General features: G+C 64.0%; 42 protein-coding genes (2 of these 42 cut by a window edge). 25 read left to right on the top strand and 17 right to left on the bottom strand.

Features of this window, described 5'->3' with window-relative positions; genetic code table 11:
• From HPY44_13540 to HPY44_13515, 6 genes are all read left to right on the top strand, one after another.
• Positions 1-717: the 3' portion of an AAA family ATPase gene (locus tag HPY44_13540; protein ID NSW57029.1), read on the top strand. It extends 207 nt beyond the left edge of the window; 717 of the gene's 924 nt are visible here — the last part of the coding sequence; its start codon lies beyond the left edge, outside the window; it ends in the stop codon at positions 715-717.
• Positions 718-754: 37 nt separating this feature from the next.
• Entirely contained in the window at positions 755-1657 is a 903-nt protein-coding gene (locus HPY44_13535; GenBank protein ID NSW57028.1) for a DUF58 domain-containing protein, read from the top strand.
• Positions 1654-3501 carry a VWA domain-containing protein gene (locus HPY44_13530; GenBank protein NSW57027.1) on the top strand — a complete coding sequence of 616 codons (1848 nt, stop codon included), beginning with the start codon at positions 1654-1656 and terminating at the stop codon, positions 3499-3501. Before HPY44_13535 ends, HPY44_13530 begins: the two co-directional genes overlap by 4 nt.
• A 17-nt stretch (positions 3502-3518) precedes the next feature.
• Entirely contained in the window at positions 3519-6410 is a 2892-nt protein-coding gene (locus HPY44_13525; GenBank protein ID NSW57026.1) for a VWA domain-containing protein, read from the top strand.
• A 231-nt stretch (positions 6411-6641) separates the two neighbouring features.
• Positions 6642-7730: a hypothetical protein gene (locus tag HPY44_13520; protein NSW57025.1), complete on the top strand. Its 1089-nt coding sequence runs from the start codon at positions 6642-6644 to the stop codon at positions 7728-7730.
• A gap of 183 nt (positions 7731-7913) precedes the next feature.
• Entirely contained in the window at positions 7914-8237 is a 324-nt protein-coding gene (locus HPY44_13515; protein ID NSW57024.1) for a hypothetical protein, read from the top strand.
• Here the strand turns inward: HPY44_13515 and HPY44_13510 are convergent, their stop codons facing one another.
• From HPY44_13510 to HPY44_13495, 4 genes are read right to left on the bottom strand one after another with little or no spacing between them, the layout of a single operon-like run.
• Positions 8238-10166 (bottom strand): hypothetical protein, encoded by a 1929-nt coding sequence (locus HPY44_13510; GenBank protein NSW57023.1) that lies wholly within the window; start codon positions 10164-10166, stop codon positions 8238-8240.
• A gap of 29 nt (positions 10167-10195) precedes the next feature.
• Positions 10196-12112 carry a hypothetical protein gene (locus tag HPY44_13505; protein NSW57022.1) on the bottom strand — a complete coding sequence of 639 codons (1917 nt, stop codon included), beginning with the start codon at positions 12110-12112 and terminating at the stop codon, positions 10196-10198.
• A 53-nt stretch (positions 12113-12165) separates the two neighbouring features.
• Positions 12166-12444, bottom strand: coding sequence for a hypothetical protein (locus HPY44_13500; GenBank protein NSW57021.1), 279 nt, complete (start codon positions 12442-12444; stop codon positions 12166-12168).
• Positions 12445-12464: 20 nt separating this feature from the next.
• The gene (locus HPY44_13495; protein NSW57020.1) at positions 12465-13064 is read right to left on the bottom strand and encodes an N-acetylmuramoyl-L-alanine amidase; all 600 of its coding nucleotides are present in this window, start codon (positions 13062-13064) and stop codon (positions 12465-12467) included.
• 609 nt (positions 13065-13673) lie between these two features.
• Between HPY44_13495 and HPY44_13490 the strand changes: the two genes are divergently transcribed.
• The 9 genes from HPY44_13490 to HPY44_13450 all read left to right on the top strand — a co-directional run bounded on the left by HPY44_13490 (position 13674) and on the right by HPY44_13450 (position 28164).
• Entirely contained in the window at positions 13674-15863 is a 2190-nt protein-coding gene (locus HPY44_13490; GenBank protein ID NSW57019.1) for an HDIG domain-containing protein, read from the top strand.
• 23 nt (positions 15864-15886) lie between these two features.
• Entirely contained in the window at positions 15887-16315 is a 429-nt protein-coding gene (ybeY, locus tag HPY44_13485; GenBank protein ID NSW57018.1) for an rRNA maturation RNase YbeY, read from the top strand.
• Positions 16312-17079: a diacylglycerol kinase gene (locus HPY44_13480; GenBank protein ID NSW57017.1), complete on the top strand. Its 768-nt coding sequence runs from the start codon at positions 16312-16314 to the stop codon at positions 17077-17079. Before ybeY ends, HPY44_13480 begins: the two co-directional genes overlap by 4 nt.
• Positions 17080-17116: 37 nt before the next feature.
• Positions 17117-17902: an ATP-dependent sacrificial sulfur transferase LarE gene (gene larE / locus HPY44_13475; protein NSW57016.1), complete on the top strand. Its 786-nt coding sequence runs from the start codon at positions 17117-17119 to the stop codon at positions 17900-17902.
• Entirely contained in the window at positions 17889-19511 is a 1623-nt protein-coding gene (nadB, locus tag HPY44_13470) for an L-aspartate oxidase (protein ID NSW57015.1), read from the top strand. The genes larE and nadB overlap by 14 nt, the downstream gene beginning before the upstream one ends.
• A gap of 81 nt (positions 19512-19592) precedes the next feature.
• Entirely contained in the window at positions 19593-22376 is a 2784-nt protein-coding gene (locus HPY44_13465) for a DUF3604 domain-containing protein (protein NSW57014.1), read from the top strand.
• Between the two features lie 78 nt (positions 22377-22454).
• Positions 22455-23867, top strand: coding sequence for a sulfatase (locus HPY44_13460; protein ID NSW57013.1), 1413 nt, complete (start codon positions 22455-22457; stop codon positions 23865-23867).
• Between the two features lie 49 nt (positions 23868-23916).
• Positions 23917-24975, top strand: coding sequence for a Gfo/Idh/MocA family oxidoreductase (locus tag HPY44_13455; GenBank protein NSW57012.1), 1059 nt, complete (start codon positions 23917-23919; stop codon positions 24973-24975).
• A gap of 72 nt (positions 24976-25047) precedes the next feature.
• A complete protein-coding gene (locus HPY44_13450) occupies positions 25048-28164 on the top strand; it encodes a PAS domain S-box protein (GenBank protein NSW57011.1) in 3117 nt (1038 codons plus the stop codon).
• A gap of 66 nt (positions 28165-28230) precedes the next feature.
• Here HPY44_13450 and HPY44_13445 read toward each other — a convergent pair whose 3' ends face one another.
• Positions 28231-28590, bottom strand: a complete 360-nt coding sequence (locus HPY44_13445; protein ID NSW57010.1) for a hypothetical protein — start codon at positions 28588-28590, stop codon at positions 28231-28233.
• A 277-nt stretch (positions 28591-28867) separates the two neighbouring features.
• Here HPY44_13445 and HPY44_13440 point away from each other — a divergent pair, with 277 nt between their 5' ends.
• The 4 genes from HPY44_13440 to HPY44_13425 all read left to right on the top strand — a co-directional run bounded on the left by HPY44_13440 (position 28868) and on the right by HPY44_13425 (position 35362).
• Positions 28868-29176, top strand: coding sequence for a hypothetical protein (locus HPY44_13440; GenBank protein ID NSW57009.1), 309 nt, complete (start codon positions 28868-28870; stop codon positions 29174-29176).
• 70 nt (positions 29177-29246) lie between these two features.
• The gene (locus HPY44_13435; GenBank protein ID NSW57008.1) at positions 29247-31742 is read left to right on the top strand and encodes a DEAD/DEAH box helicase; all 2496 of its coding nucleotides are present in this window, start codon (positions 29247-29249) and stop codon (positions 31740-31742) included.
• 21 nt (positions 31743-31763) lie between these two features.
• The gene (gene mutM, locus HPY44_13430; GenBank protein ID NSW57007.1) at positions 31764-32621 is read left to right on the top strand and encodes a bifunctional DNA-formamidopyrimidine glycosylase/DNA-(apurinic or apyrimidinic site) lyase; all 858 of its coding nucleotides are present in this window, start codon (positions 31764-31766) and stop codon (positions 32619-32621) included.
• Positions 32622-32737: 116 nt separating this feature from the next.
• The gene (locus tag HPY44_13425) at positions 32738-35362 is read left to right on the top strand and encodes a hypothetical protein (protein NSW57006.1); all 2625 of its coding nucleotides are present in this window, start codon (positions 32738-32740) and stop codon (positions 35360-35362) included.
• Between the two features lie 105 nt (positions 35363-35467).
• On the opposite strand, the gene HPY44_13420 is transcribed toward HPY44_13425, so the two are convergent.
• Positions 35468-36415, bottom strand: a complete 948-nt coding sequence (locus HPY44_13420) for a fibronectin type III domain-containing protein (GenBank protein ID NSW57005.1) — start codon at positions 36413-36415, stop codon at positions 35468-35470.
• Between HPY44_13420 and HPY44_13415 the strand changes: the two genes are divergently transcribed.
• The 4 genes from HPY44_13415 to HPY44_13400 are packed head-to-tail and all read left to right on the top strand — an operon-like array spanning position 36414 to position 41248.
• Entirely contained in the window at positions 36414-37283 is an 870-nt protein-coding gene (locus HPY44_13415) for an LOG family protein (GenBank protein ID NSW57004.1), read from the top strand. The genes HPY44_13420 and HPY44_13415 overlap by 2 nt on opposite strands.
• Positions 37284-37310: 27 nt before the next feature.
• On the top strand, positions 37311-38810 hold the full coding sequence (locus HPY44_13410; GenBank protein NSW57003.1) for an MBL fold metallo-hydrolase: 1500 nt from the start codon (positions 37311-37313) through the stop codon (positions 38808-38810).
• Positions 38811-38866: 56 nt separating this feature from the next.
• Positions 38867-39946, top strand: coding sequence for a polyprenyl synthetase family protein (locus HPY44_13405; GenBank protein ID NSW57002.1), 1080 nt, complete (start codon positions 38867-38869; stop codon positions 39944-39946).
• A 3-nt stretch (positions 39947-39949) separates the two neighbouring features.
• Positions 39950-41248 (top strand): amidohydrolase, encoded by a 1299-nt coding sequence (locus tag HPY44_13400; protein NSW57001.1) that lies wholly within the window; start codon positions 39950-39952, stop codon positions 41246-41248.
• Positions 41249-41329: 81 nt separating this feature from the next.
• Here the strand turns inward: HPY44_13400 and HPY44_13395 are convergent, their stop codons facing one another.
• The 7 genes from HPY44_13395 to HPY44_13365 all read right to left on the bottom strand — a co-directional run bounded on the left by HPY44_13395 (position 41330) and on the right by HPY44_13365 (position 50680).
• Positions 41330-42280 (bottom strand): hypothetical protein, encoded by a 951-nt coding sequence (locus HPY44_13395; protein ID NSW57000.1) that lies wholly within the window; start codon positions 42278-42280, stop codon positions 41330-41332.
• A 26-nt stretch (positions 42281-42306) separates the two neighbouring features.
• Positions 42307-42912, bottom strand: a complete 606-nt coding sequence (locus HPY44_13390; protein NSW56999.1) for an S-layer homology domain-containing protein — start codon at positions 42910-42912, stop codon at positions 42307-42309.
• Positions 42913-43092: 180 nt separating this feature from the next.
• Entirely contained in the window at positions 43093-44148 is a 1056-nt protein-coding gene (locus HPY44_13385; GenBank protein NSW56998.1) for a hypothetical protein, read from the bottom strand.
• A 62-nt stretch (positions 44149-44210) separates the two neighbouring features.
• Positions 44211-46895, bottom strand: a complete 2685-nt coding sequence (locus HPY44_13380; GenBank protein NSW56997.1) for a right-handed parallel beta-helix repeat-containing protein — start codon at positions 46893-46895, stop codon at positions 44211-44213.
• Between the two features lie 28 nt (positions 46896-46923).
• The gene (locus HPY44_13375; GenBank protein NSW56996.1) at positions 46924-48030 is read right to left on the bottom strand and encodes a hypothetical protein; all 1107 of its coding nucleotides are present in this window, start codon (positions 48028-48030) and stop codon (positions 46924-46926) included.
• A 4-nt stretch (positions 48031-48034) separates the two neighbouring features.
• Positions 48035-48844: an aldo/keto reductase gene (locus HPY44_13370; protein NSW56995.1), complete on the bottom strand. Its 810-nt coding sequence runs from the start codon at positions 48842-48844 to the stop codon at positions 48035-48037.
• Positions 48845-49084: 240 nt separating this feature from the next.
• Positions 49085-50680, bottom strand: a complete 1596-nt coding sequence (locus HPY44_13365; GenBank protein ID NSW56994.1) for an amidohydrolase family protein — start codon at positions 50678-50680, stop codon at positions 49085-49087.
• Between the two features lie 163 nt (positions 50681-50843).
• Between HPY44_13365 and cysK (HPY44_13360) the strand changes: the two genes are divergently transcribed.
• Positions 50844-51746, top strand: coding sequence for a cysteine synthase A (gene cysK, locus HPY44_13360; protein ID NSW56993.1), 903 nt, complete (start codon positions 50844-50846; stop codon positions 51744-51746).
• Here cysK (HPY44_13360) and HPY44_13355 read toward each other — a convergent pair.
• Positions 51743-52210, bottom strand: a complete 468-nt coding sequence (locus tag HPY44_13355; GenBank protein NSW56992.1) for an Rrf2 family transcriptional regulator — start codon at positions 52208-52210, stop codon at positions 51743-51745. The genes cysK (HPY44_13360) and HPY44_13355 overlap by 4 nt on opposite strands.
• 15 nt (positions 52211-52225) lie before the next feature.
• Positions 52226-53182, bottom strand: a complete 957-nt coding sequence (gene cysK / locus HPY44_13350; protein ID NSW56991.1) for a cysteine synthase A — start codon at positions 53180-53182, stop codon at positions 52226-52228.
• Positions 53183-53552: 370 nt separating this feature from the next.
• Between cysK (HPY44_13350) and HPY44_13345 the strand changes: the two genes are divergently transcribed.
• On the top strand, positions 53553-54362 hold the full coding sequence (locus tag HPY44_13345) for a hypothetical protein (GenBank protein ID NSW56990.1): 810 nt from the start codon (positions 53553-53555) through the stop codon (positions 54360-54362).
• A 420-nt stretch (positions 54363-54782) separates the two neighbouring features.
• Here the strand turns inward: HPY44_13345 and HPY44_13340 are convergent, their stop codons facing one another.
• Together HPY44_13340 and HPY44_13335 are read right to left on the bottom strand one after the other, a co-directional pair.
• Complete coding sequence (locus HPY44_13340) at positions 54783-57134, bottom strand: hypothetical protein (protein ID NSW56989.1); 2352 nt, start codon at positions 57132-57134, stop codon at positions 54783-54785.
• Positions 57131-57671, bottom strand: partial view of a PEP-CTERM sorting domain-containing protein gene (locus HPY44_13335; GenBank protein ID NSW56988.1) — the 3' portion only. The gene runs 209 nt beyond the window's last position; the window shows 541 of its 750 coding nt (coding positions 210-750); its start codon lies off the right edge, out of view; its stop codon occupies positions 57131-57133. The genes HPY44_13340 and HPY44_13335 overlap by 4 nt, the downstream gene beginning before the upstream one ends.

Below are 57671 nucleotides of genomic sequence, written 5' to 3'. Positions count from 1 at the left end.
GGCCGGGAGTTCCAGTTCCAGCCCGGCCCGGTGTTCGCGAACGTGGTGCTCGCCGATGAGATCAACCGTGCCACGCCGAAAACCCAGTCGGCGCTGCTGGAGGCAATGCAGGAGCACTCGGTGACAGTTGCGGGCGAGCAGAGGCGTCTCGAGGAACCCTTCCTGGTTCTCGCAACTCAAAATCCCATCGAGATGGAGGGCACGTACCCTCTGCCCGAAGCCCAGTTGGACCGATTCCTGTTCAAGCTGCTGGTGAAGTTTCCCAGTCTGGATGAGCTGCACGAAATCGTGGACCGCACCACCGGTGCGATGATGCCCACGGTGGAGCGCGTCGCCACCAGGCCCGAGGTGCTGGCGCTGTCGAAGACGGTGAGGGCGGTTCCGGTGGCCCACCATGTGCGGGATTTCGCTCTGCGGTTGGTCCTGTCCAGCCACCCCGAGAGCGACCTTGCGACCGACCGCGTGAAGCAGTTCGTGCGTTACGGCTCGAGCCCGCGCGGGGCCCAGGCATTGTTGCTCGCGGGGAAGGTGCGGGCGCTCATGGACCAGCGCTACAATGTGTCAGTGGAGGACATCGAAACCGCTGCCCTGCCCGCCCTGCGCCACCGCCTGGTGCTCAATTTCGAGGGACAGGCCGAAGGCGTTTCGCCGGATGATCTCATCCAGGACATGATCGAGGCTGTGAAAGCCGGCGCCGGCCGCGACCTGCCGATCTGAATGCCCGGGCGACTGCCCGAGCCCGGTGTGACCACGCATGCCTCAAGAATCCGCCCGAGTCGCCGCTGCCAATCTCCTCGAGCCCGAGTTTCTCCGCCGGCTGGAGCGCGCGGCCGTGGTCTCGCGTCGGGTGAAGGCCGGGAAGACCCGGGGTGAGCGCCGGTCTCCGCGCCGCGGGGCGTCCGTTGAGTTCGCCGATTTCCGCTCATACACCCAGGGTGATGACCTGCGCTATGTGGACTGGAACGCCTACGCGCGCCTGAGCCGGATGTTCGTGAAGCTGTTCGTCGAGGAAGAGGACTTGACCGTCAGCCTCCTCCTGGACGGGTCGCAGTCCATGAACTTCGGCAATCCGAACAAGTTCCGCTGGGGCCGCCGTATCTGCGCAGCCCTGGGATATCTGGCGCTCTCGTCCACCGACCGCATGCAAGCCTTCTGCCGAGCGGGCGAGGAAACCCGGCGCACTCGCCTCCTGCGCGGGAGCCCTGCGGCTACGGAGGCTTTCGCGTGGCTGGCCTCGCTGGAGCCCTCCGGGGAGACGAACCTGCCGGCTCTGGTGAACGGGCTTCTGGCGACCACGCCTTCCCCCGGTGTGGTGTTTCTGGTCTCAGACCTGCTCACCGATGGCTGGGAGCCGGCACTTGCGAAACTGGCGGCGGCGCGCTGCGAGACCTGCGTGCTGCAGGTGATGAGTCCTGATGAGTACTCGCCGGGATTCCAGGGGGACCTGCGGCTGGTGGATTCTGAGACCCACTCGGCCCGGGAACTGACCATGGGCGCCGGGGTGATGCGCCGGTATGTCCAGGAGCGCGATGCCTTCCTCGAGTCGGTGCGGCGCGCGTGCTTCCGTTACGGTTTTCCCTACCTTCTGCGGCTCACCACTGCCCCGGAGCAGGACGTGGTCCTGCGTGACCTGCGCCGCCTGCAGGTGATCCGGTGACCGGGTTCCATTTTCTGTCTCCGATGCTGCTCCTGGCTGCCATCCCCCTTGCCGGCCTGATTGTCCTCCTGTACCTGCTGAAGCTCAAGCGCCGCGACGTGGTTGTGCCCTCAGTGTTCCTGTGGCGCAAGGCGATTGAGGATGTGACCGCGAACGCACCTTTCCAGCGCCTGCGCAAGAACCTCCTGTTGATCCTGCAACTCCTGGCACTCCTCCTGGTGATCGTGTCGCTGGCGAACCCGGTGGTCACCGCAAAACGCGCCGGGGGAAAGAGCACGGTTATCGTGCTGGACGCCTCCGCCAGTATGCTCGCGGAGGATGAGCCCGGCTCTCGGTTCGCGAAGGCCCGGGGCATGGCTGCGCGGATCGTCGATGGCATGGAGCGCGGCGATTCCTGTGCCATCGTGGTTGCAGGCACCCGTGCCTGGGTCGCACTGCCCTTCTCCAGCGACCGCCGCGCCGCCAACCGGGTACTGCAGGCCCTTGGATGCACCCACGCCGAAGCGGCGATTCGAGACGCCCTTCTGCTGGCTCAGAGCCTGTGCGTCAATCGCCCCGAGCCGGAGGTCCACGTGATCAGCGACGGCGCTTTCCCGCCGCTGGATGATGTGCCCGGGACGGCCCGGGTACGGTTCTCACGGGTCGGGCAGCGCAACGAGAACGCGGCGATCGTCGCCTTTGAGGCCTCTCGTTCCGCGCGCGGGCAGGACGAGGCGTTCCTGCGCATTGCCAATCACGGCGCGGCGCGCGAGGGTATCGTCTCAATCACTCTCGAAGACCGGCTGGTGCTGGCCGAACGCGTCTCCCTCGCGCCCTCGTCGGATCGAGTCTTCACTTTCGGCATGAGGCTGCCGTCGCCCGGGCTGCTGCGGGCCGAACTGGATGTGACGGATGACCTGGCGGTGGACAATGTTGCTCATGCCTTCGGGGGGCCTTCCGCGGGGCTCAAAGTGCTGCTGGTGACGCCGGGGAACCTGTTCCTCGAGCAGGGGCTGCTGGTACTGCCCGAGGTCGAAGTCCACCGCGCCGCGACCTTGACAGCGGAAGAGCAGGCGGCCGCTGCGTCCGCGTTTGACCTCGTGGTCTTCGACCGCGTGGACCCTCCGGCGGCGCTTTCGCGAGGCGCGTACCTGATGATCTCAGCGGACGCCCCGGGCGCTCCGGCCACCCTCGCGAGCGCGTACAAGGCCGCGAAGATCACCTCGTGGGAACGCGAACATCCGGTGTGCCGGCACGTGAACCTGTCGCTGCCCACCATCAGCGTGGGTCGGGAACTGGTGCCCTGCGCCGAAGCGGACGTTCTGGCACGTTGCGGGATGCGGCCGGTGCTGGTTACTTTGGATGAAGCAGGCTTGCGAGCGCTTTCGGTCGGCTTCAGTCTGCTGGATTCAGACCTGCCCCTGCGTGTGAGTTTCCCGGTGTTCCTCGGCAACGCGGTCAACTGGCTCACCGCCCCTGGTGCACGCCAGAAGGCGCGGGTGGTTCGCCCCGGGACCCTGTTGCGCTTCGCGGTTGCGGGGGACACGGCCACCGCGATGCTCACTGCTCCCGGCAACAGGTCCCGGAAGCTGGAAGTGCGCGAGGGGCAGGTGACTGTTGCTGACACCGCTCTCGTGGGCGCCTATCGGCTGCAGGTGGGTGAAGATATCCGTCGTTGGGCGGTGGATCTTCGGTCACCCACGGAGTCCGATCTGGAGCCTGCGAGGGCGCTGGAGTTGTCGGGCCAACAGGTGCCCGCCAGCCTCATCTCGCCTGTGGGAGAGAGGCGAGTGTGGCCGTGGCTGGCGCTGGTGGGGTTGGTCGTGCTGCTGCTCGAGTGGCGAATCTATCACCGAGGGACTTGAGGCCTCAGGGTCTGAACATGTCGATTACCGCGACTCGTCCCGAGTACCTGCTCCTGTTGCCGGTCTGTGCGGCCCTCCTGTGGTGGGCTGCGCGCGGGTCATTCGCGGCGCTTTCCGGGCTGCGCGCCTGGACTGCGTGGGTGCTGCGGTGCCTGCTGGTGCTCGCGCTGATCCTGGCGCTGGCCGGCCTTCAGCTGGTACGCGTGAACCGGGACCTCGTGGTCGTCTTTGCGCTGGACAGTTCGCACAGCGTCGCCGCGGAGTCGCGCGATCGGGCCCTCGAGTTCATCCGCAAGGCCACGCTCTCATCGCGCCCGCAGGATCGCGCTGCATTGGTGATGTTCGGGCGCGATGCGCAGGTCGAGTCTGAGGCGCTGCGGCGCGGAGCCACACTGAGGCCTGCATCCAATCCTGACCCCGGGCACACCGATATCGCGAGAGTACTGAGGCTCGCGGTGGGGCTCATCCCGCCGGACCGTGCAGGGCGCATTGTCTTGCTGAGTGACGGCAATGAGAACGTTGGGGCAGCCGAACAGGAAGCGCTGCTTGCCAGATCGCGGCGGGTGCCTGTGGATGTGGTCCCTCTGAAGACCAGGGCGACCCGCGACGCTCTGGTGCGTGGGGTACGTACACCCTCGGATGCCAGGCAGGGCGAGCCCTTCGATGTGACCATTGATCTGGACAGCCGCTCACCTGTTTCGGGTCGCGTCACGGTGCTTGTGGACGGTAAGCCTGTTTCCCGCAACAAGGCGCCCCTCGCGGCCGGTCGCAGTGGGGTACGGGTCCCCCTCAAGCTGGATGAACCAGGCTTCCACCGGGTGGATGTCCTTCTGGAGAGCCCGGAGGACGGTCTGCAGGAGAACAATTCGGGCACCAGTTTCGTGCGCGTCTCCGGGCGCCCAAGGGTACTCCTGGCCGGTTCGGTGGACGAGGACCTGGAGTACCTCGCCCGCGCGCTGGAGGTCCAGGGCATCGACGTGCGCACCGGAAACGCCTCCGCTCTGCCCACCAGCCCAGCCGAGATCGAGAGCTATGATGCAGTGATCCTGGCCAACATCCCGGCGTACCAGATGGAATCCCGACAGATGATGCTTCTGCGCAATTCGGTTCGGGACATGGGTGCGGGGCTGTGTATGATCGGCGGAGACTACTCTTTCGGGCCCGGCGGCTACTTCCAGACCCCCATCGAGGAAGCATTGCCGGTGACCATGGACATCTCGCGCCGCCGGGTCTTCCCGGCATCGGCGGTTGTGATCGTCGTCGATACATCTGGCAGCATGGGGATGATCGAGGGCGGGGTCGAGAAGATCCAGCTTGCCGCCGAAGCCGCGGTAGCCGTGGTGCAGTTGCTGCAGCCCTATGACTCAATTGGGGTCATCGCAGTGGATACCGAACCCACGCAAGTCTGCCCCCTGCGGAGAATCGAGTCGGGCAGCGGGGTGAAGGCAGACATCCGCTCGCTGCGGGCGGGTGGCGGCGGAATCTACGTGCGCACCGGGCTGGAGGCCGCGTACGGTGTGCTGAAGGACTACCCGGCGGCGATCCGCCATGTCATCCTGCTGGCCGACGGAAACGACTCCGAGCAGCAGGAGGGCGCGATGGACGTGGTCAAGGCGCTTCGGGCGAAGCGCATCACAACCACCGCGGTCTCAATCGGTGAGGGAGTGGACGTCCCCTTCCTCAAAGGCGTCGCGGCGTCGGGGAAAGGGCAGTTCTATTTGGCCCGCTCGGCTCACGACCTGAAGCGCATCTTCACCCGCGAGACGCTGACCGTCGCGAAGTCGGCAATCGTCGAGGAGCCGTTCCAGGCCAGACTGGGGGATGCAAGCCCGGTCACGTCGGGCCTTCCGTGGAAGAGCGCTCCGCCACTGCTGGGTTATGTGATGACAAGCTCGCGGGACTTGGCCTCCGTTCCGCTGGTTACCCATAAGGATGACCCGCTTCTTGCGCATTGGCAGTACGGGCTTGGGCGCAGCGTGGCCTTCACATCAGACGCCTCGAACAGATGGAGCGCGGCGTGGCTGGACTGGCCCCAGTTCCCGCGCTTCTGGAGCCAGACGGTTCGCTGGTGCTTGCGGCGCGAACCCGACGCATCCCTGCGGCCGTCGGTGGAAATCGAGGGAAACCGCGCGCGGCTGGTGGTGGACGCGCTGGACCCGTCGGAGCGGGCGATCAACGGCCTGGAACTGCGGGCGGCGGTGAGCCGACCGGATGGGTCTGAAGCGGAGATGCTGCTGGAACAGACCGGGCCGGGGCGTTATGAGGTTGACGTGCCAACGCCAGCCACCGGCGCCTACGTTGCGGGAGTTTCGGCTCAGGGCCCGGGAGGGTTCGCGGCCCGCACCACAGTGGGTTTCGCGGTGGCGTATCCCCCAGACCTTGCGGACACGGAGCCGGACGAAGCACTCCTGCGACGTCTTGCGAGGGAGACCGGCGGGCGCGTACTGGAAAACCCGGATGGGGTGTTCGAGCCGCCCTCGCGCCTGCCCACGACGAGTCATGACATCTGGGCGGCGCTGCTGTGGGCGGTCGCGCTGTTGCTGCCGCTTGACGTTGCGGTGCGCCGGCTGATCATCACCCGTGAAGACCTGGCGCCCTTCCTGGCTCTCGTTGGTGCTATCGGTCGTTCCACCCACCGGGGTGCGAAGCGCCAGCATACCGCCACCATGGACCGGCTTCTTGCGCGCAAATCGCAAGCCGAGGAAGCGCCGAAGCCGGAGACCATCCCCGGCCTGGTCCCGCCTGAGACGCCGATGCCACCCACTTCGCCGCCATCTGCCTTACCCGAAGAGCCCCGGTCAGCCGCTCAGCCGGGCCCACGCCCATCCGGCGAGCCGAAACGCACCACCTCGCGCCTTCTTGAGCGCAAGAGAAGCCTACGACAAGGCGACAAACGGCCGGAAGATTGAGGATCACCAGGCGCGCGACCCGGCCTGGGTTTCCCCGTCGTGTCTGTGCGCCGGTGTTCTGCAGCGAAGTTGGTGCAGAATATCACGCCTTGGGCGCGCCTCACCGTAGGAAAGCGCGGATGACGTTGGCATCGGGCCGGTAGACCAACTTCTCGCAGCGGAGGTTTCTCCCACTGACAAAGGGAACATCAGTGTGGCTCAGACCACCCCCTGAGAGGTGACTCCCACCCCATGAACGACCGCGAACGGTTCCTCAACTGCATGCTGGGCAAGCCCGTGGACAGGCCGCCGTACTGGCTCTTCTGGTCACCCTGGGGACGCACCTGGGCTCGGTGGGAGCAGGAGGGCAAGCCCGCCTACGTCACTGATCACCGCTCCTTCATGCAGCCAGACCACCCGCCGGCCGCGATCCCGGTGAACTTCGGCCCAAGCCCGGCTTTCGAGCGCGAGGTGATCTCGGAGGACGAGGATTACATCGTCACCAGAGACAGTTGGGGCATCATCCGCCGGGACTACAAGCATGGCGAGTCCATGTCGGAGTTCATCAAGTTCCCGGTGTCTGGATGGGACGACTGGCGCAAGTTCAAATCTGAGCGCCTCGACCCCAATGACCCTGCGCGCGTCGCGGGGCCCTGGCTGGAGGATGCGCGCAAGTGGCAGGAGATGGGCATCCCGATCCAGCTTGGCCACTATCCGCACGTGACGGTTTTCGGCGGCGTGCGCTGGCTTCTGGGCGACGAGGAGTGCCTGGTTGCCTTCTACGACGCCCCCGACCTGGTGCATGACATCATGAATCACCTCACCGACATTTTCATAACCGTTGCGCGGCAGGTGGTCCGGCAGGTGCGGGTGGATGTGGTGCATATCTGGGAGGATATGTGCGGCCGGCAGGGCCCGCTCATCTCGCCGGCGCACTGGCGCGAGTTCATGGGTCCGTGCTACCGCCGGGTCGGCGAGTTCATGGCCGAGAACAATATCCCGCTGCTGTCCGTGGATACTGATGGCAAGCCCGACGATATCGTCCCGCCGATGATGGAGGCCGGGGTGAACTACCTGTACCCAATGGAAGTCGCGGCGGGGTGCGATGTGAACGATTATCGCGAGCGTTTCCCGGGACTGGCGCTGATGGGCGGGATCGACAAGCGCGTGCTTGCGGTGGACCCGGCGGCCATCGATGCGGAACTGGACAGGATCTGGCCCGCGGTGGAGAAGGGCCGGTACATCCCCGACCTGGACCATCTCGTGCCGGATGATGTGTCGTGGAGCAACTACGAGTACTACTGCCGGGCATTGAAGGAGCGGGTCATGGCGATGGCGTGAGGCAGCGCCTTCCCATGGGTGCCGGGTGGCCGCGCGGAGCGGGGGCGGACCCCGGCGCATGGGGTAACGAGGGCGGCAGACCAACGCAACCCTCGCGGGCGATGGGTGTCCATTATAGCGAAGCCAACCCACCGGGCACGGCCGCATTCATTGTGCCTGGGCTGCCCGAGGAGGATGTTTCTCGTGACTGCTCGATCCGTCCTGATCGCCGCTGGCGTGCTGGCCGTTTTCGTTCTGGGTGCGCTCTGGGGACAATATGGGTGGATGCCCTCCGCGCAGGCCCAGAACGACACCCCGCCTGCTCCGCCGACCCTCACGGAACTCGCCGGAGTGTCGAAGCCGACGAACAACCCGGCTGTGGCCGTCACTCCCCAGTCCTACATCACGGACAATGAAGAAGATCCTTTCAACCCCGACCGGATCCGCCGCACGCGCACCAAGGTGCAGACCGTTGTTGTCCTGTATGCCGACGGTACTGTGAAGACCGAGAGAGTGCCTGGGGGGTAGTTACGGCAGGAAGTTGTACATGGGGCGCTTCATAAGGATTCCCAGCACGCCCCAGGCGCCGCCTGCCAGGAATTCGCCCAGAATCATGCCCAGGAAGAAGCGGGATGCCGGCCGGAAGGCGCTCATCCCGCCATATCTGAGCACGATGGATTTGATGAGCCAGGCGGCGAGGATCGAGGGCGCGAACAGAGCCATGGACCACCCGCCTGCAACCGCGAAGCCTGCCGGGTGGAAGGGCCACCAGGCGAACTGGGAGCGCATCACAGCCAGGAACCAGGTAAAGGCACCGCCTCCCAGAAGCGCAACGACCACGTACCAGTTGGTGTCGCCGGGACTCGTGAGCCACCCCTGGAGGCGCCCGAAGGCCTCCTGCCCTTTCCAGGACCGCCCGCCGTAGCGGAAGTTGGCATCCAGCATGATCCCCCAGCCCAGGGCGATTCCCAGTGCACCGGCCAGCGTGAGCGCCCACGACAGCCCGCGCTGGCTGGTTTTCGTTTCATCCGCGAGTTTCATGGCCTCGATCTGGTGGGGCATCGGGTGGCTGCGGTGGGCCCGGTTGAAGGACCAGAAAAACGAGAACATGATGAGATTCTGGACGCCAAGGGGGCGCGGCCCCAGCACATCTGTCAGCACCGCTTCCGGGCCGATCTTGTGCAGATCATGCACCGGCGAGCCAAGTTCCGCCCGGATTCTTGCGATGGCGATAGACAGGCCGAAGTAGATGAGCATGAAGGCCCCCGCCGCCCAGAGGGTCATCCCCGCCCGCAGGCAGAAGATCATAAGCAGCGCGAAGCCCCCGATGGCTCCCCACAGCGCCCACGTGTAGGGCATCGGTTCATTGCGGTCGTCGAAGTGGTGGCGGCCGAAGACCCCGCGCACTGCCTCAAGCAGGTGCTTGCGGGTGGACCATACGGAGAACGCTGCCAGCACCAGATAGCCTGCATGGATCTGCTCGTCGATCCACGGCGCTTTCGGCAGGTTTCCCCATCCCAGTGCCGCGGAGCCCACTCGCATGAGCTTGAACAGGATGTAAAAGAACCACTGGCTGAAGGACAGGTCCAAGGGGATGAAAAACGACAGGCCGATGCCGAAGGGGAAGACTCGCATGGGCGTCCAGCCGATGGCTCGCCACGGCATGGTGCGGATCTGGGTCCCCAGGTCCCATGCCGAGCTGGACTCGCCCAGAATGTGGGGCACCTTCGGGTAAAGGAAGTGCAGCCCATTGAGTGCGTCGATGGCGAACGCGACGCCGAAGCCGATCCAGAACAGGCCGCTGGTCCACAATGCCGACCGGGGCCGGGTCATCTCCAGGGGGAGTTGCACGATGGGGAAACTCAGTTTCGCCTCGTCGGTCCACTGCTTGCGGAACAGGGTGTTCAGGCAGAGCATCACGAACAACAGCGTGAAACTGAAACCCGCCCAGACCAGGGCCACGGGCACCCACGGCCGCCAGTACGGGGTCGCGAAAAGAGGCAGGCGGCTGTCGAAGTAGGCCTCCAGGGCGCGCTCATCGGTGACGGTTACCCACGTGGGCATCTGCTCCAGGAACAGCTCTTCCCACTTGTTCTCCGGTGTTGCGCCCCAGATCGGGTGTGCCACCACCTCCATCATGGTCTGGACCTGGTCCAGCCCCGCGGTTGCCGAAGCGACGCTGAGCATCCCGTAAATGACCAGCAGTTCGCCTTGACTCAGTGCCCAGCGCGGGTTTGCCCGACGGATCAGGTGATTGGCGAGGGTGACCAACAGCAGGGAGATGACGACGTTGAAGATCAGGCTGACGGTTGTGGGGCGGCTTTGCCCCCAGAAGAGCCCGTGGATGATGAAGAGTACGTTCGGGGGGATGAGCAATGCGCCCAGCACAATCGCCCTTGCGGTGACGGGGCGAGGGGCGTCGGCTTCCCGTAAGTGTTTGGCGTTCGGCTCTTGCATTGGCGCCCCGGCAGGAGTTGGCCTGCCCGCTACGGCAGGAAATTGAACATCGCCCGGTGCGTGATGATCCCGTAAGTTCCCCAGAATGCACCCACCACGAACTCACCCAGTATGAGCCCCATGAAGAAGAACGAGGCCGGGCGGTACGAGGACATGCCCCCATACCGCAGGATCACCGACTTCACCAGCCAGCTCACCAGAATCGACGGCGCAAACAGCGCCATGGACCATGTTCCGGACACCGCGAAGCCCGCGGGATGGAAGGGGAACCATGCATAGTGGCTGCGCAGGACCTGCAGGCCGAGAGTTGCCAGGCCGCCGATGATCATTGCGGCCACGGCGTACCAGTTAGTGCCCGCCGGAGCTTCGAGCCATCCCTGCAGACGGCTCCATGCGCCTACTCCAGGGTACGAGGGCTGGCCGCCGTAGCGGAAGTAGGCGTCGAGCATTACGTACCAGCCGAGAACCAACCCGAGACCGGCGGCCAGCATGAGCGCGGCGGACACTCCCGGCTGACTGATCCTGGCCTCGGACGCCATTTTCATGGTCTCGATCTGGGTTGGCATGGGGTGGCTTCGGTGGGCCCGGGTGAAGGCGAAGAAAAAACTGTACATCACCAGGTTCTTCTTACCCCAGACATCGACGCCGGCAGACTCGATGAGCGCCACCTCCGGTCCCATGAAGTGCAGGTCATGAACCGGCGAGCCCAGTTCGGCCCGGATACGCGCGATCCCCACGGAAATAAGCAGATACGCCGCCAGCCAGGTACAGATTCCCCAGAAGCTCATCCCCGCGTACATGCAGAAGACGATGATGCCCACGACCCCGGCGATGGCGCCCCACAGCGCCCATCGATAGGGGAGGGGTTCACCCTGGTCATCGATGCGCACCCCACCCAGAGCGCTGCGCAGGGCCGCCACGAGATGCTTGCGGGTGGTCCAGACCGAGGCCAGCGCAAGGATCACATACCCGGCGAAATTCTGCTCATCTACCCAGGGCGCCCGGGGCAACTGCTGGATGCCCACGCCGGCCGTGAAGATGCGCACAAACTTCCAGAAGATATAGAAGAACCACATGCTGAAGGACAGGTCCAGCGGAATGAAGAACCCCAGGCCGATGGCGAAGGGGAATGCGCCCAGGGGCGTCCAGCCGATGGCCCGCCAGGGCATGGTGCGAAGTTGAACGCCGAGATCGTATTTCCCGGAGTATTCCCCGAGAATGCTAGGGATCGTGGGGTACAAGACGTGCAGGCCGTTGACCACGTCAATGAAGAACGCGACACCAAATCCGATCCAGAAGAGTCTGTTGCGGAAAAGGGTGCAACGCGGCGAGACGATCTCCAGCGGCAACTGGACAATGGGGAAGGAGAGCTTGGATTCCTCCGTCCACTGGCGCCTGAAGAGGGTGTTCAGGCACAGGAAGATCCAGGTCATGAGCAGCATAAAGCCAGACCAGGCGAGGGCGGGGATAACCCAGGGCCGCCAGTGGGGCGACGCGAAGAAAGGCTCGCGGCCGTCGAAATACGCGTACAGGGCCTGCGGATCCTTGACAGTCAGCCATTCGGGGATCTCGTTGACGAAAAGCTCTTCCCAGTCGTTCTCCGGCGTGGCGTGCCACACGGGGTGGGCCACAACCGGAACCATGTTGTGCAGTTGGTCGTGACCGTAGAGGGCGGTCACCAACGCCAGCATCCCGTATACGACCACGAGTTCCCCTCGCCCGAGTTCCAGGCGGGGTGCGAACCTGCGCAGTAACATGTTCACCAGTGCCAGCAGGAAGAGGGTAACCACGACGTTGAAGTACAGTGAAACCGTTGCGGGGTGACTCTGCCCCCAGGTAAACCCGTGCAGGCTGAAATAGGCCTGGGGGACGATGAGGAGCAGGCCGAGAATGACGGCCCGCCAGGTGGCGCCGGGTTGGAGCGGCAGAGCGGCTCCTTGCTTCATGCGATCGCCCGTGGTGCTCTGTGGTGTGGCGGAGCGGTTTCGGCAGCAGCGGGTCAGTGCGGCAGACCTGTTCTTGCTCCGGTCTTGGCCGGCGCCTCAGGTGCGCCGGTCGGTACAGGGTCAATCAACATCTCCTTGGACACGGCGGGATCAGCTGCCTCAGCCGCGGCTTCCTCGGCCAGCCGCTCTCCGTTGGTCCAGGCGTAGAGTGTGGCGACTATACCCAGGATTAGTGCGAACAATGCGACAACGGCGCCGGGCCGAAAGGCCCGGACGCCCGGCGCGATGTGGGGTGCCCAGTCATACGCGGTCATGTCTTGTGCGTCCTTCATCGGCTTGCGCTCCCGAGAACTCACTCGTCCGCTTGTAATGCTCTATCGAGCTCCTTTACGTCGAACCGGTCGCCGGGGCACTGTGTCTGCCCGAGGTCCCTGTGCAGGTGGATCGCCTCGGGACCGAAGTCATAGCGCTTCATCAGTTTCCTCAGGAGATCCGCCAGCGCCTGCATTTGCTCTTTCGTGGGCCTCGCGGGTTGCATTGCCCCGCCGGGATTGTCTTGGGAACTGAAATTGCCCACCAGGCAGATGCCCAGCATGTCGTTGTGACCCTTGCAGTGGGCTCCCCGCATCCATTCGGGCCTGCCGGGCTGGACCGTTCCCCCGGGCAGAATCACGTAGTGGTAGCCAATGTGGTACTTCGGCCCCAGCGTCTCTTCGCCCCAGCCCCGGCTTTCATGCCAGCGATCTATGTCTTGCGCACTGATGGACGTTTCACCCCTGGTCCCCGGCGAGGCGGAATGGTGGATGACCACCCCGGGCGGACGCGGCCAATATAGCCTGCGTGGCCAGCCCGGACCGTATCGCGCTGCGAGGCTCCCGGCCAGGACCGCGGTCAACGACAGGGACAGGAGCAGGACGGCAGCCGCGCGCCCTGTACGGCCCACGGGGAGCATTGCCCATGCTTCTCCGAAACCACCATTGCGAGGCGCCATGAGTACTCACCATATCACAAAATCCGGGCGATTGGAATGCAACGGTCTCCGCTACACCAGGAGCATCGGTTCCGGGGGATGCATGCCGGCCTGAGGTGCGCCCTGCGTCCGTTGCCCGCGCCGTGCCGTGTCGTGTCAGGCTCCGGACGGAGCCGGCCGTCTGTTGCCCCGTCCGGGGGCTCAAGGCGCATCCCGGGGCGGCAATCCGGGGGCTTCCGCCCCCCGACCAAAAGCAATCGCCTGCCCGGCGGGCTGGTGGGGCAGCGGCTCAGGGCCAGGGGCACGCTGAACGCCGATTCGGCATCAGCAGGCACTCTTCTCACAGAACCGACGGTCCTGTCCGTTACATGCCTTGCGGGCTTGTCCCCCTAGGGCCCTCTGGTCCGCGGACCGTTTGACACCCACTCCGGGGCGGCCATATAATCTTGCACAGATCGCGTCACGTGCGGGACGAGAATCTCCGCGGTCACCCAGGGCCGCGGCTGACGGAGCGCACTACAGCCACGCACGGAGTCGGGGCGAAGGTGGTGGCTGTCCGCGTCGCACTGCGTGCCTGGAGACATATCGCGAATGAAGACTAAGGCCAGGGGTAGGAAACAGGCAGCCCGGTCGAAGCTCCTCGTCTCCCTCCCTCGTGGAGCCGGGCGCCGCATCCTGCTCGGGTTCGTTACGGCGGGATGCGTCTTCATCGCTGCCTGGGCACGTATACTCCCCCAGAAACTGGATTACGTCGAGGGCGATAGAGCTGACCGCACTATCCGGGCACCCCGCAGCGGCGTCTATGTGGATCCGGAAGAGATGGAACGGCTGAGGGCAGATGCCGCCGAGGACGTGCCCGAGATCTATGACCCGATCCCGGGGGCTACGGAGAAAGCCCTTACAGCACTGAGTGACATCTTCAGCCGTTTTCGGGATGTGCGTGCGAACCCGGCTCTTGCAGACCCTCTCGCAAAGGTCACTGAACTCCGCAACTCGCTGGACATCAGTCTCAGCGATGAGACCCTTGCGCTTGCCGTCCGCGAGACGACGTCCGACGCGGCGCTTGCCAGGGTCCACGACGGTCTGGCGAACCTGGTCCGCCGTGAGATGGCCGGCGAGATACGGGACAATGCCACGGACCTCGAGCAGGCGCGGCAGCGAATCGCTGAAGCTGTAGGCGGCTTGCGCCTCACCAGCCCGTTTACGGCGATGGCCCGAGAGATTGGGCAGGCCGTTATCGTCCCCAACCGCATACTTGACCGTGACGCCACGGAAGAGGCTCGCAAGCAGAAGCGAGACAGCGTGGCCGATGTCGTCCACCCCATCCAGCCCCGGGATATCATTATCCTGGCGGGCGAGGAAGTTCGGCCGCGGCACATCGCGGCGTTCCAGGCCGTGGGGCTCATGCAGGAGACCATCGACTACACGCGAGCCCTCGGTGTACTCGCGGTGGCGACGATCATGGTCTTCCTTCTGGGCCTGTTTATCAGACGGTTCAATACACGTGTCTGGGGCAATTTCGACCAGCTGGTCACCGTGGCCGCGCTGCTAGTGGCCACGACATTCGCCTTCCGCGCGCTGGGCACCACCACCTGGTTCGAGGCGGGAAGCCTGACGGTCGCCATCATCTTCTCGATGATCGTGGCCCTGCTGATGGGTGTCTCGATCGGCATGGCTGTGGGTATCTTTAGCGGATTGCTTCTGCCGATCCTCGCCAGCGGCGGCGACACCCGGATGGTCATGGTGCTGATCCTGTGCACCACGGTGGGCGTTTTCCTGGTGTCGCGCACGGGGCGCAAGAGCGGAGTGATCGCCCTGGCGGCCCCGGCAATGGCGGCATGGGCGGCCCTGGTGATGCTCATCTGCTCCGAAGTGTTCAGCATCACCGTCACCCCGCGGCTTCTGGGCATCGCGGCGGTCGGGGGCCTGGTGTCGCCACTGCTTGCCATGGGCGCTTCAGTGGCCCTGGAACGCCTCCTGGGCGTGACCACTGAGTTCCGCCTGATCGAGCTCGCCAACCCCCACGAGCCCCTGCTGCAGAGGTTGATCCGCGAGGCTCCCGGCAGCTACCAGTCCAGTCTGATGGCGGCAAATCTCGCGGAACCTGCCGCCGAAGCAATCGGGGCTAATGCGCTCCTGGTTCGGGTTGCCGCGATGTACCACGACATCGGCAAGCTCAAGCGCCCATATATGTTTGTGGAGAACCAGCTTGGGACAGACAACCCTCATGACAGGCTGTCGCCACACCTGAGTGCACTCATCATCACCAACCATGTGCGTGAGGGCGTGGAGCTGGCCCACGAGTACGGGCTGCCGCCGGAGATCACGGCTTTCATCACAGAGCATCACGGCACCACGCTGGTGGAGTACTTCTATCGCAGAGCCCAGGAACAGGCAGACGACCCCGACGCAATCCCAGAGATCAGTTTCCGGTATCCCGGCCCGAAACCACAGTCGCGCGAGACGGCGCTGTTCATGTTGGCTGATACGATTGAGGCCGCGGCGCGCACCCTCGAGAACCCGTCACGCTATGAGATTGAGGAAATGGTGGAGCGCCTGGTGAAGCACAAGATCGAGGATGGCCAGCTCGACGAGGCCCCCCTGTCCTTCCGCGATCTATCCACCATCAAGCGCAGTTTCGTGAACACTATCGCCAGCATGTACCATCACCGGGTAAAATATCCGGAACAGGTCCTGCGTGAGCACGAGAGCGCCCACTCATCCGGAAGGCACAACGGGCGCCCCCGGGAGAGTGCGGTCAGTGGCGGGCGCCAGCCTTAGGGCAAGTGGGAGGCCCGTAGCCGGTGGAGATCGAGATCCGCAATCTGCAGTTTGAGCCCTTCGACGCCGATGTGATGATCCGCGCCGCGCGGGAGACCGCTGCACTCATCGGGTTCGACCTGGACCTTCTCAGCCTGGTGATCGTGGACGACGAGCGCATGCACGAACTCAACCTGCGTTTCAGAAACAGCGACCGCACAACAGACGTTATCTCATTTGAGGCGGACCGAGACGAAGACGAAACCGGCGGCGAGATCATCATCTCCCTGCCCACGGCGCGGCGGCAGGCGCAGGCGGCGGGGCACGACACGGCCACGGAGTTAGCCTGGCTGGTCTCCCACGGTCTGCTGCACGTGGCAGGGATGGACGATGCCACCGAGGACGAGCTTGGCAGGATGATTGACTTGCAGCTGGAAACCATGAAAAGGATGGGTCTGCAGATTCACCCATGAGAAAAAAGCCGGAGAATCTGGAGCGCACGACGCCTTCGCCCCGTGAATATAAGTCGGTCTGGAGGAGCTTCCGCTACGCGTGGGATGGTCTGTCGTACGTCCTGCGTACCGAAAAGCACATGCAGTTCCACGTCACCATCATGAGCCTCGTGCTCATGGCGGCGGCGGGATTTGGCGTCACTCCCTACGAACTGCTCCACCTGATGACCGCCTTCGCTCTGGTGCTCATTACCGAAATGATCAATACCGCACTGGAGCGAACCATTGACCTGACCGTGAAGACCTACGACCCGAGCGCGAAGATCGCCAAGGACGTCGCAGCCGGCGCGGTCCTCCTTGCAGCTGCCTATGCGGTCGCGGTCGGTATCATCGGGATCACTACAAGCGAGACCTTCTGGCGGGTCATACGCTCGCTCCCCGAGAGCATGGCCACCCCGCACCTCGGAGTGGTGCAAGGGGTCCTGATCGGCAGTATCCTGTTGGGCGTCATCATCGCCTGGCTCAAGGCGAAGACCCAGTCAGGCACCTTCTGGAGGGGTGGCGTGGTCTCCGGTCACACCGCGCTGGCTTTCCTGATCGGCACCAGCCTGGTCATCATGACCCGCAACCTGTCGGTCGCCTGCCTCGTGCTCGCGATGGCTCTGCTGGTGTCGCAAAGCCGGGTTCAGGCGAAAATCCACTCTATGCAAGAAGTGGTCATTGGCGCGGCGCTTGGCACAATCATGGCGGTCATCATTTTCTTCCCGTTCCCGGGCAATGGCTAACTCAGAGTTTGACACCGAGCAGACCACCGAAGAGCGCATGGATGCCCTGCGCAGGCGGCTGTCGGCATGCGGTAGCCTCCTCGTCGCATTTTCGGGAGGCGTTGACAGTTCGTTCCTGCTGGCAGTTGCCGCTCAAGAGCTGCCTGGGAAAGTGCTCGCAGTCACCGTTCGCTCACCTCTCAACCCCGAATCGGAGATGGCGATTGCCCGCGAGCAGGCGGCCCACATCGGCGCCCCACACCTGTTTGTCGATCTTGACCCATTGGCCGATGAAGGTGTCGTCAATAACCTTCCTGACCGCTGCTACCACTGCAAACGCGCCATCTTCAGTCGCCTGCGACAGATCGCGGCCGACCGGGGCATCGCGCACATCGCCCACGGTGAGAACGCCGACGACGCGGGGGATTTCCGGCCGGGCAAGCGCGCGGCTGCGGAGATGGGGATAGCGGCTCCGCTAGCGGAAGTCGGGCTCACGCGCCGGGAGATCCGCCAATTGTCCAGGGAAATCGGGCTGCCAAACTGGGACAGGCCCTCTATGGCCTGCCTGGCATCTCGCGTGCCTTACGGCACACCGTTGACGCTCGAAGTGCTGCAGCAGATAGCGCGGGCGGAGGAAGCCCTGCGCGAGGTGCAACCGGGCCAACTGCGAGTGCGGCATCACGGCCCGGCAGCGCGCATTGAGGTCCCTGCAGACCAGATTGCGCGGCTGGCAGATCCACACTTGCGCGGCGAGATCGTTCGCCGCGTGAAACTGGCAGGCTACAATTACGTTACCCTCGACCTTGAGGGTTTTCGGTCGGGGAGCGCCAATGAGGTCCTCTGAAGCTGGTCCGGGCAGGACTACGATTCGCAGCCGGTTCATTGTGGTCGGTTCAGGCATCGCGGGCCTTTGGACAGCCTGGCACCTGAGTGCCCACGGCGATGTCACTCTCGTCACGAAGAGCCTCCTGCACGAAAGCAACACCGAATACGCTCAGGGCGGCATTGCCGTGGCCCTGCTGCCCGCGGATTCCCCCGAGCTGCACAAACAGGACACCCTGGCGGCGGGCGATGGGCTGTGTGATAGGCCTGCGGTGGAGATTCTCACTCGCGAAGGCCCCGATGCGGTCCGTGCGCTCATCGGGATCGGAGCGCAGTTCGACAGCCGCGACGGGAAGCTGATCGTGGGCCGCGAGGCCGCTCACCGCCGCCACCGGATCATCCACGCACAGGGAGACGCAACCGGCGCGGAAGTGGAGCGCGCGGCGGCAGAGGCGGTCATCAACTCCCCCAACATTCGGGTGTTGGAGCACACCTTTGTCACCGAGATTCTCCTTCTCCACGGCAAGTGCGTAGGCATCGAGACACTGGACTCGGTATCGGGCGAGCGCGTGCGCATCCTCGGCGGCAGCACTCTCATGGCTACCGGAGGGGCGGGGAACTTGTACAGGGTAACCACGAACCCTCCTGTGACCCTGGGTGACGGCTGGGCCGTTGCCTGGGCAGCAGGTGCAAGCCTGCAGGACCTGGAGTTCGTCCAGTTCCACCCTACCGCGCTGGCGGCGCCCGGATACCCCAAGTTCCTCATTTCCGAAGCCGTGCGGGGTGAGGGGGCGGTGCTGCGCAATCGTGCCGGCGAGGCATTCATGGTCCGGTATTCCAAGGAGTTCAAGGACCTGGCTCCCCGGGACGAAGTTTCCCGCGCGGTCCTTTCAGAAATGAACCGTGACGGTGCCGACCATGTCTACCTGGACTTGACCCCCATCGGCGACGCCGCGGCGATTCAGGCCCGGTTCCCGGGCATCACCGCGGAGCTCAAGGAGCGCGGGATCTGGGATGAGACCACATTCCGCATTCCGGTGACCCCGGCCGCGCATTACTGCATGGGCGGCATCCGATCGGACGTGAACGGCCAGACCTCCCTGCCCGGCCTTTATTCCTGCGGAGAGGCAGCCAGCTGCGGTGTGCACGGCGCTAACCGGCTGGCCTCCAACTCCCTGCTGGATGGTCTGGTCTTCGGCGCACGTTCGGCGAAAGCCATGGCCGGCGCGCCGGATCTGACCGACGCCGAGGTCTCCTCGGCCGCATCCATGCCTGCCCATGATCTCCTGGTTGCCGACCCTGCGTGGCGAGACCGCGTCCGCGACCTCATGTGGGATTACGTGGGTATTCTGCGTGACGGTGATGGGCTCGCCCATGCAGGGCGCGAGTTGGAGGATTTGCATCGCCAGATTGGTCACTCAGCGGCTGGGAAGCCGGAGGAAGTCGAGACGGCCATGATGATCCGCGCGGCCCGGCTCATCACTCAGGCGGCCCTTCTGCGCACCGAAAGTCGCGGCGGCCATTTCCGCACCGATTACCCTGAGCAGAGCGATGAATGGCGCAAGCACATCGTGGTCCAGCGCGGCCCCGACGACACCCTCAGTATCAGCTGCGCCCCGGTGCTCGACTAACGCCCCCGTGGTTTGAGCAGGAATAGAGTCCTTTCAGGGCGAACCGGCAGAGATACACCAACCGCGCCGGAGGTCACGCGCATGGCTCACCGTGTCCGCCTGCTCCTGGCACTCAGCGTCGTTCTTGCCCTGCCGGCGCCGGCCCAGACTGGGCAGCGCCGACAGATCCTCGACAATGGTGGTTTTGAACAGGGCCTCGTCAACTGGGAACCTCACCCCGAACACGTGCTTATCGAGGATGTCGAACAGGCACATTCCGGCGAACGCTGCCTGTTCGGGGAAGTGACCAAGCCAAGCGAAGCTCGAGTGCTCAAGCGCCAGGTGGAGATGAGTCCCGATCGTCTCTATGAGTTCAGTATCTGGGCCCGCGCTACCAACCAGACGAAACTGGTTCTGTGGCGCACCACTGCGGGCAAGAGAATCATGGTGGATGCCTGGCAGCGCGTCCCCGGGAAGTGGACCCAGTACACCGTCCCGGTGAGCGTCGAGGAGCCGGGGTTGACTACCCTTGAGATTGTGGCCCCCTCATCGTACGGCGAGCCCGTCGGGAAGATGTGGATCGACGACGTGCGATTGTTCGAGTATGACACGCCGCCGGCGGTCGAAATATCCGGCGGCACCGGTTTCAACGACGCACCTGTGCTTGCCGTGACCAGTGACGGGCGGGTCTGGATGGCGTGGATATCCTTCCGGGACGGAAGAGACACGCTCCAGGCTGCGGTGGGCGATCTGGTGGCAGGCACGCTGACTGTGGCGCGGAGGTGGCCGGTGGAGGGAGCGCAGGGGTACCTCCTTGGGCCCACACTGGCCACGGACGGCTTGCGGGTCTGGTTGGCGTATGCGCAGGAAATCGATGGGAACTGGGATGTTTTTGCGGCCCCGCTCAACGAGAGTGGCCCGGGGAAGCCTGTGCGCGTCACCGCGGATCCGGCTGTTGATGTAAAGCCCGCCTGTGGGGTGACTGCTGATGGCGTCTGGGTCGCCTGGGAGTCCAACCGCGACCAGTCCCGGCGGCAGGTCTATCTGGCGCGGGTGCGGGGCGACAGTGTGACCGAGCCTGTCCGGCTGTCCACACCCGGCACTAACAACTACTCACCGACCCTCGCACTTCAGGCCGATGGGAATCCATACGTGGTCTGGCACGGTTTCCGGGACGGCAATGCCGACTTGTTTGCGTGGGACGGCAGCAATCCGCGCGCGGGCGAGCAGCGTCTCACGACGTGTTCCCTTGTGGACCGCGAACCCCGGCTGGTTAGTGGCCCGCAGGGGCTCTGGCTGACCTGGGATGTAGCCGGCTCCGCACAGTACCATGTGGGTTCCGCGAACCTGAAGCGTTCGCAGATTGGGCTGATTACCCCTGATGGTCTGCGGTGTCCCATTGGACTGCGCGAGACCCCGCTGTGGGCCCGAGCGGAGTTCGTGACCCCGTGTATCGACCCCTCCGGTCGCCTCTGGGTCACTTGCCGGGAGCCCCGGGGACGGGCTGGCTGGGACGTGACCGTGCTCTGCTACAGCGGACAGACATGGACGCAGCGCCTGCGTGTGTCGGCACAAAAGGGGCTGTGCAGGCGAGCAGAGCTGGCAGTCGTGGAGGACAGGGCGGTGGTACTGTTCCAGGCTGATGATATCCCCAGTGCCTGGGACTCTCCGGAGGAGTCGGCGTCAGCGACCAGCCGCATTCTTGCTGCCGCCCTGGATACCTCGTCGGCTCCCCAGCCGGCCCAGCTGGCACTTGAGCCTTATTCGCCGCCACAGGAGCCGTATCAGGCGGCAGAGATTCGCAGGGAGCGCGGAGAAGACCGGTCAGGCTGGAGCATCGACTACAATGGGCAGAGGCTGAACCTGTACTTCGGTGACCTGCATGAACACAGTGACACCTCGGTGTGCAATCGGACCGGAGACCAGACCCAGGACCAGAGTTACCAGAGCATGCGGGACGTTGCCTGCTACGATTTCGCAGCGATCACCGATCACGGGTACAACCTCAATGCGTACCTCTGGTCTCATGCCGGCAAGATGGCGCGCTCAAACACCGATGTCGGACGATTCCTCGGTTTTCTGGCCGAGGAGTGGACGTCCTCCTTCGAAGAGTACGATGAGAAGTATCCCTATGGTTTCTACGGACACAGGAACCTGATCCTGGAGGACCCCTACTTCCCACTGTGGTTCAATGCCCGCGACCGCAAGAAGCCCATCGAAGTGTGGGACGCTCTGGCGCGTGAGAACGCCAGCTATGTACACATCCCTCACCAGCTTGCGGACACCGGGAACGTCCCCACCGATTGGGAATTCATTGACGAACGGAACCAGCCGGTGGCCGAGATTTTCCAGACGCGGGGCTCGTACGAGTACAAAGGCGCACCCAGGATGGCAGGATCCACCACTCCCGAAGGCTGGTTTCTTCAAGATGCCTGGGCGCGTGGCATTGTAATCGGCGTCATTGCGGCACCGGACCACGGTGGCGGCTACGGCAAAGCCGCGGTCTACGCACCGGAACTGACGCGGGGCGCTATTCTTGATGCCATGCGCGCCCGGCATACCTACGGAACCACGGCGGCCAAGATACTCCTTGATGTCCGGGTCAACGGGCACCTGATGGGGGAGAAGGCCCCCGCCCACGAAGGGCGGCCGGTCACGGTGGATGTGCGAGTGGACTGTCCGGCGGAAATTGACAAGGTCGAGATCTGCCGCAACAATGTTTTCATTCATTCCCGTGACGTCGACGGGCGAGCAACCGAGATGCGGTTCGTGGACAACACCCCACCTGCCGGGCCATGTTATTACTACGTCCGGGTGATGCAGGAAGACGGGGAGATCGCCTGGTCTTCGCCGGTCTGGCTGGGCGAGCCGGGCCCCATCAACTAACGGCAGGAGAGCGCAGAGAGGGGATTCGCGACCCGGACGCGAATTCAATCGAGTTCATTTACGAAGGGAGCCGATGCTTTGAACCTCGTCATCATTGTCAGCGACACGTTCCGCTGGGATTACCTCGGCGCGTACGGTAACGAATGGATCAAGACGCCGAACCTCGATCGTCTCGCCTCACAAAGCGCAGTGTTCACGGACGCCTACGCCGAAGGTCTGCCGACAATCCCTGTCCGCCGGGTGATCAAGACCGGACGCCCGATCTTCCCCTTCACCTACCGCGCCCAGGCCAGCGACATGGTGCAGCTCCCCGGTTGGCACCCTCTGTTCGACGAGGACGTCACCCTGTCCGAACACCTGCGGCAATACGATTACTACTCGTGCTTCGTCACCGACGTGTATCACATGATGAAGCCCGGGAAGAACTTCCACCGTGGCTATGACAACTGGTTCTGGATCCGCGGCCAGGAGGGAGACCCGTATGCCCTCACTGACCCAAATCGAGTCCGTGCACTGTTGGACCAGTGCAGATACGGCGAGGGGCCGATGCGCGACCGCCCCTGGATCGTCCAGCATTTGAATAACCGCAAAGACTGGCAAACAGACGCCGACACCTCCGTGGCCAAGGTGATGCTCCAGGCCGCAAAGTATGTGGACGACTACAGCCTGGATAACCCCTTCTTCATGTACGTGGACTGCTTCGACCCCCACGAGCCGTGGGACCCGCCCCTTGATTTCGCGCGGCTGTATGACCCGCAATACGCGGGCATGGACGGGTGTATCCCGCCGCTGTCCACCGAACACATGACACAGCAGCAGGTGCGCAATGTAAAGACTGCCTACGCCGCCGAAGTCACCCTGGTGGACAAGTGGGTCGGATACCTGCTGGATCGCATCGAAGCCAAAGGCATTCTTGAAGAGACGGTGATCGTGTTCACGTCGGACCACGGTTGCATGATGGGAGAGCAGGGGGAGATCCACAAAGGCGTCAACCGCCTGCGCAACCAGTGTACGCGACTGCCGCTGCTTATTCGGCATCCAAAGGGCGAGGCGGCCGGTCAGCGGGTGGCCGGGTTCTGCCAGCACCAGGACATCATGCCGACCTGTCTCAAGATCATGGGGCTCGACGTGCCGGAGCGCTGCCTGGGCCGGGACATCTGGCCGCAGACGAAGGGAGAAGGCGATGCTCCCGACTATGTGGTCAGCGCCTTCGGGAGCCACGCATGCATCCGCACCGCGAAGTGGAACTATGTGCAGCCCTGGACGGAAACACCGCAGAATGCCGGTGCGCGGTTCGAACTGTACGATCTCGAGAATGATCCACAAGAGTTGACCAATGTCTTGGCGGACAACCGCGAAGTTGCAGCCGAGCTGAAGCAGCGACTGGAGGAGCACATCAAACGCATGGCGCCGCTGACCACCGGGTCCTTCCAGAGCTGCGCCACGACTGATGAAGCGCAGAGCTTCGCCGCCCTGCCGACGCTCGAGTAAGAAGCCGCCCGGAATCGGGCCTAGCGCATTGAGACACAGGAGCTTGCCCATGTCGAAGACTTACGGCGTCGGACTCATCGGCTGCGGGGTCATCAGCCCCACCCATTTCCAGGCGCTTGAGCGTGTACCCAATGTGCGCCTGGTTGCTACGTGTGACGTGATTGAGGATCGGGCGCGTGCGGCGGCCGAAAAGCACGGAGCCGAGGCCTGGTACACCGACCTAAACGATCTGCTGGCGCGAGATGACATCGATTATGTGCATATCACAACGCCCAGCAGCCACCACCACGTGGCGAGCATCGCGGCCTCAAAGGCCGGCAAGCACAGTTTCGTGACCAAGCCCATCGATGTGACCCTCGCAAACATCGATGCGATGATCAAAGCTGCCGACGAGAACGGAACCAAGCTTGCGGCAGTGCACCAGTTCCGCGCGTATGCGAGCTATCAGGCCCTGCACCAGGCTATCGAGGAGGGCAGGCTGGGAGAGATCTATTACGGTAACGCCTTCGTACCGTGGTGGCGCGAGCAGAGCTACTATACGGGCCGCTGGCAAGGCACCTGGGAATTCGACGGTGGCGGAGCGCTCATGAACCAGTCGGTGCACTGGGTGGATCTGCTTCTGTGGATGATGGGTGAAGTGGAGAGCCTCAGCGGTTATGCCGCAACCATGGCTCACGAAATGGAGACCGAGGACATTGGTTCGGCGGTCATCCGGTTCCGCAGCGGCGCCCAAGGTTTGCTTCAGGGCACAACGCTCACTTACAAAGGTATGGCCACGCGGCTGGAAGTCCACGGCTCGCGAGGGAACGTGGTGATTGAGGCGGACAAGATTACGCACTGGGATGTGGAGGGTGAACCAAGTCTAGCTCAGCAGGCTGCGCCCACCGAGACATCCGCCGCCGACCCGACGGCGGGATTGGCTGACGGCGTCGGCGCGCATGCCGTCCAGATCGAGGCTTTCCTGAGGTGGATCGAAGGGACCGGGCTCCCGCTGGTGGATGGGCCGGAAGCCCGCCGAGCCGTGGAGTTCAACCTTGCAGTGTATGAATCCCAGCGGACCGGGCAGAGGATTACATTCCCGTTAGGAGACACCCCCTGCCGGTTCTGACGGCTGTCTTGCACACCGACCAGCCTGGGGCAGCTCGGCCGGGGCGAGCCCGTTCCAGAGGTGATAGGCACCATGACGCTTCAACCGGTGCGCATTCTCCTGGTGGAGGACGAGAAAGCCCACGTCGCGCTGATGTGCGACGCCTTCGAGAGGGCAGCGGAGCCCTTCGGAGTGACCGTCGCCAGCAATCTCTCGGAGGCCCGCGAAGCGCTTGCGCGAGAGACGCCGGACCTGATCATCGCCGACTGGCGCTTGCCGGACGGGGACGGCGACGCGCTTCTGCAGGATACTGATCCCCGGTATGGCCCCCCCTTGGTGGTCATCAGCAGTCAGGGCAGTGAGGAAGTGGCCGTCGACGCTCTGAAGCGCGGCGCCGTAGACTATTGGGTCAAAGGCAGCGAACTGCTCACGGAGACCCCCCGCTTCGCTAAGGCCGCGCTACGGCAGTGGGAGCAGATCCTGGCGCGCCGCGACGCGGAGGACGCGCTGGTCGAATCTGAGCGCCTGTACCGCGAGGCGATCCGGGCCGGTAGGGGCGTACCATACCGCCTCCCGCTGAATAGTGACGTCTATGATTTCGTGGGCGATGGCGTCGTTGACCTCTTTGGCGTCCCGGCGGACGAGTTCACTCCGCGCCACTTCCGCGCAATGATCCAGGAAACCCGCACTGAAGGTGCACCCTACGAGGAGACACTGGCGGCATTCCGCAGGGGCGAATTGGATACTCTGCGCGTCGACCACCGGATTGTCACCCCCACAGGCGAGGAGAAATGGATCAGCGACTGCGCCACCCCGGTGAGGGATCCGAGCACGGGCGCGGTGGTGGCATCCCTGGGCATCATCCAGGACATCACAGAGCGCATGCGTGCAAGTCAGGCGCTGGAGGAGAGTGAGCGCCTCTTCCGGAGCATCTTCGAGGAGACCTCAGACGGTATCGCTTATTCCGACGTTCATGGGAACATCGTGATGTGGAATCCGGCTGCGGAGCGGACGTTGGGATTCCGGCCTGACGAGGTCATCGGACGCCCGGTGTGGGAGGTTCAGGCGCGCCTGATGCACCCCGAACAGCGGACCGAAGGCTATGAGGAGCGGCTCAGGCGTTCCGTCGAGCGCTACCTGCAGACCGGCGAACTGCAGCAGCGACCCAACGGACGCCGGGAGCGAGTCGTCGAGGTCAAGGGGAAGCGCCGAGTCATCCATGAGACGCCTTTTCGTCTGGAGACCGCCGCAGGCCCCATAGTCGGCGGGGTCTTCCGTGACGTCACGGCCCAGCACGACGCCCAGGAGATGGTTGCTCAGTCCGAGCGACTGCATCGTCTGGCGATCGAGGCGGCCCACGGTGTACCCTACCGCAGGAGCTTTTCCGACAAACGCTACGACTTCATCGGCGAAGGCATCGCGGCACTTATCGGGATCCCTGCCAACAAGCTAAGTCCCGGGCAGTTCGAGAGCATGATCATCGAGTCCCGCGTCGCCGATCCAGACGCGCCGCAGGACCTGCGTCAGTACACGGAACAGTTCAAGGAGGGCGCGATCCCGCGATACCGTGTGGACCATCTGGTCCGCACGGCGTGGGGTGAGCTCCGGTGGCTCAGCGACAGTGCAACGCGGTTGGCTGATCCGGTCACGGGCAAACATATCGGGTCTCTGGGCATCCTCACAGACATCACCGACCGCAAGCGCACTGAAGAGGCGCTTCGGGCGAGTGAGGTTCGATACCGCAATTTGGTTGAGAGCATGGCGGACGGCCTCCTGGCCATGGATGACGCAGGCATCATCCAGTATGCGAACCCAGCTTTGGGGAGGATGCTGGAAGTTGAACCAGATGACCTGCGCGGCGCCGATGCCCTGAGCTACTGCGAGGAGTTCAGCCGCGAATGCCTGGCTGAGTGGATCCGCTCGAGCTGCTCCGCCGATGAGCACCGGGAGTTCGAGCTTGCGCTGGTGTCTCGCTCAGGGCGACAGATCCCGGTGGTCTTTCACGCCGGGCGAACCACGGATGCTGAAGGCCGGTGCACCGGCAGCTTTGCTGTTGTGAAAGATATCACCGAGCGCAAGCGCGCTGAAGCCGCTCAGCGCCTCTCTGCCGTGGGTCAGCTTGCGGCGGGGGTCGCTCACGAGTTCAACAATTTGCTGGCGATCATCAGCGGCAGGGCGCAACTGGCAATCGGGACGGGGGACCCTCTTGCGTACGAGAAGCTGGCCGATGTGGCCCTCAAAGCGACGGAACGTGGCGCAGATATCTGCACGAACCTCACCAGTTTCGCACGACCGCAAGTGCCCAAGAAGTCCGCGGTAGCGGTTGAGGACGCGCTGGATGCGGCGTTGAACATGGCCTCTCGCGAGCTGCAGAATGCCGGGCTTGAGGTGCGTCGGATATACACCACAGGGCGCGAACGACTGGCGGGGGACATCGGCCAGCTTGAGCAAGTCTTTCTCAATCTCATCATCAACGCCTGCCATGCCACTCCAGCGGGCGGCTCTCTCGAGTTACGCACATTCTGCGAACAGAACACAGCGGGTGAGAGTGAGATCGTGGTGAGGATCACCGATACGGGCATCGGCATCCCACCCGAACATCTGCCCCGGATCTTCGAGCCGTTCTTCACCACCAAGGGCAGTCTTGGGGGCGGTGATTTGCCAGGGAGTGGCCTTGGACTGTCTGTCTCACACGGGATCGTTGAGGCACACGGCGGTACGATCGCTGTGGACAGCGAGGTCGGAGTCGGAACCACATTCGAACTTCGGTTCAGGGCGCTAGCAGATGGAACGGAGGGAGAGTCCTCTCCAGCGCCGCAGGCAGCGGTCGCTGAGCCGGAAAACCAGCAAATCCGCGTCCTGCTGGCGGATGATGAGCCTGACCTGTGCGAGCTGCTGTCTGATGCGCTGTCTGAACGCGGATGTACGGTAGTGTCCGTTGGTGGTACTCAGGAAGCTCTGCAAGCGCTGGCCCGAGATCAGTTTGACGTGGTTCTGTGTGATCTGCTCATGCCGGACGGCGGGGGCAGAGCGGTACTGGAGGCCGCCCGGGAACTGGACAGTCCACCGCCCGTGGTGATAATCACCGGGCGTGCGGAAAACGAGATTGCCGCCAGCCTGCTCGCAGAAGGGGCTTCTGCGTGTCTGAGAAAACCTTTCAGCATTTCCGAGCTCGTGGCAACCCTCTCATCCTGCGGGCTGGGTGCCTGACGAGCCACTCAGCCGGATGAAGAGGCGCCTGGAAGACGCCGCCGTCTGCCCGTATCCGCGCCGCGGCTACCACTGTCTCGATGTCACCTTGAACTCAATGTGGCTCAGGGCCGGCCAGACCCGTCCACACACCGGGCAGACAACCACGTCGCGCGGGAAATTCTCGCTGTGGACAACGACGCCGTGGCACAGCGGGTTGGGGCAGTGACCTTTGCACAGCTCCCGGTAGCGGAACCGCGCCTTGGTCAAAAGGGAAATGGCTGCGCCCACGCCGATGCCCCCAAACAGCACGAGAACGGTCCATCGCCCTGCCGGGGAGTGGATGACGGCGGCGAGCACTATCGCCAGTGCCACGCAGATCACTGCCGTCCACAGCGTAGTACGCATGTCCTTCAAGCCCATCAGTCGCAGAATGTCCTTTTGCATCCCTGTAGCCCCCAATCCTCGGACCTTCGCGGACAGATGACCGCGGCAAAACGGGATGGACCCGCTCGGCACAGTTGTGAAAGACCGCTCGACAAGACGTACCGTCAATTTTATAGTCTACCCACCATCGGCTTTTCTCAATCCCAGTGATCGAGCTCCGCGCCCTGCGTTTGACCGCCGTTCAGCGGGCGTTGACGCTCTGTGCCCATTCATCTATAGTCCATTTATACAAACTTGGTGCTTCAACTGCCCCGGCGGTGGGTGCGAGGTTCATGTAATGACACGTGTCGAACTGCTGGAATGGCTTACGATGATCGCAATCATCCTCCTGTGGTGGCCTGTGGTCTTCGCGGGTTGGGCGCCCCCGTTCTATCGATACCCGCTCTATGTGGTGTCCGCCGTCTCGCTCATCGTGATTTTCCGGAACCGTTTGTCTCGGCTCAATGACGGCTTCCGCGAGAGCGAGATGATGATGGATGCGAGGCGCAAGGCGGAGGACGAAGCCCGTGGCGGGAAGCCCTCACTGGATGAGAAGCAGCCGCCGGATGTGTCAGGCAAGTTTCCCCCTGCGAATGGCAGCTCGTGAGCCGTTCTGAACGACGACAACGCCCGAAAACAGCCCGCCCGGCGCGGCAGGGCAAGGAGAATCGCAGCACTTGGACGTCGAACGCTTCCTGTCCGAAATACGCAGCAGTCGGCATTACGGCAACCAGATCGTGTGGGTGCAGCAGTTGCCCGCCCGGGAGGCGCGGTTCGCCGACCTTGCCCCGCCTCTTCCCGAGCCAGTCGCAACAGCTCTCGCGACCGAGGGTATCCAGCGTCTTTACACCCATCAGGCCGCCGCGGTGACTGCTGCCCGACAGGGCGAGAGCTTCGTCGTCGTAACATCCACGGCCAGCGGAAAGACGCTCTGCTACAACGTCCCGGTGCTCGAGGCGCTTATTGAGGACCCGACCGCGAGAGCGCTCTACCTGTTCCCCACGAAAGCCCTTGCACAGGATCAACTGAAGACCCTGAAGCGCTACCGCGAGGCCCAACCGGATCTGCCCATCCACGCCGGAACCTACGACGGGGACACCCCGCGGGACCTGCGAAAACAGTTGCGCGATGAGGGCAATGTCATTCTCACCAATCCGGACATGCTCCACAGTGGCGTCCTGCCGAACCATGCCCGCTGGGCCCATTTCCTGCAGGCGCTGCGTTTTGTGGTTATCGACGAAGTCCATGCGTACCGGGGCATCTTCGGCAGTAACGTGGCCAACGTGATCCGCAGGCTCAGGCGAATCTGCCGGCACTATGGCGCTGACCCCGTATTCATCTGCTGCAGCGCCACGATCGGCAATCCCGCGGATCACGCCCAGGCTATCGTGGGCAGGCCGATGCGCCTTGTGGACGACGACGGATCTCCCCGGGGACGAAAGCGTTTCGTGCTGTGGAACCCGCCGTATGTGGATGCTGCCCGGCTCTCGCGCCGCAGCGCCAACAGTGAAGCTCAATGGCTCATGTGCGAGCTCATCGAGCGTTACCGGGTACAGACCATCGCTTTCGTGCGGGCCAGGACGACCGCGGAGATCCTCTACCGATACGTGCAAGATGAACTGGAGCACCGCAGTCGCCGGCTGGCCAATGTGGTACGCGCGTACCGGGGCGGTTATCTGCCTTCGGAGCGCCGGGAGATCGAGCGCCGGCTGTTCGAAGGCGAATTGATGGGCGTGACGACGACCAATGCTTTGGAGCTGGGAATCGATATTGGCTCTCTGGACGCCTGCCTCATGGTGGGCTATCCCGGTTCCATCGCGAGCACTTGGCAGCAAGCAGGGCGCGCCGGGCGTACGCAGGAAGATTCCATCGCGATTCTCATCGCTCGCGAGGACCCCATCGATCAGTACCTCATGCAGCATCCCGAGTACTTTTTCGACCAGCCCCACGAAGAGGCGATTATCGACCAGGAGAACCCCTACATCCTCTACGGCCATGCACGTTGCGCGACCCAGGAGCTGCCGGTTACGGGCGATGATGTAGAGTTCTTCGGAGAGTACCTCGGTGGAATCATGCAGATTCTCAAGGACAGGCGAGAGGTACAGGAGATCAAGGGGCGCTGGTTCTGGCGCGGTCCGGCGTACCCGGCTGGGGATGTCAGCCTGCGGTCGGCCGACGAGCACAACTATGTGATCCAGGAGCTGGACAGCGGCAAGGTCATTGGCGAGATGGACGAATGGGGAGCCTTCACGCAGCTTCATACCGAAGCCATCTACATGCACGATGGCGAGACTTACTTCGTCGAAGAGCTGAACCTTACCCAGCGCATCGCCTATGTGCGCAAGCGGGATATCGACTACTTTACGATGTCCGTGGACAAGACCTCGATCAAGCTGGTGGATGACCCGGACGAGCCGCCGGTCACCTCGCGGTGGCGCATCAGCGAGATCGGCAACGGTCCGGCCGAGGTCACCGATCTCGTCTACATGTTCCGCAAGGTGAAGTTCTACGAGAACGATTCCATCGGTTTCGGCAATCTTGACCTGCCTCCGATCGACCTGGACACTGTGGCCTTCTGGCTCATGCCGCCGCGCCACGTACTACAGAAAGTGCGCGAGTATGGGCGCATCCCGGACGAGGGGCTTCTGGGCATCTCCAACGCCATGGCGGGCGTGCTCCCGGCTTACGTGATGTGCGACCCGGCGGACATCGGCTCAGTGGTGGACTCGAGCAACCTGTCCTCGCCTGCAATCTTCATCTATGACCGCTTCCCGGGCGGGGTCGGTTACTCGGAGCGCCTCTTCGAGATCGTCGAGCAGGTGGTGACCGCGGCGCTCGACCTCATCACCCGCTGCGGTTGCGAAGAAGGGTGCCCATCCTGTGTGGGATCGCCGCTGCCACCCTACGAGCCCGGTGGTGGTGAGATCGACACCCGGGGGAAAATCCCGGACAAGGAAGCCGCGCTGTGTATCTTGCATGATCTGCTGCAGCTGGAGCCGTACGAGCCCAAGCCGCCGGGGCGCATGTACCAGTTGCGCCAGACCGCAACGGGCCCTATTCCCGAAAGGGCGCCCGCACACAACCCTCAGCCCCTGGAGATCCGCCCGTTGCCTGAAAAGATTGAGGCACGACTCCGACGCCGCCTGCGCGACCAAAGCAAAGACGGCAAGTAGCCTGCACCGGGCCATCACATCATGCCCGAACTCCCTGAAGTCGAGACTGTACGCCGCGACCTCTCCGAGAGCATCCTCGGATGCCGGGTAGTGTCCGTTCGCGTGCTCAAGCCGGAAATGCTGGTGGGCGCAACGCCCGGCGCTTTTCGCGACGCCCTTACCGGGGCGCAGCTTCTGGAGGTCGACCGGCACGGGAAGGCCCTTATCCTGCGCTTCACCGGAGGCTGGTCGTTGGTCGTGCACTTTCGCATGACCGGCAAACTGTATCCGATAGCTGCTGGCGAGGACATTCCACCGCATACGCGCACGGTATTCGCGCTGGATGACGGGCGCCTGCTCCTGCACGTGGACCCGAGGCGGCTTGGCACGCTGGAATTGATCCCTACCCGTGGTGAGACCACTGCGCGCACGCTGGTTGGGCTGGGCTCGGATGCGCTCAAGTCGCCCCCGACTGCGCGAAGTCTTGCATCCCTTGTCTCGCGGCGCACCGTCAGCGTGAAGCAGTTCCTCCTGGACCAGACCGCCATCGCAGGTATTGGGAATATCTACGCCTGCGAAATCCTGTCTCGGGCCCGTATCGACCCGCGGACGCCGTGCAATCGCCTGGCGGAGGCGGATCTGCGGCGGCTGGCGCGGTCAATTCGGTGGGTGATCCGGGAGGCGATCCGGTCTCGGGGCACCACCATCAGTGATTATCGCACCGGAACCGGGGAACCGGGAGGCTTCCAGCGCAGTCTCCAGGTATATGGGCGCGAAGGCGACAGGTGCCTGCGACGCGGATGCCGGGGTGTGGTCCGGCGACTGGTTCAGGCCCAGCGCAGCACCTACTACTGCCCATGCTGCCAGGCAAAGCACGGGACCGTGGAGCCGCAAGACTGACTGGTCACACTGACGGAGTCGGCCCGGTTGCCTCGGGTTCGTGTTACAATACTCCCGATGAGACTCCGCTACTCGGGGACGTGAGGCGGTGTCTGCCGCGAATCGGAGATGAGAGCATGAGGAGACTGCCGCTGACCGCCATCGCCGGGCTGGCCGTGGTGGTGCTGTCTGCCGGCTTCGGACAGGCCGCTCCGGAGCCCGTCACAGGCGCTGTTGTCTGCCATGGGGTCACCCCGAAGGGCCAGCCAATCTCGCCGACCTCCTGGTTCCCCAAAGGCGCCCGGGCGATTTACGTATGGTTTCGGGCAGGTGACGTCCCGCCGGGAACTAGGGCTCAGATTCGCTGGAGCCTGAACGGTGGAACACTCAAGACGGACGAAGTGGTGCTGAACGCGGGTCGCCCCGCGTGGAGTCGCTACGAGATCGCTCTGGGCGAACCGCTGCCTGTTGGCCGCTATGAGGCGCAGGTCACAGTGGGCGACAGCGCCCCCGTCCGCGTCTCAGCCCGGGTGGGTGGCGACGAGCCACTTGCCGATGAGACGCGAGCGGTGCAGCCGACTGAACCTGCTTCGCCCACTGGCGTCTCCGCGCTGAGCCGGTCCGACCGCGCTTCTGCTCAGCCTGCGGGTGGCGCGCGCCTGGCACGGGCAGCATCGCCCGAACCAGTGGCCCCGGTCATCGGACCGTCAGCGCCGGCTCCCAGCTCGCCCTCAGTGGGCATGCCAGTACCCGCAGTGGTCACACCGGCTGTGGACGCCATTGCTCCTGAGGAAGCCGCGCCCTCGCCGGTGGTGGTCACCGGCCCAAGTCTCGCGGATGCGCCTCCCGCCGGCCCGCCGCCCCCTTCCGGCATTCTGGCGAGGCCGACCGTCGGGGCCCCCGAGTTGGCGGTCCGGATCGCTCCCGAAACCCCTGCCGTGGTCGATGATTCCCTGGTTCTGCGCGTCACAGACCCAGCCCCCGCCATTTCGGCGACCACGTGGACCGCAGGGGCCGGTATTGTGCCAAGGGGGGAGCCGACGCAGGCAACTACTCCGGCGCCGGTCGCAGCAGCCCCTGTGGGTCCCGCGATCACCATTCCCGAAGCTGGGCCCGGTGTTGTCACCTTCTTCCCGCCCGTCCTGGCTCCTGCGGGAACGGTTCCCGAAGCGACGGGCACGGTGCCGCCGGCTTCTCCGCAGCCTGCGGGGCCGGCGCCCGACGCGGCCGCGCCCACGGCAGCTTCGGTTTTGAGCGCGCCACTGGGCCCGCGCACGCAGCCGTCAGGCGGTGCACAACCCGTGGTCATGCCACGTCCGGCCGATGAGGTCGCATCTACCCCTGCCGGTCCCTCCGTGGTTCCCTCAACTGTGTCGGGGGCGTCCATCCCGAGACCAATTACCCCGGTACGTGTGGATGAGCCCGAGGCAGCCGCGGACGACGCTGGTTCGCGTCCCCTGATTTCCCGCAGTGCCTCAGGCCGCGAGCCTACGGCCCGCAGTGCGCGGCGACCAGAATCGGACGCCGGTGATTCGCAGCGAAGTGGGTCGACGCTTCTCCTGCCCACGCGCCCCAAGGCGAGGCCGATCCCGGGTGGTCCGGCACCCGATGAACCCATAGTGGAAGCCCCGCCGGCGGAGGTAAAGCCGCTCCTGGCCTCATGCGGCTCAAGCGGTTCTGCAGAGCCCACGGCTGCAGTGGGGGACTACGTGCCGATCACGGTGCCTCCGGCGGCCCCGGGCGAGAGCGTGCCGTCGGTGGAACGACCGGCACCGGTTACCGCGCCGCCTGCCCCGGAAGTGCCGGTGCCCGTTGTTCCACAGGCCGGCGCGGACGCCCATGAGGAGAGCACTGAACCCGGCGCGGCGGCGACAGCTCCACCCAAAGCTCCAACGCCTGACGGCGACGGTGCCCGCGAACCAGCAGGGGCACTGGCTGAGACGCCCACCACGCCGCCGGCGACGGCCCCGCGGGATCTTGTCCTGCAGGCGCCGCTGATCGCCGGCATCGCCGCCGAGGACCTTCCGCCGGTGGAGTTGTCTGACACCGCTGTGAAGCTGCACTACGTGGAACTGACCGCGACTCCTGAACCGGCCGGTCTGCAGCCAATGTGGATCGTCCGAGCGCCGGACGGGCGTCTCTGGCCGCCTGGAATGCCCACCCAGCTTGGCTTGTTCGCGGGAGACAGCCCCGATCCTGATCCGTCCACATTGCTGCTCTATTCCGACCATGTGGACGGGATCACACCGTTGTACGAGGTCACGAGGGGTGAGGCGATGCTGCACGCGGTGCGGGAGAACGACGCCGCGCTGCTCTATGTAAGCCGCGATATGTTTGATCAACGACGGCAGGCATGGCTCGAGACCGCCCGGGACTGGCGGTGGATGTGGTATGTCCGCCAGGTGGACCTCTCCATTGGGCAGAGCGTCACTGCCTGCCTTTGTGATCTCACCCGCTCGCGGCGCGTGCCCGAGTTCTACCAAGCCACGGGCCGACCCGAGTGCGTGCTGATTGGGCCCAATGGGCAGCGCATCTCGCCCTCCACCGTTACCCCTCAGCTCTGCGCGGCGCTGTCGCCATCCATTGAAGGTGCCCAGGCCCTCCCCGTCGACGACCCAGGCGCTTTTGTTGCGGGTCTCGAGGCACGCGGGGTCTCCGCACTGACCACCTGGACCGCCCCCTCGGCCGGGCGCTATCAGGTTTGGGCCGCGCTGCCGATCGACCGGGCCGCAGCGAGCTGCAAGGTATGGCTGGAGAAGTAGCGGAAGGCCAATCGGCGCAGACGAAACTCGCCGGAACTACGCCCGGATGCTTCGGGCGGTGTTCCGGCGAGTGTGTTTGTCAGACCTGTTTGGTCTCGCTCCGGCTCAGAAGATGGGCGGGGGCGGCGGACCGTCGCCGGTGGCGGTCAGGAGAATGTCGCCCAGATTGTTAGCGCCGGCTTTGACCGATATCTGCACCGTGTTGGTCTGGTATCCGCTGGCGCTTGCCTCGAGCTGGTAGTTTCCGGTGGGTATGTTGGCGATGGTGTACGTCCCATCCGCCAGCGTCGTGGTGGTGAAAGCGCCACCGATGCTCACGCGGGCACCGGATATGGGCACAGCGCCCAGGAGGCTTGCCACGCGCCCTGTAACCGTCCCCGTGCCGCCGGTATTGCCGGGGACACCAACGACCGTCGCGGAGTAGGCCGAGTTCCCGCTGGCTCCAAGAGCGCGGACCTGATACTCATAGGCGGTGCCCGAACTCAGGCCCGTATCGGTGTAGGTTGTCACATTGGCGCTCAAGGTGGCGATGGTGGAGAAGCTGCCACCGCTTCGCCTCTGGAGCTCAAAACCCGTCTCGATGCTGGAGTTGTCCGTCCAGGCCAGGGACACTGATGTGCTCGTGGTCGCAGTCACGCGCAGGCCCGACGGGGCGTTGGGAACGCCCGTCTCGCCCGAAGTGGTGGATGCTGTAATAGCGGCCGTGTAGTCGGAGTTTCCCGAAGTGCCCAGTGCGCGCACGCGGTATTCATAGGTGGTATTGGCCGTCAGCCCGGCGTCTACGAACTGTGTGGCACCCGCGGCTGTCTGTCCCACGGTGATCCAGGTTCCCCCGACTGTGCGTCGCTGGATCTCATAGCCCGTCTCGTTGGTGGCGCGATCGGTCCAACTGAGGGTGATGGTGCTTGATGTGGCCGCCTGAGACTGCAGGTTGGTGGGAGCAACCGGTGTCTGGGTCGTGCTGCCGCCTCCGCCTCCGCCCCCACACCCGGCCAGGCAGACCATGAGCCCGATAATGATTGCCGCATTCGTCCAGAGAATCCGATCTCGCATGGGGGTCCCTCTCACAAGGTGGTCTTCCAGCAATCCCGCGCCGGACCCATGGAAGTGCCGTCCTTGGGCCGGGACGGTGCCACGGGTGTCCTGGGGGGCGCGGAATGCCCAGATTGTATCCGTTCCGGCAATCCCTGGCAAACATCTTTGGCACGCGCCGACCTGTTTGACGCATCCGGGTGTCACCGGGTTCCACAATCCAGACGGAATCCCGCGATTCAGGGCTGATAGCCCGCGCCCAAGCTGCTATAATGGGCGCTGTTGGGCTTACCGTCGCACCAGGAGGTACACTCTTATCAAACGTAAGATCGGTGTCGTTGGATCAGCCGGGGGGGAACTCCCCGAACACGCACTTAGCAAGAGTAGGGAACTGGGTCGAGAGATCGCAAGGCGGGGCTGCATCATCGTTACCGGTGCATGTCCCGGGCTGCCTCACGCGGCAGTGCAGGGCGCGACCGAACAGGGCACGATTGCCATCGGCATCTCTCCGGCATTGTGCCTGGACGAGCACCGAGAGCGCTACCGGTCGCCCTATGAGGAGTATGACGCTCTGATATTCACCGGCAGCGGGCTGATGGGACGCGAAGTCGAGGTGGTGCGCACGGCTGATATCGTGATCACCGTTGGCGGACGCTCGGGCACCCTCGGAGAGTTCGCGATCGCATACGATGACGGCAATGTGATCGGTGTGCTGAGGGGCACTGGTGGGATATCCGACCGGCTGCATGAGATCGTGAAATACATTCACAAGGACACGGGCGCCGAGATCTTCTACTCGGAGGACCCGCGCGAACTGCTGGACCTGACACTGGAGTGCCACGACAGGCGCATCCGGCAGGGCACGGCCTACCGCATCAACGAAAGCTGACCCCAGCGTCAGCGGGAGACGGTTACCTTGAGGCTCGAGTTCCAGGGAGCGGCGCGGACTGTCACCGGGTCGCGCTATCTGCTGTCCGTGCCTGGCGTGCGGGTTCTTGTGGACTGTGGTCTTTACCAGGGGGTGGACGAGGATCGCAACCGCGATCAGGCCAGCTTCCCGTTCGACCCGTCTGAGATCGACTTCGTCCTGCTTACCCACGCCCATATCGACCACTGCGGGCTTCTGCCGCGATTATCCAAACTCGGGTTCCGCGGCAGAGTTTTCGCGACTTCCGCGACGCGCGACCTGTGCGCAGCCCTCCTGGCCGACAGTGCCCATATCCAGGAGGAGGACGCACAGTGGGAGATGCGCAAATGGCGCCGCGGCCAACAGAATACCCCGCCACCGGCCCCCCTGTACACGATTGAGGACGTCGACCGCGTCATGGACCAGTTCGAGGCCCTCGCATACGGGGATGACGTCCAGGTGGCCCCGGGCCTGTCGGCACGCTGGCAGGATGCCGGGCACATTCTCGGGGCAGCTTCCATCGAAGTGTGGGCGACCGAGAGCGGCGTGAGCCGCAAGATTGTCTTCTCGGGCGATGTCGGGAGTCCCGGCCGGCCGATCCTCCGCGACCCGACCCTCCTGGATTCCGCGGATTTCGTGGTTCTTGAGTCCACCTACGGCGACCGGCTGCATCCGAGCGAACAGGACATATTCGCGGACCTGGAGCGAGCTGTGAACAGAATGGTGCGCGAGAAGGGCCAGATGATCGTACCTGCCTTTGCTGTGGGGCGCACCCAGGAGCTGCTCTATCGTCTGGACCGCCTGATGGCTCTGGAGCGGATTCCGCGGGTTCCCGTATTCGTGGACAGCCCACTGGCCCGTAAGGCGACAGAGGTTTTCTCTGAGCACGAGGAATGTTACGACACGGAGACCCTGGGATTACTGGCCCGCGGTGACGACCCGATCAGTTTCCCGACGCTCAAGTTCACCGGCTCGGTGGATGAGTCCAGGAAGCTGAACGATCTTCGGGAGCCGGCGATTATCATCGCGGCCAGCGGCATGTGTACCGCGGGGCGCATCCGCCACCATCTCCACCAGCGCCTGGAGCGAGGGAACAACACGATCCTCTTCGTGGGGTACCAGGCCGAAGGCACCCTGGGGCGCATCATTCTCAGTGGGGCGCAGAAGGTCAAGCTGTTCGGCCGCTGGCACCGTGTACGGGCGCGCATCCGCCAGGTGCAGGGCTTGTCGGCTCATGCCGACCAAGAGAACCTTCTGAAGTGGGCCGGGCACATTCGTGATACGCGCGCGATCTTCGTGACCCACGGCGAGCCGCACAGCGCCTTCACCCTCGCAAGCCTGCTCTCGAAGCAAGTCGGCGTTCCCGTGAGCGTCCCCACGCTGGGGGACGTCGTAGACCTGCTCAGCCCCCGGGATATCAATGCCCTCACTGCCGCCACGAACGATGAGATGGGGGCAATGCTGCGGCGCAGCTCTCATCCCGGGGAGCAGACCGAGGACGAGGATTGACACATCTCCCCGCCCCGAGGGGCTCCGGGGAGGACGAGGATCAGGGAGTCCAGCATATGTCTGATGTGGCTGATTTCCTAGCCGCACTCGATAGATGGTCCCCGCGAGTGGACGAGCTGCTGCTCGATCCGGCGCTGATGAACCGCGTGGCGCCCGTGCATCTGAGAGAGGTCGTGCGTGCCTACCTGGCGCGGGGAGGTAAGCGGCTGCGCCCTGCGGTGCTGCTCCTGGCCTGCGGCGCTGTGGGGGGCAGGGAAGAGGACGTGCTGCCGGCCGCGGCGGCCCTTGAACTGTTCCATACCTGGACGCTGATTCACGACGACATCATCGACCATGACGACATGCGCCGCGGGGGACCGTCAGGACATGCCCTGGGCGCCCAACTGGGAGCGCGCGATCTTGGCCTGGTCGGCGCGGACTCCCTCGATTACGGCATCAGCCTCGCAATGCTGGCCGGCGATGTCCAGCACGGGCTGTGTGTCACCCTCTTCCTGCGCACCCGCAATGTGGACCCGGCCCTGCTCGCGCACCTTGTGGCTGACCTCGAACTGAACGTGGTCTGCGACTTGGTCGAGGGCGAAACCCTGGATGTGCAGCTCGAGGACATGCCACTGGACGAAGTGTCGCTGGACGACGTGCTTCGCATGCTCTACCTGAAGACCGGGGTATTGTACGAGTTCGCCGGGAAAGCCGGCGCCATGCTGGGCCTGGGCACTCTGGAAGAGGGCCACCCATACGTATCAGCATTACGAGAGTTCTGCGCGAACTGTGGCATTGCTTTCCAGTTGCAGGACGATATCCTGGGTATCGTGGGCGACCAGCAGAAGCTCGGTAAGCCGGTAGGCAGCGACATCCTCGAGGGCAAGCGCACCCCCGTTCTGCTCAAGGCCTGCGAAGCCGCCGGTCCGGCGGACCGCGCGGTGCTCGATGCGGTGGTAGGAAATCCTTCAGCGGCGCCGGAGGATGTCGCCCGGGCCACCCAAGTCATGGTTCGTCTGGGCGCGGTGGACGCAGTGGCCGCGATGGCCCGTGAGCGAATTGACGCCGCTTACTCGGCGCTCGCGCGCCTGCCACAGTCCCGGTACACCCGCTGGCTCGGTGGATGGGCCCAGTACATGATCGAGAGGGAATTCTGAAGCATGTCAGTGGTACGGATTGAGGGCGCTGCCGTATTGACCATGGTGGAGGGGCAGGACCCGGTCCCCGGCGGCGTGGTCCAATGGGATGGGCGAGAGATCACCTATGCCGGCTGCGCGGCCACTGCGCCGGAGGTCCCCGTGGACCGGGTGATCGATGGTTCCGGCTGTGTGGTTATGCCCGGGCTTATCAACGCTCATACCCATCTTGCGATGACGCTGTTCCGCGGATTCGCCGATGATATGCCGCTCAAGCCGTGGCTGGAAGAGCGCATCTGGCCGGCCGAGAAAAAGCTGGTTGCCGATGATGTCTACTGGGGTACGCGTCTGGGTGTGCTCGAACTCCTGCGCGGCGGCTGCACCTGTTTCAATGACATGTACCACTTCGACCGCACCGCGGCACAGGCGGCTGAAGATGGCCTGATCCGGGCTTGCCCATCCGGGGTGATGCTGGGCTTTCTCGATGACCCCTTCGGGATGCTGGAGAAGGCTATGGAGTTCGTGGTCAGCATTCGCGAAGAGGGCCACAGCCGGCTGCATCCCATGCTGGGCCCCCACGCGCCTTACACCTGCCCGCGCCCACTGCTTGAAAGAGCGCTGCAGGAAGCCATCGCGCACGACCTGCCTCTGCACATTCATGTTGCCGAGACCAGCCGGGAGTACGATGATTCCCAGCGCGAGCACGGGATGAGCCCCGTCCAGTATCTGGACAGCCTCGGTTTCCTGCAGGTGAAGACGGCGCTGGCCCACTGCGTCTGGCTGGATGACAGAGACATCGAGATACTCGCTGAGCGGCAGGCAGGTGTGGTGCACTGCCCAAGCAGCAATATGAAACTCGGCAGCGGATTCGCCCGCGTGCCCGATCTGTTGGCAGCGGGTGCAGTGGTCGGGCTCGGGACCGACGGCGCGGCTTCGAATAACAACCTGGACATGTTCGAGGAAATGCACCTCGCTGCTCTCATCCACAAAGGTCGCACGGGCGATCCCACGGTGGTTCCTGCCCGGCGCGCTCTGGAAATGGCCACCCGCGACGCGGCGAAAGCGCTGGGCATTGATCATCTGGTCGGCACACTGGAACCCGGAAAGCGGGCTGACCTGGCCCTGGTGAGCTTCGCCGCGCCACACCTGAATCCGGTGCACAACATATGCTCCCACCTGGTGTATTCCGCGGGTGCTTCGGATGTGCGGATGACCGTGGTGGATGGGGCTGTGGTCATGGAGGACGGGCAGTTCCCGGGGCAGGATGCGGACGAGGTCTACCGTAACGCAGACCTGCGGGCACGGGCGCTGTGCGGTGGATGATGGCCGACTGACGGCGCGCACAAAACGGCCCCCGGAGATGATCTTCGGGGGCCGCTTCGTGAATAACGTAAGATCAGGCGGTTACTGGCCGGTGCGCACGTTCTTGCCGATGGTGCGCAGCACCGCTTCGGCCGCCTGTGCGTCTTTCACCTGTTCCAGCACAGCCACATACGCGCCCTCGCGCATGACGTAGGTCTGCCCATGTTTCGGGTGGCGCAGGACGATTGCTTCCTCCCCCAGCGCGCCCACGGGCCGCGGGATCGCCGCCTGCATGAGATAGCCCCGGACAGTAGCGAAAGCCTGCGAGGCGCCGCTGGCATTGAGCGCGTCGATCAACCACAGCTGCATCTCAGCGTCGATCTTGCCTGGCAGGCGGCGGCCGTAAGTGGCGCTTAGAGCGTTGCGCAGAGCGGGCTGACCGAGCACGTCCTTGCGCACGTACTTCACCGATTCCACTACCATCCCGCGGTCAGGTGGGATGCTGAACAGGCGCGGCGAGGCCGGCATTGATGGGAGCTTACTCAGCACCGCCGGAGCAAGCCGCAAGACGGCGCTGCGTCCGGCGTCGCCCACCGAGACGGGAACGAAGCGGGCGAAGAAAGGGCCTCGCCAGACGTGCAGGACATCCTTCGCCCAGAAGGCGGCGATTACATTGGTGGGGCGATCGAGCGGGATGACCTGGCCCGGCACTCTGGGATCGCGGATCGCGCTGTGAGCCCCGAATGCGTCCAGCTCAGTGGCGAAACGGTGCAGTTCCGCACGCACCTCGTTGCCGTCGATACGGTACGTGGCCGCCACCGACCAGTTGTAGTCATACGCAAACAGCTCTTTGGCGAATGGGCCCGCAACCTTCTCCACGTCAGCGCGCGTGTACGAATCCGGGCCGCTGGTGAGAGAGACCGTTGGCAGGTCACCGGGCACCGCGCTGAGGATACGCGAAACCTCGCCGGCTGAGGGCCAGTCCTCCGGTTGCGCGGGGCAGAGGGTCGCGATGACGCACAGCGCCGCGATCAGGAGGCGCGACATGGACATCAGTCCCATGCTCATATTGGGCTGGTTTACTGGTTCTTACAGGTCACGATGCGGTGCGCCACCAGGCACACTTGCCAGCGCGGCATGGCGTCTTCGAGATGCAACTCGCCATCCGGATACCCTATAAGTATACCCATGCGCTGGAGTTCAGCCGCTGCCTTCTCGTAGGGTCGGTCGATGTCAGCCAACCGGGCAGGCGGCGTGATGCCGTCGATTGCGCGAACCAGGTTCCAGGCCATGAGTGCCAGTTCGCCGCGGGTGATGAGTTGGTCGCCCCGGAAATAGACTCCGGGTGGCGCAGGGCACAGTCGCGCTGCGGTCAGGACCCGGCAGGCATCCTCGGCCCAGTGGTCCCAGGGAACGTCCGGCGGTTTGTAACCGCGCGAGGGAAGAGGAAGGTCAAAATGCCAGACCAATCTGCTGGCCACTGCGGCCCATTCGTACCGCGTCACCGGCAGTTCGGGCTGGACGGACAGGTCCGGGTAACCAACCATCAAGTGACTCCGCAGCAGATTCTGGATGGCCGCTTCGTACTCCATTTGCCGTTGATCCAGGGTCACGCCCCTATCGGGCGCCGCAACGACCCAGGTTGCCGTAACCATTGCGAGAATACCGGGGATCCAGAGTCTCATGGCTCAACGCTCCTGCGGACAGAGTAGCGCCGCCACAGGCGCCGACCGTTGGCCGGCACTCTCCAGCAGCGCGCGACAGCGTCGCACCAACACATAATATCACACTGCAGTCGCACTTCAAACACAAATCTTGAGTGTTCCTTGAACTCCCGGCATTCAGACGCGTCTCCGGCAACTTGATCAGGGCACGAATTCGACGTCGGCAACCATGATGAGGCTCGGGCCGCCCGCGCCTTTGGGGGTGCCATGCGCGCCGATCTGGACGTTGCTTGCCAACGCCAGATCGAATTTCCCGTTGTCGTCCTTAGTCCAGGTCGCGAACTTCAGGGTGTCCAGCGGGATCGTGACCTCGCGCCATTCCGCGCTGGCCGGCGGGGGAGGATCAGCGAACCATCCGCCGCCGCCCCGCTCCTGCACCACCACGAGAAGTCCGGGTATTCCCTCGGGCAGCTCCGCCCGGTACTTGAACCGGAGGGCCGTGTAACCCTCGAGATCGGAGGCCAGAATCGGGGTCGAGGGGATCATCCAACGATGGCTGCCGGTGGGCGCTGTGAACTCATACTTCATGCACGCCTGGCCTTCCGGGCCCTCGTTGGGGGTGGTGAGGGTGCTCGTGACGGCCTCGTTCTCGCTGGCCGACCACTTGCCGGGGCCATCCCCCGTCACTCGCAGCGGCTTCGTAGGGCGGTAAGGCTCGTCCGTGAGACGCGCTTCCATGATCTCCAGCGTACCGGTAGCCGGACCATCCAGCACGAGACCGAACCAGAGGCGCTCCAGTCGGCCCAGGTCCGGCGCAGGGTCAGCACTGTCGCTGAAGGCAGTCTGGCGCAGAGCGGCCATGGACACCCGGCTCTCGGTGACTTCGTCCAGTGGCACCGGCTGGCCACTTACTTTGTACCAGCTTCCGGCGTCGTCGTCGAAGGCCACCACGGCGAGGCGTGGCGCGTTTCCTTCGGCGAGTTTCAACCGCAGCTTCACGGCGAGCGCCTTGGCGCCGGATGCGTCGCCGTCAGCCACTCCGCTGATTGCCAGGAGGCGGCGCTCTTCGGTGGTCTTGGCGAAAGCCGCTGAGAAAACCACCCCGGCGGGGCACTCGGCTGCGGCGGTGGCTTTCACGCCCGGCAGACCCACCAGCTTCATGTTCGTGATCGGCACGTTCAGATCGGCTGAGACGGCCGCCAGGCAGCCAAGACCCAGCACAACCATCAGCGCCGTGGTGCGTGACAGTCCGGACATGGGAACCAACTCCTGTCTTCGCCGCGCCTGGGCGCGGTCTGAGTGCATGAGCATACGCGCCTCTACTCGGGCATCCACGTATTCGACAGCTCGACATTGTCCACGTAGAAGACGGTGGTGGTGTCAGCGCTGCTGCTGAATCCCAGCCAGGTCAGGGTCTTCCAGCCATCACTGGGGCACTTCAGGCCCTCGAACCTCTGCGGCTCCTGACCCGGGAGTGTCACTGTCAGCGTCCAGGTACCGGTGCTGTCTTCGCCGAGCCCCGCGGATGTCTCGAAGTTCACCCACTGGTCCTTCGGGAGCTCCAGGAAGGTCTCCCCGCCCACCTGCAACCTGGTGCCGCGGATCCAGAATGTGGGCCCGACGCGGTACGGTGCGCTGTTGTCGCGCCACTCGACATACATGGTCACGTCTGTCTCGAGCCGCAGGTCGAACTTGAAGGTTGCCACGCCCCGCGTGTGGTTTGGCGAGTAGTAGAAATGGGGGTTGAAGCCGAACTGCAGGCCGGGCGCGTCCTGAACCATCAGGCTTTGCTTGCCGCTGCAGGCCACTTTGTCCGTCACAGCAACCGCATCGCCTTTGCCCTCGGTGTGGACTTTCGCGATGCCCGGCTGCGCACCCACCGGTGTGAACTCGAAGCCGTCCTTGAAGGCCATCGGGGGCGGCAGTGGGGGGGGCGGTGCGAACTCCACTTCCGGGTATTCGAAACTCGCTGCCAGCGCCTTCCATTCCGGATCGCCGTAAACGCCGGCCTGGCTGTAGTCGAAAGGCTTGAAGCCCACCTGGAACGCGGGGGAGTCCGGCTGCAGGCGGAAGTCAAAGTTCTGCGGGTCCACGAACTTCGGGTCAGCGACAATCGACCCTTTCTCCTTGCCCTTCTCCTGCCACTGCTCGAAGGTAAACTCGTGGAATTTCACGGGTGCGCCGGAGGCATTCCAGTAAAGGTTGTACTCACTGACCACATTCTCGTCGCGCCAGTTACCGGCGGTGTACAACTCGCCCTCGTCCCAGTAGACGATGTTGTGGCGGAAGATGAAGGAGATGTGGTCCTCTACCCGCGACCGCTGGAGCTGTCCGTCCATGGAGTAGGCGAGGATATTGTTCTCGATGCGGTTGTTCTCGCCGTAATGCTGGTGATAGGTCCCGGTCTTCACCTTGTAGACCAGGTTGTTCATCATGGTGATGTTGCTGGTGCCCTCGTCATTGTACAGGCCCCAGCCGCCGCGGCCATACTTGTCGTAAGAGTAGACGTGGTGGATGACGTTGTTATTCACCGTGGTACCGTCAGATATCCCCAGGGTGTAGACTCCTCCCATATCGCTGAGAACGCCCTGGCCTATGTGGTGGATATGGTTGAAGTCGATGTGATTGTTGTGGGACAACGTGGGGCGATATCCCCAGCTCCAGCCCACGGAAACTCCCGTGTAGAACAAGTCGGAGATGTCATTATGGGTGACCTGGTTGTTCCCGCTGTGACCGATCCAGACCCCGACGCAGCCGGGGAAAATGCGCCCACCCTTGTGGATGATGTTGTTGTCGGCCACGCAGAAGCCGGTGTGCGTGGTCGGGTCATCCAGCGGCACGTTCCAGCCCACACCAATGCGGATGCCGCCCGCGCCAAGATCATGCAGATATGAGCGTACTATGGCGCAGTTCTGACATGCCTGCCGGAACCACACGCCGTAGATGCCGATATGACCAATCTCGCAGTCTTCGATGCGGAAATTGCGGGCACCATCAGCGGTGATCGCTCCAGGGATGCTCTGAGCCGCTTGCCCGTCACCGTGACCGCGCTCAGGCAGGATGTACTGCCCGTGTAGAAAGCGCAGGCCGCGGAGAGTGATGTTCTCCACGAACAGCCCCAGGTTCGGATCGCCCTTGACGAGGACGAATTGCTCGGCCACGGGTGCCCAGACTTCGGCGGTCTCCGGGGTCTCGCCGGGCAGAGGCATGTAGTAAAGGGTGCCGTTGCGGTCCAGGAACCACTCGCCGGGCTCATCCAGGGCTGCAAGGAAGTTCTCAAGGTGGTACCGCAGCGGGCCACCCCACCAACCCATCTCCCACGGCGCGTTCCCGGTGGCCACGAGCATATTGGTCTGCGGGTCCACGCCGGCGATGCGGTGGCGCGAGGCTTCCCAGGAGTGGTAACACATCATGGTCACGTCGGTGATCCGGTCCTTTGGGATATCCAGCAGGGGCGCGATGTCGGCCTTGCGGGCGATGAAAGCGCGGTTTGCAAGATGCGTCACTTCTCCGGTCTGAGGGTCCACACCGTGGGCGACCTTTCCCGCGGAGTAGTAGTAGAACCTATTGGGCGTGCGCGCACGGGTTGCGCGGTTGCCGTTGACCCACAGCTGCTCGAAGTACCAGTCGCCCGAGGCGACCTCGGGCACTTTCGCGACCCACAGTCCCTCAGCATTCGCCTGGAAACCGGTGATGCGGCGGCCTCCGGTGAATATCGGCCGGGCCCCCGGTGCGGCTTCGTAAATCACCGGCGCGACTTCAGTGCCGCTGTCGGCCGGGGTGAGTTCCAGCGCCTGCGTCATCGGGTACGTACCGTCGGCGATCACGACCCGCACGGGCTCGGTGAGGTCCCCCTGAGCCTTGAGCGCACGCACGGCGTCCCGGGCGGACTCGAGGGAGTTGATCGGCCCGTCGGGAGAGACGTTCACCGTCACCGCCAGTGACAGGCCGGCGCACGCCAGCAGCATCAATGTAGCTAGAAAGCTTACAGGGCAACCGTTCATTGCATCAGACCTCCAGAAACGGCCCGGCTCATGCGCCGCGGCCGCAGAGTTCCTCGCACCACAAACCGACCTCGCGCACCAGGTTCATGTCGCCGTCCGGCGGTATCTGATCGGCGCTCCCCAGCACGAAGCGCCCATGCTCCCAGTGGTGTTCGACGATACTGTCGAAATGCCGGCGCACCTGATCCCGGGGGAACTGGGGCGCAAACATGGCGCCGGGCATGCCGCCGAAGAGTACGACGTTGGGCCCGGCAAGTTCGCGCAACTCATCCACCGGGACGTCACCCACTGGAGCGGGCGTAATAGACTCGATGTAGTCCAGCCCGGTCTCGACGAGCAGTGGCAGGATGCCTCGGATGGTGCCGTCGAGGTGGGTCCCCACCAGCTTGCCGGCCGCGTGCAGGCTCTCGATGCGCTGCACGTAGTACTCGAACTGATACTTCCGGAACAGCGGGGTGATGATTTCCCCGCTGAGATTGTCAGGCAGCTCGGTGAAGGGCGCCTCCGACTGCTCTATGGCCGCGTAAGCGCCGTCGGCGGCCCTGCCCAGAGCATCGAGGGTGGCCTTGAGTTCCTCGGGAGCGTCGGCATCGAGATACACCAGCGCGGTCGCTCCCGTCCACTGGGCGAGCATCTGCGAGACCGGCGATCTGGGCGGCAGCACGGTGGGGTGCCCCTGGTCACCGCACAGGTCGCGCAGGGCCAGGAACTGGCTCTGGTCCGCTTCGGTGCGGGTGGCGTCGGCAATGTATCGCAGCACCCGCAAGTCATCGAGATCGCGCACCGGCCAGCGCACGGGTGCGCCGCTGTACGTTTCGGGCAGGTACCTGGTCTGGCCCCAGATTTCGCCCACCGGTGTGATCCACCGCGTGGTGGTGAGCCCGTCGTGGGTCTCATGCTCCACGGTGACGTTGTCAAGGGTATTGCGCCAAACCGTGGCATAGCCAAGGAAATACCCTACGTGGTAGTCCCGATGAAGGGCGATGAATCCCTCCTCGCCCTCGTATTCGGGCGGGTAATCACCATCGGCCTGCCTGGCATGGCGCCAGTAGGTGAGGTCCGCAAACCACGGGAAGGTATCGGGACGCTCACCCCTCAGCGCTGTAAGTAAGCGTTCGCGGAAGGTCATTGGCAACGCTTCAAGCCTCCCGGGTGCTGAAGATCGGTTTTACGCCCTCGATAGACGCGATAAGCCGATCGCGCTCAGGTTGTGTCAGCGGTCGGTAATCCATGGCCTTGTCCACGGCGATCTTGAACAGCCGGTCATCGGCCGGAGGCACGATGGACACGACCGGCAGGTCCAGCGTGTAGCGGATCGCCAGGCCAGACAGGTACGGGTCGTCGTTGGGCCGGTACCAGGCCTTCGGGTACTTCTTCTCTTCCCCCGGCTGGAGTGGGGTCCACGCCATGGCCTTGATCGCCAGGAGTTTCGCGCCCTTCTCCTTCGCCTTGGCCACGAGTTGCGGGCCGAAATCCCCGTTCTCCCAGCAGACCACGTTCAGGGGAAACAGGACCGTGTCGAAGTTGAATCGGTCCAGCATAAGCAGAGCGGCCTCGATGGAATGCGCCGAGAAGCCGATCAGCCCGATCTTCCCCTGCTCGCGGGCCTTCAGGAACGTCTCCATAGCCCCGCCGGGAGCCATGATCTGGTCCACTTCTTCAGTCTTCGTTACCCCGTGGAACTGGTACAGCTCGAAGTGATCGGTGCGCAGCACCTTGAGGCTGTTTTCCAGTTCTGCCAGTGCGCCTGCGGCGTCGCGGCGAACTGTCTTACAGGCGAGGAACGCCTTTTCGCGATAGGGTTCGAGAGCCGGCCCGAGGCGGTCCTGGGCGTCGTAGTAAGTGGGAGCGACGTCGTAGTAGTTGACCCCCCTGTCCCAGGCCCAGGCAACAATGTCGTTGGCCTCCTGCTGGGGCACTTTCGCGACCACAAGGCCGCCCAGCCCCACGATTGACAGGGCTTTGCCGGTATCGCCAAGTGGTCGGGTGGGCAGGCGCTTCTGGGGTTCGACATCGGCACGCGCAAGGCTGCCGGCCGCTGCCGCGCCGACCCCCGCTGCTGCGACCGTGGACAGGAACTCGCGTCGTCTCATATCACTCACCTCTCGCAGGCTGTCCTATGCCCCTCCACCATGCTCTTTCGCCGCGCGGAATACCGTAACCTTCGCCCTTGCGGGCAAGAGTGCAGGTCATCCTTCGGGCAGAAAGCCGCGTGCCGTCAGTATCCGTCGCAGATTTCCGCCGAGGATTAGCCGCTTGTCCTCTTCCGGGATCCGCGCGTACAGGATCGGCCCCAATCCCCAGGCGATGGGCAGGTCCATGAGGTCCGAGCCAAAGAGCAGACGATCCGCACCATACAGGTTGGCGAAGCGCTCGGTCTGTCCCCAGTCGAGGAACGGGCAGGTGCAGATAAACAGGTTCTGGCAATCCCTGACGACCTCGGTGAGATGCGCCATTGCATGGCCCGTGAAAAGAACCGCCTTCGGATACGTCTCGCAAAGCCGCCGGAGTTGCTGCGCCGAGCCCCAGTTATGGTGGAGCATGAGCAGGCCATGTTCGTGGGCGAACCGGCAGGCCACGTCCACCAGCGGGCCCTCGTCCGGGTATCCCTGGAAGCCGGGGGCCAGCTTGATCCCACGCATCCCCCGGGCAAGGCCGCGCTCCATCTCCGCGATCATGTCCTGCTCGCCGTGGCTGGGGTTGACCAGTGTGAAGCCCACGAACCTTCCTGGGAACTGACGAATCATGCGCGCACAGGTATCATTGCCAAACGCTTCATCGGGCTGTGATCCGGCGAAGGGGAAAAGGCAGCAGATATCCACCCCAAGCCGATCCATTTCCGCCACCACATCCGCGGGCGCATCCTGGATCACGTGCCGTCTGCTGCCCCACCCCACATGTCCGTGGCAGTCCGCGAACCCCTGCCCAGCAAGGGGCTTGCGGTTGCGTGCCATCTGGTGCAGGCTGTCAACAGGTTCTGGCCATGCGGGCGTTTCGGCGAAACTGATGTTTGGGTTCCACGAGAGCAATTGTCTCAGGTTATCGCCGGCGATTGCCCGCAGATCATCCTCGGCGATGTCGGAGTAGTCCAGCTGCGCCTTGCTCGCGGCCGGGGTGTGTGACGGGAGGCGGGAACTCCACAGGAGCCGGTCGGCGCCGAACTCCCGGCAGATGAACTCAACCCGCTTGTGGAGCCACAGAGCGCCCATGTCCACCTTGAGATTCGGGCATGCGGCCAGGGCCTGATACATGCGGCGCTGGCCACCGTAGATACGACATTCGGTTGCGATGACGGGCAGATTTGGGTGATCCAGACAGATGCGGACCATGCCCGACCAGTCCATTTGATCCGGCGAGTGGTCCAGCGCGGGGTTGGGACAGATGAACAGCGGGACCCGATGACGTTCCAGTTCCGCGGCCAGGTCGCCGATCGCCCAGTCTTCCAAGGGAATGCCGAACTGCCCGCTGAACAGGAACAAAGCACCCACGCCTTGCTCGCGCATCCGGCCCACAAGCTCACCCGGCGACGGGGTCTCGCGGCTCCGGGTCATGACCGCGCACCAGGCTGGGTGCAGGCGCGGCTGATGGCGCGTGATTTCCACGATGCGCGCGTTTCCAGCGCGCACGTCGTTGTACGCGGCCATCGGGTCGATGACAAGCGCTTCGGTGATTCCGAAATGGTCCATCGCGGCCAGCAGAGATGAGACATCGCGCGGTCGGTCGCCGGGCACGTTGATCGGCAGCCCGAGGAAGCAGTGGCAGTCGAAGTATGAGACTTCAGGCATGGGCGCAGGCCCCCTACATAGCGTGAACGGGTTGCAGTTCCCGACTCTGCGTATCCGGCCCTCCCCGCATTTGACCGCGCCGCCGCCCGGTAGTATCATCGCAACTCATGCGAGCCTCGGTTCGACCCGCCGGCTCCCCACCCGCACGGAGGCGTACCCGCTCATGTGGCTTGACAGCATTCTGCAGACCATCGGCAACACGCCGATGGTACGACTGTCGCGGATCAGCGATATCGACATCTATGCGAAGGCCGAGTTCCTCAACCCCGGCGGCAGCGTGAAAGACCGCGTGGCCCTGAACATGATCACCCGGGCTGAGGAGGAGGGGAAGCTGAAAGAGGGGTGCATCATCTGCGAGCCCACCAGTGGCAACACCGGCATCGGCATCACCCTGGTCGGCGTGCACAAAGGCTACCGCGTGGTGATTGTGATGCCCGAGAACATGAGCGAAGAGCGCAAGAAGCTCATCCGCGCGCTTGGCGGCGAGCTGGTTCTCACACCCGCGGAACTCAGTATCCAGGGCGCAGTAGACAAGGCGCGGGAGATCGCAGAATCAAACCCCTGCGTGTTCATGCCCCAGCAGTTCGAGAACCCACACAACCCGGACATCCACTACAGGCAGACCGCGCCGGAAATCTGGCAGCAAATGGACGGCCACGTCGACGCTTTCGTGGCGGGAATTGGCAGCGGCGGGACATTTCAGGGCGTGGCGCGCTACTTGAAGGAGCGCAATCCCCACGTCCTGTGCGTGGCGGTGGAACCTGCGAATGCATCGGCGCTTCTCGGGCACGAACCCGGCCTGCACCAGATCCAGGGGATCGGCGACGGGTTTATCCCGGCAGTGCTGGACGTGAAATACGTGGATCAGGTGATCGAGGTCACCGACGAGGACGCGGTGGAGACGGCCCGAATGCTTGCCCGCAAGGAGGCCTGTCTGGTGGGCACATCATCGGGGGCTAATGTCTGGGCGGCGCTGGAACTGTCCCGGCGCCTGCCACCGGGGCGCAAGATCGTCACGATCTTGCCGGATCGCGCTGAAAGGTACTTCAGCACTGCGCTGATCTAGCCCGCCTGATCGCGTCGCACCGACATCTCCCTCTGGCGCGACGCCAGTTGGGCGAGAGTGACGCCCGAGAGCTCGCGGTCGACGGAAGCCTGCACCCGAGATAGCAGTTCGTGGACTGCGCAGCGAGTAAGCCCGCGACAACCCTCGCACCCTTCGCCGCTGGCCTCGGATTCTGGACTGAAACACGGTGCGGGAGCGGTAGGCCCCTCCAGCGCTTCCACAATCGCCAGGACGCTGATCTGATCTGCCGGCGCGGTCAGGCGGCAGCCTCCGCCGGGTCCCGGCTTTCCCCGAATCAAGCCGGCAGCCGCGAGTTGGCCGATGATGCGTTCCAGGTATTTCCGGGGCAGACCATCGGAGTTGGCGAGGCTCGCGATGGTCACCGCTTCCCCCCTCTCGGCAGCGTCCGCCAACGCGCACATGGCGCGCAGTCCATACGTGGCTTTTCGCGATAGCAGCGGCATAGTCGGCTCTCCGTTTCAGTCGGCTGCCACCTTAAACAGATCGGTCGAGAGGTAGCGTTCACCAAGGTCGGGAAGGATCGCCACGATCATTTTCCCCGCGAATTCCTCCATACCTGCAAGCCGGATCGCAACAGCCGCAGCGGCGCCCGATGAGATCCCGCATAGTATCCCCTCATCGGTTGCAAGGCGGCGCGCAGTCTCGAAGGCCTCTTCGTCCACCACGTGCTCCACACGGTCGATGATGCTCAGATCGAGGACGTCAGGGACGAATCCCGCACCCATTCCCTGGATCTTATGAGCGCCGGGTACCGGCGTTTCACCCGCGAGCGTCTGGGCAATCACGGGGCTGTTCTTCGGCTCAACGGCCACCATCGTGACGGGGTGGTGGGAGATCTTCTTCAGGTGCCGGCCAATCCCTGTGATTGTGCCGCCGGTGCCCACGCACGAAACCACCACGTCCACGCGGCCTTCGGTGTCGTGCCAGATTTCTGGCCCGGTGGTGCGTTCGTGGATCGCCGGATTGGCCGGGTTCTTGAACTGTTGGGGCAGATAGTGGCGGTCGGGGTCTTCGGCCACGATTTCCTCGGCCCGCTTGATCGCCCCGCGCATGCCTTCCGCCCCGGGAGTCAGCACGATCTCAGCCCCCAGGGCCTGGAGCACTTTGCGGCGCTCGAGGCTCATGGTCTCGGGCATGGTCAGCACACAGTCATAGCCCCGGGCTGCGCAGACGAACGCCAGAGCGATCCCGGTATTGCCGCTGGTGGGCTCGACGATGCGCGTGCCGGGCTTGATAAGTCCGCGGGCCTCGCCATCCCAGATCATAGACGCGCCCACCCGGCATTTCACCGAGTAGGCCGGGTTCCGGCCTTCGGTCTTGACGAGAACCGTGGCTCCGCAGCCGCGGGTCAGCTTGTTGAGCCGCACAAGAGGAGTGTTGCCAATTGAGTACGAGTTGTCCTCATAGACACGCATGGGAAAAACCTCGCAGAGGTTAGTCGACAATTTCAGTAGATAATGGCTCAGATTGTGCGCCTTGTCAAAGGGTATGCTCACCCGTCGTCCGTGGATTGCCTGCCGGGAGGGAATGGGGGATCGGCGCGGAATGGTGTGGGTGAGACGCGCGGGAAGGCGCCATGGGCAACAGGTGGATCAACGACGGCTATGCCGCGATCCCTGTCTGGGGCGGCCTGATGCCCTTGATCGGCATGGGCATCCTGATTGTCGGCGGCGGCGCATGGTGTACCGGCCTCGGCATTCCCTTGCATCGCCGCTCAAAACGGGATGCAGAGAGGATCAGGCGGGAGCGGGGGAGAGGGCCCGCCCCGCAGGGAGGAACTGACTGGTGACCAATGATGGCCCAAAACAGACCTGGTTCGAAGTCGTACGTGATGCCCTGGTGGAGCTGGGGGGCGAAGCTCATCTATCGGAGATCAACTCACTACTGGAGGGACACCCCAAGACGGCGACCAATCCTACCTGGCGTGACACCATCCGTCGAGTGGTGCGCCAATATAGTGCATTCGCGCCCGTGCCACCTGCCAGAAGCGGCAGGTACCGATTGGTCGCGAAAGAGGAAGTTCGCCTTTCCGAACAAGAACTATCGGCGAGTCATGCCACCACGGACCACTCCGCCGCTCAGGGAATGCTCGTCGCGCTTGGTAACACCTACGGATATGAGACTTTCGTGCCCAAGTCTGACCAGACCAGCCGCACTTTCCAGGACCTGCCCCTCTCCAAGATTGTTTCCGTCCGCGACGTGAGCACGGTGTTCTCCAGCTCGAACCTTAGTCAGGTTGCCATGATAGACGTGCTGTGGCTTGAGGAGGACGAAGACGGGCTGTTCCCCGTTGCCGCCTTTGAAGTTGAGCACAGCACACGCATAGCGGACGGGCTAAACCGGCTGCTCAAGATACCGAAACGCTACTCAACTGAGTTGTTCATCGTGGGACCGACTGAGGAGGAAGCGCGTTTGTTTGAGAAGAAAGTGGGCCAAGCCCCCTTCCGTGACCACCGTGACCGTTTCACCTTCCGCCTGTATAGGCAGCTCGAGCAGTTGTTCAACGCGGCCGTGAGGCACCAGGCACTCCAGGCGGAATTCGGAGTGGTCGAACGTTGGAGACGGTACGGCGCTGTCTGGGGTGGGCGCGGGTGAACGTGTTAGGTCCGTTTCGGGATAGCGGCGCCCAGGAAAATGGACGCACTCGGGGCTCTGCAGAGCCTCGCATGGTTGGCACCTGAGATCGGGGAAGCGTGCAGTTGGGATGGGCTGGGATCGGTCATCCGTTAGCGGGGGTAGACGTTCGAACAGGCGCACGTGCCGTTACACTTGAGGAGGCGGTGGTCGCGTGAGCATGGGTGCTGACCTGGGACGACGCAGGAAACGTCACGGGAATCTGTGACCCGGACTGTGGGAAGCCATACGAAGAGAGCGGGGTGTTTTGTGCGTTAGCACCCTTTGTGTACGATGGCAGCTGCGTCCAGATCCAGCGCGACGACCTCGGCATCTGGCGATGAGTTTTCGAGGCCGGCACATGACGGTTCGTCAAAGGGCATGGGGTGTTTGACTACCCCCTCACCCCTCGTGCTTTGTGCGCTCGATGATATGGTCCTGAAGGGGCTTGTCCACCAGCCGGAACTCCTGGCTGAAGCCCGACACCCGCACGATGATGTTGCCGTAATGCTCCGGGTCCTCCTGGGCCTGACGCAGGCGTTGGGCGCTGACCACGTTGAACTGCATCTGGCCCACCCCGGCGTCGATCGCCGCCCGCAGGACCTGCATGAACTTGCCTCGGCCCTCCCCTTCGAAGAACGAGGGCGCGAGTTCGATGATCGCCGAGCTGCTCCCGGCGGCCTTCTCATGGGGAATGCGGGACAGGGAGTTGAAGAATGCGGTGACTCCCTGGCGGTCGCGGCCCGCGGTGGATGACAGGCTGTAGGCCAGTGGCTCGTGGGCTTTGCGGCCGTCCGGGAGGGCAGCGGTTTTCATCCCGCAGGGGTTCACATTCCACAGAAACGAGAACAGATGGGCGTGGAAAGTGCCGCCGAACCACGTCCTGAGCGAGCCCACGTGATCGCAATAGTGCCCGGCTACCCGCGCAGCCCATTCGTCCACTTCCGGGCAGTCATTCCCGTATTTCTCCGCGCGATTGAGCAGCATGAGCCGCAGGGGTTCGCAGCCTTCGAAGTTGGCATCCAGAGCGTCCACAAGTTCCTGCATGGTCAGCGCGCCCTCGCGAAACACCAGTTTCTCTACGGCCCAGAGTGAATCCGCGACGTTTGGGATGCCGATGGCAGAGACCGAATGGTAGTTGTAGATTGCACCCCCGGCGTTCATCTCGCGCCCGCGGGCGATGCAGTCGTCGGTGAGGATCGAGTGGTACACCTGGGGCCAGGTGTGGATCTGATCCAGTTGGCCGCAGTTGGAGATGAAGGCACCTACGCGGTTCACGTGCTCGGCCTGCAGGCGATAGGCTTCCCAGAGGTCCTCGATGCAGGTGAACTCCGCCGGATCGCCGGTGCGCGGGCCCACCTGGAGGCCTGTGAGCGCATCGACGCCATTGTGCAGGGCAAGCTCCATGCACTTGGCGAGGTTGGTGTTGTGGCTCACGGCATGAGGGCACGCCCGGCCGGGAATCGTGACCTCGACGCAGCCGATGATGGCGTAGTTCCGGGCATCTTCGAGGGTGATGCCCTTGTCCACAAGCGCGGGCACGATGGCCTCGTCATTGAAGAAGAATGGGACGCCACCGCCGCGGCTGAGCACGTCCACTGCGTCATCCAGGAGGGCGTCGGGCGTCCCCCGATGCACCCGCACAGACAGGCAGCGCACGAGGCCGAGCTCCCGTGTGGCCCGCAATGCGAGATGGCTGATCAGGTTGGTGGCGTCCGAACCGTCGGCAAGTTGCCCGCCCACCTGCATCTGCTGGACATCATAGGCCCGCCAGAGCTTGAGCCACAGGTGCTTGAGCAGGTTCAGCGCGCCGGTCTCGTCCAGCAGCCCGGACTCAATGTCCGCCTGACAGTAAGGTCCGAGAATCTGGTCGATGCGGCCAATGGAATTGGCGTTGATGTGGTCCTCGGCGCAGGTAATGATATGCGCGAACCACAGGGCCTGGATGGCCTCTCGGAGATTGCGCGCCGGCTTCGCGGGGACCTGATCACAGGCCTCTGCGATGCCCAGGAGCTCCTCGCGGCGCACCGGGCAGTCGCAGGCCGTCGCGAGCTCGCGGGCCCTCTGCGCGTACTTGCGGCCGATTCCGGCGCAGGCGCAGGCCACGGTTTTCGCAGCACGCAGGAACACCTCGCGCTCCAGGTCTTCGGGCTCTTCAATGCGCAGCCCGGCCAGTTGCTCGTCGATTTCGCGCTCAATCCCCTCGAACCCGACGCGCAGGACCTTGGCAAAGTCCCGCACGCTGTGGTTCAGAGATTTGCCCCAGCCGAAGATGCAGCCCGCCTCTTCCGCAAGGCGCACTTCTTCGGGTTTTGGGGGGATCGGTCCGGGCATTGAGAAGAGGTCAGCGCGGCCGCGCAGGGCGAGGATCTCCGCCTTCGCCCGATCGCACAGGGTGGTCTTCGCCAGTTCGGTTTCCAGCTTGTCGAAGGCCGACGCGAAATGGTGCGGGTACATGTCCGGAAAGTCAATGCACCCGTCAATGCCGGGCTCCTCACCGAAATGGTGAGTGCCCACGATGATCTCGTCATCCTCGATCAGGGCGGGGTACAGTTCCAGGGTTTTCGCGAGGCCGGCTGCTCGGCGCTGGATGAGTGGTCGCGATTCGTTCTCCAGTGCGCCTCTACAGAAACCGAGCAGCCGCCATCCCGTGGGCGTGCGCGGGCCTTCGAGCATCCGGGCCTTGAGGCGCTCGAGGAGTTGGGTGTTGCGTTCGTGGGTGAGATGTGCCGGGTCGTGGGCGACTTGGGTCATCTAATTGTGGCTCCCGTGTCTGCGCCGCGGGCTGAGTGCCTGCGGGCGATGAGGGCAAGGGCTGCAAGACCCGCACCAACCAGCGCGAGGCTGCCCGGTTCTGGTGTCTGGTAAGTCAGATTGTCAAAATACGCTCCGGTTTCTACAGGAAGGCTGTCAAAGCCCTGCCCGTGGTACTCGAACCGGGTGATGTAGTGGCCGGCGGGGGCGCTGACGGAGAGTGTGTCGCGCCATTCACCATCGGTCATCAGGTCGGTCGCGCTGCTGCCGTCATCGAACCAGGCCACGACGTAGGCATTGTGCCCTGTGCTGGGGAAGTTGAGCGATGCCACGATGGAGACATTGCAGACCCCCGCATTCAGGAAGTCCACGTACCCGTAAGCCCAGTCGTCCCTGAATATGCGCCAGTTGCGCCCGATGGAGGAGCGGAAGCTCACCACGTTGGGCGCAGTGACCCAGTGGTTGGCATGTGCGCTGTTGCCCACGTACCCGCCGGGAAGGATGCTCTCTCCCTCATACGTGGTTCCGGGCGCGCCG

This window comes from Armatimonadota bacterium (assembly GCA_013314775.1).
Lineage (GTDB): Bacteria > Armatimonadota > Zipacnadia > Zipacnadales > JABUFB01 > JABUFB01.
This window is presented reverse-complemented; position numbering and strand designations above follow the sequence as displayed.

What these genes read in the sequence shown, in the direction of transcription:
- HPY44_13535 (NSW57028.1), top strand. Translation starts at nt 755, where the DNA reads ATGCCTCAAGAATCCGCCCGAGTCGCCGCTGCCAATCTCCTCGAGCCC.
- HPY44_13525 (NSW57026.1), top strand. Translation starts at nt 3,519, where the DNA reads ATGTCGATTACCGCGACTCGTCCCGAGTACCTGCTCCTGTTGCCGGTC.
- HPY44_13520 (NSW57025.1), top strand. Translation starts at nt 6,642, where the DNA reads ATGAACGACCGCGAACGGTTCCTCAACTGCATGCTGGGCAAGCCCGTG.
- HPY44_13510 (NSW57023.1), bottom strand. Translation starts at nt 10,166, where the DNA reads ATGCAAGAGCCGAACGCCAAACACTTACGGGAAGCCGACGCCCCTCGC.
- HPY44_13505 (NSW57022.1), bottom strand. Translation starts at nt 12,112, where the DNA reads ATGAAGCAAGGAGCCGCTCTGCCGCTCCAACCCGGCGCCACCTGGCGG.
- HPY44_13500 (NSW57021.1), bottom strand. Translation starts at nt 12,444, where the DNA reads ATGAAGGACGCACAAGACATGACCGCGTATGACTGGGCACCCCACATC.
- HPY44_13495 (NSW57020.1), bottom strand. Translation starts at nt 13,064, where the DNA reads ATGCTCCCCGTGGGCCGTACAGGGCGCGCGGCTGCCGTCCTGCTCCTG.
- HPY44_13490 (NSW57019.1), top strand. Translation starts at nt 13,674, where the DNA reads ATGAAGACTAAGGCCAGGGGTAGGAAACAGGCAGCCCGGTCGAAGCTC.
- HPY44_13480 (NSW57017.1), top strand. Translation starts at nt 16,312, where the DNA reads ATGAGAAAAAAGCCGGAGAATCTGGAGCGCACGACGCCTTCGCCCCGT.
- larE (NSW57016.1), top strand. Translation starts at nt 17,117, where the DNA reads ATGGATGCCCTGCGCAGGCGGCTGTCGGCATGCGGTAGCCTCCTCGTC.
- nadB (NSW57015.1), top strand. Translation starts at nt 17,889, where the DNA reads ATGAGGTCCTCTGAAGCTGGTCCGGGCAGGACTACGATTCGCAGCCGG.
- HPY44_13465 (NSW57014.1), top strand. Translation starts at nt 19,593, where the DNA reads ATGGCTCACCGTGTCCGCCTGCTCCTGGCACTCAGCGTCGTTCTTGCC.
- HPY44_13455 (NSW57012.1), top strand. Translation starts at nt 23,917, where the DNA reads ATGTCGAAGACTTACGGCGTCGGACTCATCGGCTGCGGGGTCATCAGC.
- HPY44_13450 (NSW57011.1), top strand. Translation starts at nt 25,048, where the DNA reads ATGACGCTTCAACCGGTGCGCATTCTCCTGGTGGAGGACGAGAAAGCC.
- HPY44_13445 (NSW57010.1), bottom strand. Translation starts at nt 28,590, where the DNA reads ATGCAAAAGGACATTCTGCGACTGATGGGCTTGAAGGACATGCGTACT.
- HPY44_13440 (NSW57009.1), top strand. Translation starts at nt 28,868, where the DNA reads ATGACACGTGTCGAACTGCTGGAATGGCTTACGATGATCGCAATCATC.
- mutM (NSW57007.1), top strand. Translation starts at nt 31,764, where the DNA reads ATGCCCGAACTCCCTGAAGTCGAGACTGTACGCCGCGACCTCTCCGAG.
- HPY44_13425 (NSW57006.1), top strand. Translation starts at nt 32,738, where the DNA reads ATGAGGAGACTGCCGCTGACCGCCATCGCCGGGCTGGCCGTGGTGGTG.
- HPY44_13415 (NSW57004.1), top strand. Translation starts at nt 36,414, where the DNA reads ATGGGGGTCCCTCTCACAAGGTGGTCTTCCAGCAATCCCGCGCCGGAC.
- HPY44_13420 (NSW57005.1), bottom strand. Translation starts at nt 36,415, where the DNA reads ATGCGAGATCGGATTCTCTGGACGAATGCGGCAATCATTATCGGGCTC.
- HPY44_13405 (NSW57002.1), top strand. Translation starts at nt 38,867, where the DNA reads ATGTCTGATGTGGCTGATTTCCTAGCCGCACTCGATAGATGGTCCCCG.
- HPY44_13400 (NSW57001.1), top strand. Translation starts at nt 39,950, where the DNA reads ATGTCAGTGGTACGGATTGAGGGCGCTGCCGTATTGACCATGGTGGAG.
- HPY44_13395 (NSW57000.1), bottom strand. Translation starts at nt 42,280, where the DNA reads ATGTCCATGTCGCGCCTCCTGATCGCGGCGCTGTGCGTCATCGCGACC.
- HPY44_13390 (NSW56999.1), bottom strand. Translation starts at nt 42,912, where the DNA reads ATGAGACTCTGGATCCCCGGTATTCTCGCAATGGTTACGGCAACCTGG.
- HPY44_13385 (NSW56998.1), bottom strand. Translation starts at nt 44,148, where the DNA reads ATGTCCGGACTGTCACGCACCACGGCGCTGATGGTTGTGCTGGGTCTT.
- HPY44_13380 (NSW56997.1), bottom strand. Translation starts at nt 46,895, where the DNA reads ATGAACGGTTGCCCTGTAAGCTTTCTAGCTACATTGATGCTGCTGGCG.
- HPY44_13365 (NSW56994.1), bottom strand. Translation starts at nt 50,680, where the DNA reads ATGCCTGAAGTCTCATACTTCGACTGCCACTGCTTCCTCGGGCTGCCG.
- cysK (NSW56993.1), top strand. Translation starts at nt 50,844, where the DNA reads ATGTGGCTTGACAGCATTCTGCAGACCATCGGCAACACGCCGATGGTA.
- HPY44_13355 (NSW56992.1), bottom strand. Translation starts at nt 52,210, where the DNA reads ATGCCGCTGCTATCGCGAAAAGCCACGTATGGACTGCGCGCCATGTGC.
- cysK (NSW56991.1), bottom strand. Translation starts at nt 53,182, where the DNA reads ATGCGTGTCTATGAGGACAACTCGTACTCAATTGGCAACACTCCTCTT.
- HPY44_13340 (NSW56989.1), bottom strand. Translation starts at nt 57,134, where the DNA reads ATGACCCAAGTCGCCCACGACCCGGCACATCTCACCCACGAACGCAAC.